The 54,556-nt window shown below is 65.1% G+C and carries 59 protein-coding genes (3 of these 59 running past the window's edge); 28 read left to right on the forward strand and 31 right to left on the reverse strand.

The window, feature by feature from the left end:
* The 5 genes from dnaN to mutM all read right to left on the reverse strand — a co-directional run.
* On the reverse strand, window positions 1–567 hold the 5' portion of the coding sequence (gene dnaN / locus ACN5KJ_RS05645; RefSeq protein ID WP_347166287.1) for a DNA polymerase III subunit beta. Its footprint begins 552 nt before the window's first position; only the first 567 of its 1,119 coding nucleotides appear in the window; it begins with the start codon at window positions 565–567; its stop codon lies beyond the left edge, outside the window.
* A 146-nt stretch (window positions 568–713) separates the two neighbouring features.
* On the reverse strand, window positions 714–2,096 hold the full coding sequence (dnaA, locus tag ACN5KJ_RS05650; protein ID WP_418592529.1) for a chromosomal replication initiator protein DnaA: 1,383 nt from the start codon (window positions 2,094–2,096) through the stop codon (window positions 714–716).
* 482 nt (window positions 2,097–2,578) lie between these two features.
* On the reverse strand, window positions 2,579–2,842 hold the full coding sequence (gene rpsT, locus ACN5KJ_RS05655; protein WP_418592530.1) for a 30S ribosomal protein S20: 264 nt from the start codon (window positions 2,840–2,842) through the stop codon (window positions 2,579–2,581).
* 175 nt (window positions 2,843–3,017) lie between these two features.
* Window positions 3,018–3,794 carry an enoyl-CoA hydratase gene (locus ACN5KJ_RS05660; protein ID WP_206562758.1) on the reverse strand — a complete coding sequence of 259 codons (777 nt, stop codon included), beginning with the start codon at window positions 3,792–3,794 and terminating at the stop codon, window positions 3,018–3,020.
* Window positions 3,795–3,858: 64 nt separating this feature from the next.
* A complete protein-coding gene (mutM, locus tag ACN5KJ_RS05665) occupies window positions 3,859–4,710 on the reverse strand; it encodes a bifunctional DNA-formamidopyrimidine glycosylase/DNA-(apurinic or apyrimidinic site) lyase (protein WP_418592532.1) in 852 nt (283 codons plus the stop codon).
* A 75-nt stretch (window positions 4,711–4,785) separates the two neighbouring features.
* Between mutM and ubiE the strand changes: the two genes are divergently transcribed.
* Entirely contained in the window at window positions 4,786–5,538 is a 753-nt protein-coding gene (gene ubiE / locus ACN5KJ_RS05670; protein WP_347166290.1) for a bifunctional demethylmenaquinone methyltransferase/2-methoxy-6-polyprenyl-1,4-benzoquinol methylase UbiE, read from the forward strand.
* Complete coding sequence (ubiB, locus tag ACN5KJ_RS05675) at window positions 5,539–7,068, forward strand: 2-polyprenylphenol 6-hydroxylase (RefSeq protein ID WP_418592534.1); 1,530 nt, start codon at window positions 5,539–5,541, stop codon at window positions 7,066–7,068.
* A gap of 71 nt (window positions 7,069–7,139) precedes the next feature.
* Here ubiB and ACN5KJ_RS05680 read toward each other — a convergent pair whose 3' ends face one another.
* From ACN5KJ_RS05680 to ACN5KJ_RS05690, 3 genes are all read right to left on the reverse strand, one after another.
* Window positions 7,140–7,322: a hypothetical protein gene (locus ACN5KJ_RS05680; protein WP_023848817.1), complete on the reverse strand. Its 183-nt coding sequence runs from the start codon at window positions 7,320–7,322 to the stop codon at window positions 7,140–7,142.
* A gap of 216 nt (window positions 7,323–7,538) precedes the next feature.
* Window positions 7,539–8,258, reverse strand: a complete 720-nt coding sequence (locus tag ACN5KJ_RS05685) for a flagellar hook capping FlgD N-terminal domain-containing protein (RefSeq protein ID WP_418592536.1) — start codon at window positions 8,256–8,258, stop codon at window positions 7,539–7,541.
* A gap of 3 nt (window positions 8,259–8,261) precedes the next feature.
* Window positions 8,262–8,729, reverse strand: a complete 468-nt coding sequence (locus ACN5KJ_RS05690) for a flagellar hook-length control protein FliK (protein ID WP_418592538.1) — start codon at window positions 8,727–8,729, stop codon at window positions 8,262–8,264.
* Between the two features lie 1,195 nt (window positions 8,730–9,924).
* On the opposite strand from ACN5KJ_RS05690, the gene ACN5KJ_RS05695 reads away from it, so the two are divergent.
* The 6 genes from ACN5KJ_RS05695 to ACN5KJ_RS05720 all read left to right on the forward strand — a co-directional run bounded on the left by ACN5KJ_RS05695 (window position 9,925) and on the right by ACN5KJ_RS05720 (window position 14,101).
* Entirely contained in the window at window positions 9,925–10,194 is a 270-nt protein-coding gene (locus ACN5KJ_RS05695) for a rod-binding protein (RefSeq protein WP_418592540.1), read from the forward strand.
* A complete protein-coding gene (locus tag ACN5KJ_RS05700) occupies window positions 10,187–10,531 on the forward strand; it encodes a flagellar protein FlgN (RefSeq protein WP_418592541.1) in 345 nt (114 codons plus the stop codon). Before ACN5KJ_RS05695 ends, ACN5KJ_RS05700 begins: the two co-directional genes overlap by 8 nt.
* 205 nt (window positions 10,532–10,736) lie before the next feature.
* Window positions 10,737–12,026: a flagellin gene (locus tag ACN5KJ_RS05705; RefSeq protein ID WP_418592543.1), complete on the forward strand. Its 1,290-nt coding sequence runs from the start codon at window positions 10,737–10,739 to the stop codon at window positions 12,024–12,026.
* Between the two features lie 82 nt (window positions 12,027–12,108).
* Window positions 12,109–12,492 carry a flagellar biosynthesis regulator FlaF gene (gene flaF / locus ACN5KJ_RS05710; protein ID WP_418592544.1) on the forward strand — a complete coding sequence of 128 codons (384 nt, stop codon included), beginning with the start codon at window positions 12,109–12,111 and terminating at the stop codon, window positions 12,490–12,492.
* Window positions 12,489–12,893, forward strand: coding sequence for a flagellar biosynthesis repressor FlbT (gene flbT / locus ACN5KJ_RS05715; RefSeq protein WP_418592545.1), 405 nt, complete (start codon window positions 12,489–12,491; stop codon window positions 12,891–12,893). Before flaF ends, flbT begins: the two co-directional genes overlap by 4 nt.
* Window positions 12,890–14,101, forward strand: coding sequence for a DUF1217 domain-containing protein (locus ACN5KJ_RS05720; RefSeq protein WP_418592547.1), 1,212 nt, complete (start codon window positions 12,890–12,892; stop codon window positions 14,099–14,101). The genes flbT and ACN5KJ_RS05720 overlap by 4 nt, the downstream gene beginning before the upstream one ends.
* Before the next feature lie 9 nt (window positions 14,102–14,110).
* On the opposite strand, the gene ACN5KJ_RS05725 is transcribed toward ACN5KJ_RS05720, so the two are convergent.
* A complete protein-coding gene (locus ACN5KJ_RS05725) occupies window positions 14,111–15,499 on the reverse strand; it encodes a FliI/YscN family ATPase (protein ID WP_418592548.1) in 1,389 nt (462 codons plus the stop codon).
* Between the two features lie 85 nt (window positions 15,500–15,584).
* Here ACN5KJ_RS05725 and ACN5KJ_RS05730 point away from each other — a divergent pair, with 85 nt between their 5' ends.
* From ACN5KJ_RS05730 to ACN5KJ_RS05770, 9 genes are read left to right on the forward strand one after another with little or no spacing between them, the layout of a single operon-like run.
* Window positions 15,585–15,962: a FlgB family protein gene (locus ACN5KJ_RS05730; RefSeq protein ID WP_418592550.1), complete on the forward strand. Its 378-nt coding sequence runs from the start codon at window positions 15,585–15,587 to the stop codon at window positions 15,960–15,962.
* Window positions 15,963–15,974: 12 nt separating this feature from the next.
* Window positions 15,975–16,364 carry a flagellar basal body rod protein FlgC gene (flgC, locus tag ACN5KJ_RS05735; RefSeq protein WP_418592552.1) on the forward strand — a complete coding sequence of 130 codons (390 nt, stop codon included), beginning with the start codon at window positions 15,975–15,977 and terminating at the stop codon, window positions 16,362–16,364.
* Window positions 16,365–16,395: 31 nt separating this feature from the next.
* Window positions 16,396–16,689 (forward strand): flagellar hook-basal body complex protein FliE, encoded by a 294-nt coding sequence (fliE, locus tag ACN5KJ_RS05740; RefSeq protein ID WP_347166300.1) that lies wholly within the window; start codon window positions 16,396–16,398, stop codon window positions 16,687–16,689.
* A 3-nt stretch (window positions 16,690–16,692) separates the two neighbouring features.
* Window positions 16,693–16,962 carry a flagellar biosynthetic protein FliQ gene (locus ACN5KJ_RS05745; RefSeq protein ID WP_347166301.1) on the forward strand — a complete coding sequence of 90 codons (270 nt, stop codon included), beginning with the start codon at window positions 16,693–16,695 and terminating at the stop codon, window positions 16,960–16,962.
* Between the two features lies 1 nt (window position 16,963).
* Entirely contained in the window at window positions 16,964–17,677 is a 714-nt protein-coding gene (locus tag ACN5KJ_RS05750; RefSeq protein WP_418592554.1) for a flagellar hook-basal body complex protein, read from the forward strand.
* A gap of 10 nt (window positions 17,678–17,687) precedes the next feature.
* Complete coding sequence (gene flgG, locus ACN5KJ_RS05755) at window positions 17,688–18,473, forward strand: flagellar basal-body rod protein FlgG (RefSeq protein WP_418592556.1); 786 nt, start codon at window positions 17,688–17,690, stop codon at window positions 18,471–18,473.
* Window positions 18,473–18,886, forward strand: a complete 414-nt coding sequence (flgA, locus tag ACN5KJ_RS05760; protein WP_418592557.1) for a flagellar basal body P-ring formation chaperone FlgA — start codon at window positions 18,473–18,475, stop codon at window positions 18,884–18,886. The genes flgG and flgA overlap by 1 nt, the downstream gene beginning before the upstream one ends.
* 8 nt (window positions 18,887–18,894) lie before the next feature.
* Window positions 18,895–19,623: a flagellar basal body L-ring protein FlgH gene (gene flgH, locus ACN5KJ_RS05765; protein WP_418592558.1), complete on the forward strand. Its 729-nt coding sequence runs from the start codon at window positions 18,895–18,897 to the stop codon at window positions 19,621–19,623.
* A gap of 12 nt (window positions 19,624–19,635) precedes the next feature.
* Window positions 19,636–20,142: a flagellar basal body-associated FliL family protein gene (locus ACN5KJ_RS05770; protein ID WP_418592931.1), complete on the forward strand. Its 507-nt coding sequence runs from the start codon at window positions 19,636–19,638 to the stop codon at window positions 20,140–20,142.
* Window positions 20,143–20,189: 47 nt separating this feature from the next.
* Here ACN5KJ_RS05770 and ACN5KJ_RS05775 read toward each other — a convergent pair whose 3' ends face one another.
* The 11 genes from ACN5KJ_RS05775 to ACN5KJ_RS05825 form a co-directional block, all read right to left on the reverse strand.
* The gene (locus tag ACN5KJ_RS05775) at window positions 20,190–20,618 is read right to left on the reverse strand and encodes a hypothetical protein (protein ID WP_418592560.1); all 429 of its coding nucleotides are present in this window, start codon (window positions 20,616–20,618) and stop codon (window positions 20,190–20,192) included.
* Window positions 20,615–21,709, reverse strand: a complete 1,095-nt coding sequence (flhB, locus tag ACN5KJ_RS05780; protein ID WP_418592562.1) for a flagellar type III secretion system protein FlhB — start codon at window positions 21,707–21,709, stop codon at window positions 20,615–20,617. Before flhB ends, ACN5KJ_RS05775 begins: the two co-directional genes overlap by 4 nt.
* Window positions 21,710–21,714: 5 nt before the next feature.
* Window positions 21,715–22,482: a flagellar biosynthetic protein FliR gene (locus tag ACN5KJ_RS05785; protein ID WP_418592563.1), complete on the reverse strand. Its 768-nt coding sequence runs from the start codon at window positions 22,480–22,482 to the stop codon at window positions 21,715–21,717.
* Complete coding sequence (gene flhA / locus ACN5KJ_RS05790; RefSeq protein ID WP_418592565.1) at window positions 22,479–24,554, reverse strand: flagellar biosynthesis protein FlhA; 2,076 nt, start codon at window positions 24,552–24,554, stop codon at window positions 22,479–22,481. The genes ACN5KJ_RS05785 and flhA overlap by 4 nt, the downstream gene beginning before the upstream one ends.
* A gap of 139 nt (window positions 24,555–24,693) precedes the next feature.
* Window positions 24,694–26,988 (reverse strand): hypothetical protein, encoded by a 2,295-nt coding sequence (locus tag ACN5KJ_RS05795; protein WP_418592566.1) that lies wholly within the window; start codon window positions 26,986–26,988, stop codon window positions 24,694–24,696.
* On the reverse strand, window positions 26,988–27,857 hold the full coding sequence (gene motA / locus ACN5KJ_RS05800) for a flagellar motor stator protein MotA (protein WP_347166306.1): 870 nt from the start codon (window positions 27,855–27,857) through the stop codon (window positions 26,988–26,990). Before motA ends, ACN5KJ_RS05795 begins: the two co-directional genes overlap by 1 nt.
* 68 nt (window positions 27,858–27,925) lie before the next feature.
* Window positions 27,926–29,032 (reverse strand): flagellar basal body P-ring protein FlgI, encoded by a 1,107-nt coding sequence (locus ACN5KJ_RS05805; RefSeq protein ID WP_418592568.1) that lies wholly within the window; start codon window positions 29,030–29,032, stop codon window positions 27,926–27,928.
* Entirely contained in the window at window positions 29,032–30,030 is a 999-nt protein-coding gene (locus ACN5KJ_RS05810; RefSeq protein ID WP_418592569.1) for a flagellin, read from the reverse strand. The genes ACN5KJ_RS05805 and ACN5KJ_RS05810 overlap by 1 nt, the downstream gene beginning before the upstream one ends.
* Window positions 30,031–30,041: 11 nt before the next feature.
* Window positions 30,042–31,490 carry a FlgK family flagellar hook-associated protein gene (locus ACN5KJ_RS05815; protein WP_418592571.1) on the reverse strand — a complete coding sequence of 483 codons (1,449 nt, stop codon included), beginning with the start codon at window positions 31,488–31,490 and terminating at the stop codon, window positions 30,042–30,044.
* 35 nt (window positions 31,491–31,525) lie between these two features.
* Window positions 31,526–32,821 carry a flagellar hook protein FlgE gene (locus ACN5KJ_RS05820; RefSeq protein ID WP_347166310.1) on the reverse strand — a complete coding sequence of 432 codons (1,296 nt, stop codon included), beginning with the start codon at window positions 32,819–32,821 and terminating at the stop codon, window positions 31,526–31,528.
* A gap of 96 nt (window positions 32,822–32,917) precedes the next feature.
* Entirely contained in the window at window positions 32,918–33,754 is an 837-nt protein-coding gene (locus ACN5KJ_RS05825; RefSeq protein WP_418592573.1) for a flagellar motor protein MotB, read from the reverse strand.
* Between the two features lie 256 nt (window positions 33,755–34,010).
* Here ACN5KJ_RS05825 and ACN5KJ_RS05830 point away from each other — a divergent pair, with 256 nt between their 5' ends.
* Together ACN5KJ_RS05830 and ACN5KJ_RS05835 are read left to right on the forward strand one after the other, a co-directional pair.
* On the forward strand, window positions 34,011–36,119 hold the full coding sequence (locus ACN5KJ_RS05830) for a YjbH domain-containing protein (protein WP_418592933.1): 2,109 nt from the start codon (window positions 34,011–34,013) through the stop codon (window positions 36,117–36,119).
* Complete coding sequence (locus tag ACN5KJ_RS05835) at window positions 36,116–36,793, forward strand: YjbF family lipoprotein (protein WP_347166313.1); 678 nt, start codon at window positions 36,116–36,118, stop codon at window positions 36,791–36,793. The genes ACN5KJ_RS05830 and ACN5KJ_RS05835 overlap by 4 nt, the downstream gene beginning before the upstream one ends.
* Window positions 36,794–36,863: 70 nt before the next feature.
* On the opposite strand, the gene ACN5KJ_RS05840 is transcribed toward ACN5KJ_RS05835, so the two are convergent.
* Together ACN5KJ_RS05840 and ACN5KJ_RS05845 are read right to left on the reverse strand one after the other, a co-directional pair.
* The gene (locus tag ACN5KJ_RS05840) at window positions 36,864–37,508 is read right to left on the reverse strand and encodes a sugar transferase (RefSeq protein WP_418592575.1); all 645 of its coding nucleotides are present in this window, start codon (window positions 37,506–37,508) and stop codon (window positions 36,864–36,866) included.
* Complete coding sequence (locus tag ACN5KJ_RS05845) at window positions 37,505–38,359, reverse strand: NAD-dependent epimerase/dehydratase family protein (RefSeq protein ID WP_418592577.1); 855 nt, start codon at window positions 38,357–38,359, stop codon at window positions 37,505–37,507. The genes ACN5KJ_RS05840 and ACN5KJ_RS05845 overlap by 4 nt, the downstream gene beginning before the upstream one ends.
* 98 nt (window positions 38,360–38,457) lie before the next feature.
* Here ACN5KJ_RS05845 and ACN5KJ_RS05850 point away from each other — a divergent pair, with 98 nt between their 5' ends.
* On the forward strand, window positions 38,458–39,579 hold the full coding sequence (locus tag ACN5KJ_RS05850; RefSeq protein WP_418592579.1) for a polysaccharide biosynthesis/export family protein: 1,122 nt from the start codon (window positions 38,458–38,460) through the stop codon (window positions 39,577–39,579).
* A 327-nt stretch (window positions 39,580–39,906) separates the two neighbouring features.
* On the opposite strand, the gene ACN5KJ_RS05855 is transcribed toward ACN5KJ_RS05850, so the two are convergent.
* The 3 genes from ACN5KJ_RS05855 to ACN5KJ_RS05865 all read right to left on the reverse strand — a co-directional run bounded on the left by ACN5KJ_RS05855 (window position 39,907) and on the right by ACN5KJ_RS05865 (window position 42,205).
* Window positions 39,907–40,332, reverse strand: a complete 426-nt coding sequence (locus ACN5KJ_RS05855) for a Smr/MutS family protein (RefSeq protein WP_418592581.1) — start codon at window positions 40,330–40,332, stop codon at window positions 39,907–39,909.
* Window positions 40,333–40,508: 176 nt separating this feature from the next.
* On the reverse strand, window positions 40,509–41,549 hold the full coding sequence (locus ACN5KJ_RS05860; protein ID WP_418592583.1) for a murein transglycosylase A: 1,041 nt from the start codon (window positions 41,547–41,549) through the stop codon (window positions 40,509–40,511).
* Window positions 41,546–42,205 (reverse strand): Tim44/TimA family putative adaptor protein, encoded by a 660-nt coding sequence (locus tag ACN5KJ_RS05865; protein ID WP_347166318.1) that lies wholly within the window; start codon window positions 42,203–42,205, stop codon window positions 41,546–41,548. The genes ACN5KJ_RS05860 and ACN5KJ_RS05865 overlap by 4 nt, the downstream gene beginning before the upstream one ends.
* A gap of 104 nt (window positions 42,206–42,309) precedes the next feature.
* Between ACN5KJ_RS05865 and ACN5KJ_RS05870 the strand changes: the two genes are divergently transcribed.
* Both ACN5KJ_RS05870 and secB read left to right on the forward strand, forming a co-directional pair.
* Entirely contained in the window at window positions 42,310–42,816 is a 507-nt protein-coding gene (locus ACN5KJ_RS05870) for an FxsA family protein (protein WP_347166319.1), read from the forward strand.
* 57 nt (window positions 42,817–42,873) lie between these two features.
* Window positions 42,874–43,377, forward strand: coding sequence for a protein-export chaperone SecB (gene secB / locus ACN5KJ_RS05875; RefSeq protein ID WP_347166320.1), 504 nt, complete (start codon window positions 42,874–42,876; stop codon window positions 43,375–43,377).
* 1 nt (window position 43,378) lies between these two features.
* Here the strand turns inward: secB and dnaQ are convergent, their stop codons facing one another.
* From dnaQ to ACN5KJ_RS05895, 4 genes are read right to left on the reverse strand one after another with little or no spacing between them, the layout of a single operon-like run.
* Window positions 43,379–44,068: a DNA polymerase III subunit epsilon gene (gene dnaQ, locus ACN5KJ_RS05880; protein ID WP_418592586.1), complete on the reverse strand. Its 690-nt coding sequence runs from the start codon at window positions 44,066–44,068 to the stop codon at window positions 43,379–43,381.
* Window positions 44,061–44,660 carry a dephospho-CoA kinase gene (coaE, locus tag ACN5KJ_RS05885; protein WP_418592588.1) on the reverse strand — a complete coding sequence of 200 codons (600 nt, stop codon included), beginning with the start codon at window positions 44,658–44,660 and terminating at the stop codon, window positions 44,061–44,063. Before coaE ends, dnaQ begins: the two co-directional genes overlap by 8 nt.
* Complete coding sequence (locus ACN5KJ_RS05890) at window positions 44,657–45,490, reverse strand: shikimate dehydrogenase (RefSeq protein ID WP_418592590.1); 834 nt, start codon at window positions 45,488–45,490, stop codon at window positions 44,657–44,659. Before ACN5KJ_RS05890 ends, coaE begins: the two co-directional genes overlap by 4 nt.
* Complete coding sequence (locus ACN5KJ_RS05895; protein WP_418592592.1) at window positions 45,487–46,086, reverse strand: Maf family protein; 600 nt, start codon at window positions 46,084–46,086, stop codon at window positions 45,487–45,489. Before ACN5KJ_RS05895 ends, ACN5KJ_RS05890 begins: the two co-directional genes overlap by 4 nt.
* Window positions 46,087–46,616: 530 nt before the next feature.
* Here ACN5KJ_RS05895 and rho point away from each other — a divergent pair.
* Genes rho through ACN5KJ_RS05925 form a run of 6 tightly spaced genes read left to right on the forward strand, consistent with a single transcriptional unit; the run spans window position 46,617 to window position 53,399 of the window.
* On the forward strand, window positions 46,617–47,888 hold the full coding sequence (gene rho / locus ACN5KJ_RS05900; protein ID WP_347166324.1) for a transcription termination factor Rho: 1,272 nt from the start codon (window positions 46,617–46,619) through the stop codon (window positions 47,886–47,888).
* Between the two features lie 7 nt (window positions 47,889–47,895).
* On the forward strand, window positions 47,896–49,182 hold the full coding sequence (gene mnmE, locus ACN5KJ_RS05905) for a tRNA uridine-5-carboxymethylaminomethyl(34) synthesis GTPase MnmE (RefSeq protein WP_418592594.1): 1,287 nt from the start codon (window positions 47,896–47,898) through the stop codon (window positions 49,180–49,182).
* 3 nt (window positions 49,183–49,185) lie between these two features.
* Window positions 49,186–51,063 carry a tRNA uridine-5-carboxymethylaminomethyl(34) synthesis enzyme MnmG gene (gene mnmG / locus ACN5KJ_RS05910; protein ID WP_418592596.1) on the forward strand — a complete coding sequence of 626 codons (1,878 nt, stop codon included), beginning with the start codon at window positions 49,186–49,188 and terminating at the stop codon, window positions 51,061–51,063.
* Window positions 51,060–51,680: a 16S rRNA (guanine(527)-N(7))-methyltransferase RsmG gene (gene rsmG, locus ACN5KJ_RS05915; RefSeq protein ID WP_418592597.1), complete on the forward strand. Its 621-nt coding sequence runs from the start codon at window positions 51,060–51,062 to the stop codon at window positions 51,678–51,680. The genes mnmG and rsmG overlap by 4 nt, the downstream gene beginning before the upstream one ends.
* A complete protein-coding gene (locus ACN5KJ_RS05920; protein ID WP_418592599.1) occupies window positions 51,673–52,476 on the forward strand; it encodes a ParA family protein in 804 nt (267 codons plus the stop codon). The genes rsmG and ACN5KJ_RS05920 overlap by 8 nt, the downstream gene beginning before the upstream one ends.
* Window positions 52,477–52,493: 17 nt before the next feature.
* Complete coding sequence (locus ACN5KJ_RS05925) at window positions 52,494–53,399, forward strand: ParB/RepB/Spo0J family partition protein (RefSeq protein ID WP_347166328.1); 906 nt, start codon at window positions 52,494–52,496, stop codon at window positions 53,397–53,399.
* Window positions 53,400–53,402: 3 nt separating this feature from the next.
* On the opposite strand, the gene hemW is transcribed toward ACN5KJ_RS05925, so the two are convergent.
* Window positions 53,403–54,556: the 3' portion of a radical SAM family heme chaperone HemW gene (hemW, locus tag ACN5KJ_RS05930; RefSeq protein WP_418592601.1), read on the reverse strand. Its footprint extends 31 nt past the window's final position; only the last 1,154 of its 1,185 coding nucleotides appear in the window; the start codon falls outside the window, past its right edge; it ends in the stop codon at window positions 53,403–53,405.
* Window positions 54,550–54,556 carry the final stretch of an RdgB/HAM1 family non-canonical purine NTP pyrophosphatase gene (gene rdgB, locus ACN5KJ_RS05935; RefSeq protein ID WP_347166330.1) on the reverse strand. It continues 605 nt past the right edge of the window, so the window shows 7 of its 612 coding nt (coding positions 606–612); the start codon falls outside the window, past its right edge — the gene reads right to left on this strand; it ends in the stop codon at window positions 54,550–54,552. Before rdgB ends, hemW begins: the two co-directional genes overlap by 38 nt.

Consider the following 54,556-nt stretch of genomic DNA (forward strand, 5'->3'; position numbering starts at 1 on the left):
CAGCGGCGCGTCGATGCGCGCCAGCCGGTGGCCGTCCGTTGCCACGCAGCGCAGCATCCGGCCATCCTCGCTGTCGGCCACATGCATGTAGACGCCATTCAGGTAATAGCGCGTTTCCTCGGTGGAAATCGCGAATTTCGACTTGTCGAAGAGACGGCGCAGCACCTGCGCCTTGGCCTTGAAATTGGTGCCGTATTCCGAGGTCGCCATGACCGGGAAGTCTTCTTTCGGCAGCGTCGCAAGGTTGAAGTTCGACCGCCCGGCCGAGACCGTCAGCCGCCCGGACCCGCCCTCTTCGGACAGGGTCACCAGCGCGCCGTCGGGCAGCTTGCGGACGATCTCGTGCAGGGTCACCGCGGAAACCGTCGTGCCGCCCGCGCGTTCGACCTGCGCCACGGCCTTGTCGAGCACCTCGATGTCCAGATCGGTGGCCCGGAAGGTGACTGCCTCGCCCTCGGCCTCGATCAGCACGTTTGCAAGGATCGGTATCGTGTTGCGCCGCTCCACGACCGATTGCGCCTGCGCCACGGCGCGCAGAAGCGCCGAACGTTCCATGCTGATCTTCATCGTCCCCAGCCCTCTTCGCGTGTCCCGGAGGCGCACCCTAGCTTGGGCCAGCGCTTGCTCCAAGGCCGTTTTGTCTGTTTTCGGATTGTTTTAAAAGGGCGTCAAGGCATCGGGGGGCACGCAGCCCCCCTTGTGGTAAGCAGGGCTCAGGCCTCGAGCGCGCGGCGCAGCATCTCGACATCCTCGTCGATCTGCCCGTCCTTCATCCGCAGTTCCTCGATCCGCTTCACCCCATGCATGACCGTGGTGTGATCGCGCCCGCCGAAACGGCGGCCGATTTCCGGCAACGAGCGGCTGGTCAGCTGCTTGCAGAGATACATCGCCACCTGCCGCGGCCGGGCAAAGTTGCGCACCCGCTTGGGCCCGATCATGTCGCTGAGGCGGATGTGGTAATGCTCGGCCACGCGGCGCTGGATTTCCTCGATGGAAATCTTGCGTTCCGAGGCGCGCAGCACGTCGGCAAGGCTGTCCTGCACCAGATCCATGTCGATCGGCTTGCCCACGAGGCTGGCAAAGGCGAACAGACGGGTCAGGGCGCCTTCCAGCACGCGGACGTTGGTGCTGATCCGGTGGGCCAGGAATTCCAGCACGCCGTCCTGGATGGTCAGGTTCGCGTGCATGCCCTTGTAGACCTCGACCTTGGACTGAAGGATGCCGAGGCGCAGCTCGTAGTCCGTCGGGTGCAGGTCGACCACCAGCCCGGATTGCAGGCGGCTTCGGATGCGGGTTTCCAGATCCTTGATCTCATCCGGGGCACGGTCCGCCGAGATGATGATCTGCTTGTTCTGGTCCACCAGCGCGTTGAAGGTGTGGAAGAATTCCTCCTGCGTGGAATCCTTGCCGGCGATGAACTGCACGTCGTCGACCATCAGCACATCGACAGAGCGGAACAGCTCTTTGAAGTCCATCATCTTGCGCTCGCGCAGGGCCTGCACGAAGCGGTACATGAACTGTTCCGCCGAAAGGTAGAGCACGGTGAGGTGGGGATTGCGGGTCTTCAGCTCGTGCGCGATGGCGTGCATGAGGTGCGTCTTGCCGAGGCCGACGCCACCATAGAGGAATAGCGGGTTGAAGGTGACGGGACCACCTTCCGCCACGCGCTTGGCGGCGGCATGTGCCAGCTCGTTCGGCTTGCCGACCACGAAGGTGTCAAAGCTGAACCGCGCATCCAGCGGCGCGCCGGGCAGCGCGTCCTTTGCGGGTGCTTCCTTGACGACCGTATCGGCGACAACGGCCTGTTCCGCCACCGGGGCGGTTTCGGCGCGCGGCGCCTCGGGGTGCTCTGCGCGGCCCACGGTGAAGGCCAGCCTGCGCACCTCGGCACTGACGAGCGAAATCTGGGCCAGCAGCATGTCCCCGTAGTTCGACTCTACGTAGCTTCCGAAAAAATTGGTCGGCGCCAGAAGGGTGAACTCGCCCTCGGAATCCACACCGCCATACAGCAGCGGCTCGATCCAGGTCTTGTAATTGTTCTGCCCGATGGTCGCGCGGATCTGCTCTTGAAGTGCGATCCACTTGTCTCGTGTCATTCTACTCTTCCTCGTGTTCCCGTCCCCGCCGGGCCCCTTCCCGGCGTGGTGCTGAACCTCGGGCAAATCCTTTCCACGCGCTTCCCGGAAGGGAATCGCTCGGGGCACAGGCCCCGCGGAAGGTCGGCTGGCACGATTCCGTTCCCGGAATACGGCTTGCCGACCGCAAGATCTAATTTGGACGCAGCAAGGGTTTCCCCTTTGGCCCGATACACCGCGCAGTGCGGCATGCCGGGCGACACCGCTCTATCCCCTAGCGGTGGTGGCAGCTTTGTCCCCCAAGGTCGTCCCGGCGTCTTGACGACTCCGTGACTCGCTTGGTGAAACTAGCAAGTCTCTCAGCAGAGCGGCAACTGAAACTCTTGCTTGACTCGGGAATAGTGAGGAAACGAATCTAAGGGTATGGCAAGGAATCCCCACAATGCGAAAAGGCACCGCATATAGCGATGCCTTTCACGAAAACCACTAGATATAGTGAGAGTTCAGCCTAGTGCCTTCACACGCGAAGACAGACGCGACAGCTTGCGCGACGCGGTATTCTTGTGGAAAACGCCCTTGGTAACGCCCCGCATCAGCTCGGGCTGAGCGGCTTTCAGAGCGGCCTGAGCGGCCTCTTTGTCACCCGAGGCAATGGCTTCTTCGACCTGGCGCAGGAAGGTGCGGATGCGCGAGCGGCGGGCTTTGTTGACAGCAAAGCGCGAGTCGTTCTGACGGGCGCGTTTCTTCGACTGGGGGGTATTTGCCATGATGATCGATCCTGAGTCTTAAGCTTCTGTTAAAGGCGCAACGCCTGACACAAACCCGAACGTCATCCGGGACCGATTCTTGCCAGAGCGGGCATCACGCGCATGTATGACGGGCGCCTATACAGGCCCCGCTGGATTCGGGCAAGGCGATTATGCCCGAATCCGGTTCAGGGCCTCAGCGGTCCCGGAACTGCGCCGTGCGCTTTTCCATGAAAGCGGCCATGCCCTCGTTCTGATCCTCGGTTGCAAAGAGCGCGTGGAACAGGCGGCGCTCGTACAGCAGGCCTTCGGAGAGGGTCGTCTCATAGGCGCGGTTGACCGCTTCTTTGCAGGCGATGGCCGAGAGAATCGACTTTTCGGCGATCTTGTCGGCGGCGGCGCGCGCCTCTTCCATCAGCTGCTTGGCCGGCACGACGCGGCTGACCAGCCCGGCGCGCTCTGCCTCTTCGGCATCCATGAAGCGACCGGTCAGGTTCATGTCCATTGCCTTGGACTTGCCGATGTAACGGGTGAGTCGCTGTGTCCCGCCCAGCCCCGGCATCACGCCAAGGTTGATCTCGGGCTGTCCGAACTTGGCCGTGTCGGCGGCGATGATGAAGTCGCACATCATTGCCAGTTCGCAGCCGCCGCCCAGTGCATAGCCCGCGACCGCGGCGATGACCGGCTTGCGGGTCGAGGTGATCGCCGCGCCTTCCTTGCCGAAGAAGTCCGACAGGAACATGTCGACATAGGATTTTTCCGACATCTCCTTGATGTCCGCCCCGGCGGCAAAAGCCTTGGCCGAGCCGGTGATGATGATGCAGCGCACCTTCTCGTTGCCGTCCGCCTCTGCCAGCGCCTCGGAGAGCTCGCCCAGCAACTCGGAGTTGAGGGCGTTCAGCGCGTCGGGCCGGTTCAGCTTGATGGTGGCGACGTGGTCTTCTACTTCGACGATGATCGTCTCATAAGCCATGAGTTCTGGGCTCCGTCCGGTTCCGTCAGTCGCCCAGCCTTACCATCTTGGGCAGGTCGGTCAATTATCTTTGGCAGGCCGGGCAATAGAACGAAGACCGCCCCGACTGCACCAGACGGCGGATCTCCTGAGAGCATCCCGGCGTCCGGCAGGGCGCACCCTCGCGCCCGTAAACGTCGAAGCTGTGCTGGAAATATCCAAGCTCTCCATCGGCTTGCCGAAAATCCCGCAGACTGGAGCCGCCCGCCGCGATGGCATCGGTCAGCACCGCGCGGATCACCGGCACCAGTGCGGCCACGCGCCGCGCCGAAACCCGGCCCGCCTTGCGCGCGGGATGGATGCCGCAACGGAAGAGCGCCTCGCAGACGTAGATATTGCCCAGCCCCGCGACGATCTTCTGATCCAGAAGCGCCGATTTCATCGGCATGTTGCGCCCCTTCAGGGCCTCGACAAGGTGGGATTCGCTGAACTGGTTGCCCAGCGGCTCCGGCCCCAGAGAGGCCAGAAGCGGGTGGCCCTCTGCGCTGTCCGTGGGCAGCAGGTCCATCGCGCCGAAGCGGCGCGGGTCGTTGAAGGTCACCCGCGCGCCGTTGTCCATGTCGAACACCACGTGGTCGTGTTTCTCGGGCGCCGGGTGATCGTGCACGAAAAGGCCCAGCGGATCGCCCGACACCAGCATCCGCCCCGACATGCCAAGGTGGATCAGCAGCGATTCCCCCGTGGACAGGTCCGCGAGGATGTATTTCGACCGGCGCCGCAGCCGGTCGACCCGCGCGCCGGTCAGCCGCGCGGCCATGTCCGGCGGGAAGGGCCAGCGCAGATCGGGCCGGTTCACGGCGGCCCGCGCGATCACCGCGCCCTCCATCACGGGGGCCAGACCGCGACGGACTGTCTCGACTTCGGGCAATTCGGGCATGGGACGGGTCCTGCTCATTGTAACGGCGCCGGGGCGACCTATAAGAAAGGCACGCAGAAAGAAACGGCAAGGCCCATGAGCGAAGAGACCGGAAAGACGACACATTTCGGATATGCCGAAGTTCCCGAATCGGAAAAGGCCGGACGGGTGCAGGGCGTTTTCAGCTCTGTCGCGACGAAATACGATGTCATGAACGACGCTATGTCCATGGGCATCCACCGGGTCTGGAAGGACGCGATGATGGATTGGCTGGCGCCCCGGCCCGGCCAGCGGCTGCTGGATGTGGCAGGCGGAACCGGCGACATCTCGTTCCGGTTCCTGAAGCGCGCGGGCCGCGGTCACGCCACGGTTCTGGACCTGACCGAACCGATGCTGGTCGAAGGCCGCAAGCGCGCCGAGGCCGAGGCGCTTGGGGACTCGCTGGACTGGGTGGTGGGCGATGCCATGGCCCTGCCCTTCGCCGACAACAGCTTTGACGTCTACACGGTGTCCTTCGGCATCCGCAATGTCACCCGCCCCGAGGTCGCCCTGGCCGAGGCATATCGCGTGCTGAAACCCGGCGGGCGCCTGATGGTGCTGGAATTCAGCCATATTCCCAACGACATGATGCAGAAGGCCTATGACCTCTATTCCTTCAACATCATCCCGCGCATGGGCCAGATGATCGCCGGCGACCGCGACTCGTACCAGTATCTGGTGGAATCGATCCGCCGCTTCCCGGATCAAGAGACCTTTCTGGGCATGGTGCGCGGCGCCGGGTTCGAGAACGCCAAGTACCGGAACCTGACCATGGGCGTGGCCTGCCTGCATTCCGGCTGGAAACTCTAGGTGCGCGGCCCCCACAATATCCTGCGTCTGATCCGCACCGGCGCCACGCTGGAGCGCACCGGCGCCATGGGTGTCGTGCTGGACGCCATGGAAGCACCGGCGCCGCTGCGGGTGGCCGCGCGCGTGCTGGGCTGGCCCTTCAAGTGGCTTGGCGAAAAGGGCGATCCGGCCCTGCCGCCCGCCGTCCGCGCCATTCAGGCGCTTGGCCCGGCCTACATCAAGTTCGGACAGATCCTGTCGACGCGCCCCGACGTGGTCGGCGACGACCTCGCCCGGCAATTGCGGGTGTTGCAGGACAAGCTGCCGCCCTTTTCCATCGACGAGGCCAAGCGGCAGGTCGCCGAGGAAATCGGCCAGCCCGTGTCCGAGGTGTTTTCCGAGTTCAGCCCCCCCGTGGCCGCCGCCTCGATCGCGCAGGTCCACCGCGCCCGACTGGCGGAGACCGGCGACGACGTGGCCGTGAAGGTCCTGCGCCCCGGCATCGAACGGGCCTTTCGGCGCGATATCGATGCCTTCTACTTCGCCGCCAACGTGATCGAGGCGCTTTCGCCGGCCTCGCGCCGCCTGCGTCCCCGCGACGTGATCGAGCATTTCGAGGGCGTAGTTCTGGGCGAGCTGGACCTGCGGCTGGAGGCGGCCTCTGCCAGCCAGTTCGCCGCGAACACCGCCGATGACGCGGGCTTTGACCTGCCGGTGGTGCGCTGGCCCTACTCTGGCCGCCGGGTCATGACGATGAGCTGGGTCGAGGGTGTGCCGCTGGGTGACAATGCGGCACTGGATGCCGCCGGGCACGACCGCGCGGCCCTGTCGGAACGGGTGCTGCAACTGTTCCTGAACCACGCGCTGCGCGACGGTTTCTTTCACGCCGACATGCATCAGGGCAACCTGAAGGTGGCCCCGAACGGCGATATCGTCGCCTTCGATTTCGGGATCATGGGGCATATCGACGAATACACGCGCCGGGTCTACGCCGAGATCCTCTTCGGCTTCATCCGGCGCGACTACCAGCGCGTGGCAGAGGTCCATTTCGAGGCGGGTTATGTCCCCGCCGACCGCGACGTGGATGAATTCGCCCGCGCCCTGCGTGCCGTCGGAGAGCCGATCTTCGGCATGGATGCGACGCGGATCTCCATGGCGAAACTGCTGTCCTACCTGTTCGAGGTGACCGAACGCTTCGGGATGGAAACCCGGACCGAACTGATCCTGCTTCAGCGGACGATGGTCGTGGTCGAGGGTGTGGCGCGGTCGCTCGACCCGCGGATGAACATCTGGAACGTCGCGAAACCGGTGGTCGAGGCCTACATCAAGCAGTCGATCGGGCCGCGGGCCGCGGCCTCGGACCTGTGGAAGACGGCGCTGGTGATGGCCCGCTTCGGGCCAAGGCTTCCCGGCCTCGTGGAAGCGGCGCTGATCCGGCAGGCCCAGCCGGAACCGGAACGCGCGCCCTCGCCTTGGCTGGCGCGGCTGTTGTGGGCTGGCGCCGGGCTTTGTGCCGGCCTTGGCCTTGGCGCGCTGTGGATGCTGGCCTGAGCGGCGCCGCGGTCACAAATGAAAACGGCGGCCAGTGGCCGCCGTTTTCGAAGTCGCAATAGGCAAACGAATCAGTTGGTGCCGTCGGATGCCGCGATGGCAACGATGACAGCAATACCACCAAGGACCGCGAGCGCCGGAACGGCACTGACCTGGGTGGAAACGAAGGGGTCGTTCGCTTCCTGAGCGGCCACCGGGGCGGCTGCTGCAGCTGCGATCGCTGCGGCTGCAGCCACGATCGAGAGCTTTTTCATGGTTTTCTCCAAACTGTACAGTCCAGGGCGCCACGCGCCCCACGCACAAGACTGTATACTCAAAGCGAAATCCGTTCAAACGTGATCTTCTGCAACTGCAAGATCCACTTCGGCCAAGGATGCAGGCGCGTCAAATTCGCAACAATTGCCCAACGAACCGGCATATGGCGCCTGCGGGCCTCCCTGCAGGCTGCCGGTCGGCCCGCAGGCCCGTCCTTACGATGGGCTGTCCCGCAAGCCCATGACCGCGTCGCGCGAAATTTCCGTTCCATCGCTCAGGGTCAGCACGACCGACCCCGCGTCCGTACCACGGGCCTCGACAATGGGCCGGTAGGTTGCCGCTGCCCCGGTGCCGATCTCCATCTGGTCGCGGAAACTCGTGACGTGAAAACTGTACTGCCCAGTGGGCAACAGGCTGCCCGAGCCATCCGCGCCCCCCCAAACGAGGTCTTTTTGCGTGACGTCGACAGAGAAGCTTTGCACCTCTTCGCCCTCGGCGTTGCGCACGATAAGCTTGGCGCTGTCGGCCTCTGGTGGATAGTCTGCCCGGATCGACACCGGCGCGCCGGTGAAGGCAACCGGTTCCTCGGACAGGGCTTCCATCCCGATCCAGCCGCTGACCGATTGCAAGGCATTTCCAGCGCCCGCCCCGCCGCCGAATTGAGCCGTGAGCTCCCGAAGCAGGTCATTGGTCAGAACCTGTTGCTCGACAGAGGAAAAGGTCGCCAGCTGCGTGGCGTAATCGGTTGAATCCACGGGATTCAGCGGATCCTGGTTCTGCATCTGGACCGTCAGCATCCTCAGGAAGGTCTCGAAATCGGAACTGATCTTCTTGGTATCGGAACCCGCCGCCTCATCATCCATGGCCACGGGCTTTGCCCCGGTCGCGCTTGTGGTGCTTGGGAACAGAGGCAGCGTGGTTGTCGCGTCGGTCATGGCTCAGATCCTGATGTCCAGCCCCGCGCTGGGGGCCTGCTGTTGCATAATCCGGGCGACATCGTCTGCATCATCCGGATGCGGGTCCCCGTCAGGCCCAAGGCGGGGCCCGGGCGTATCGCCGTGGCTGTCAGAGGCATCGCCACCAAAGCTGAAACGGGCGCCTTCATAGCCGGCCTCGGCAAAGTCACGGGCGAGCTGATCGAGATGACGGCGCATCAGGTCCAGCGTTTCCGGGCGATCTGCCGCCACCTGCACAAGCAAGCCGTTTTCGCCGGAATGGATCTGGAACCGGACCCGCCCAAGCTCTTCCGGGTTCAGCTGGACTTCGATTCGCCCGTCCGCCGCCCGTGGCAGGGCATCGGCGACCTGACGGAGAATGGCCCCAAACTCGGAACGCAACGGCCCGCCCGGCATCGAAACCGTCTGATGCGGGCCGCCGACGGTCCCGCGTGCCTCTGCCGGCCCCATGACGCCGGCATCCTCGGTCCGGCGCGGCTCGTCGAGGTCGGCCAGAAAGGGCGCCGCGTCAAAGGGCGTGCCACGACGCGACGCGTTGCTTTCGTTGACGGTGACAGGGGATGCCCCCCTCCCGACCGTACCAGAGAGTGGCCTCGCCCTCCGCGCCGGGCCGGTCAGAGATGGCTCCGCCCCCTCTGCGCCTCTTGCCCGCGATTTCCCCGGGTCCGCCTCACTGCCGTCAGGTCCATGGCCAGGTGGAGGCATTGCCGCGACAAGATCCATGGTCGGCATCCTTGGCGGCGGTGCAGATGCAAACTGCGGCGACCCGGTTGGCACAGCTCCATCGGGGCGGGGCCAGACCTTCGGGGCAGGCGCTTTGGCATAGGCCTCCGGGCCGTCGCCATCGGGGATCGCCGCGGGGGGCCTGCCCCCGCCCCCCGCCCTGGCCAGCGCACCAGGATCCGTCCGCGTCTGGAAAGCCGGTAGACGGCCTGCGCCCTGCCGTTCCCCGTGCCCGGCGGAAGACACCCCACGCAGCGGCATCGGCGCGCTTTCCATCCCCGGCAATTGCGCGCCTTCCGGTCCGGCGCGCGGCAAGCCGACACCGCCAGCGGCCAATCCCGTCGGTCCCGGTCTGGCATCCCGCGCCGCATGCTCTGCCCTTGGGCCGGGACCGGTCTTGCCCAAGACGCCGAACGGAGCGGCCGCCCCGGGATCATGGGATCCGGTGTTCCGGCGAGCCCTGGGAAAGACCGTGATATCCTGCGGCGGCACCCTGCCGGCCCCCGAAACCGGGCGTTCCCCGACCGCCATGACCGGATCGGGGCCCCCCTCAGCCACGGCGGCCACAGGATCGCCTGCATCGCGGTCGCCGTCAGGATCGCTATCCGGCACAGGCTTTTCGACCCTATCCACCTGCTCCGCGCGTGTTCCGGGCTCTGGCGTTTCGGCGAGACTGCCCCCGTCCCGGTTTGCATCTCCCAGAACCGAGAAAACCTTGAAAAACGCCTCAGCCGGCGCGGGAACAGGCGCGCCCTTCGCCGTCATGTGCGCCGTTCCAAGGCCGAACAAAGCCGTCAACTGTGTGAACATCTGTGCCTCTGGAGTTCTTCCGACTTCGGCGAAGCTAAAGCGAACATCCTAACCAAATCTTTACGCGGACACTGGCAGGGTCGGGCCATCTGAGTCGAATTGGAGCAATCCGATGCAAATACCGAATGCCGCGATGGCGCCCGCGACCGACACGGACCGGGCCCTTCGGGAGGCCGCGATGGCGCTGGAGACCAACTTCCTTGCAGAGATGCTGAAGTCCGCCGGCGTCGGGAAGACGCCCGAAACCTTCGGAGGCGGCGCCGGCGAGGATCAGTTCGCCTCTTTTCTGCGCACCGAGCAGGCCCGCCGGATGAGCCGCCAGGGCGGCATCGGCCTGGCCGAAGCAATCTTCGAATCCCTCAAGGAGAGACACCATGACTGACAGCGCGATGGACCGGCTGGCAGCTCTGCTTGACGCCGAACGCACGGCCCTGCTGGAAGGCGATTTCGACAGGATCGCCGACCTGTTGGAAGAAAAAGCCACCCTGGTCGCCGATCTGGACGCCGGGCCCCTGAACGCCGAGACGGTTGCGCCCCTGCGTGACGGGCTGCGCCGGAACCAGGTGCTGTTCGACCACGCGCTGGCCGGGCTGAGAAACGTGGCCGCGCGGCTCGGAGACCTGAACCGCATCCGGAAATCCATGGACACCTACGATGCGCAGGGGCGCCGAAACACGATCGACGCCCCGTCCATACGCACTTTGGAGCGGCGGGCATGACGATTTTCCTCAAATGCCTGAAATCGTGGAAGGAGCGTTTAGCACTTCGTTAGGAACTGGGGGCGACATTGGCCGCGCACCTCTAGGGGGGTGGCGCAGGCTGACAAAGGGTCGGGCTGCACAGGTCAGAAAGACGACAGAGATGCCGCGCAAGCGGCAAGTGCAACCGGCGCAAAGCGCCAAGAGAACAGCAAGGACACTCTCTATGTCTAGCATCCTGACGAACAACGGCGCCATGGTGGCGCTGCAGACCCTGAAATCCATCAACAACTCGCTGGCCGACACGCAGGCCGAAATCTCGACCGGCAAGCGCGTTTCCTCCGCCAAGGACAACTCTGCCGTCTGGGCGATCTCGAAAGTCATGGAGGCCGATGTCAAAGGCTTCAAGGGTATCACCGACAGCCTCAACCTGGGTCAGTCGACCGTCTCCGTGGCCCGCCAGGCCGCCGAGACCGTCACCGAACTGCTCACCGACATCAAGGGCAAGATCGTCGCCTCGCAAGAGGAAAACGTCGACCGGGGCAAGATCCAGGCAGACATCGACGCCCTGCGTGACCAGATCTCGGCAGTCGTGGGCGCAGCCCAGTTCAACGGTCTGAACCTGCTGCAGAACACCGAATCCGATGTGGGCTCGGGCGAAATCAACGTTCTGGCCTCGCTCGACCGTTCGGGCACCGGCGTCGCCGCTTCGGAGATCGCGGTCGGCAAGCAGGACCTGGGCACCGGTGCAGCAACAACCGCAACGGTGAACCTTGACGTCTCGATCAACACCACCGGCGTGGCGGCGGGCGCGACGGCGACATTTGCGACCTTCGATGGCGTCGGCGCAGGCAATGACCTTGTGGCCGGTGCCAACTTCAAGGTGACCGGCAGCGGCAACTTTGCCCTGGATTCCTCGGGTGATGCGCTCGACTTCTCGGAAGACGTCGAATACGTGGCGCGCGATGGCGATACCCTGGCAGATGTGACCTCGGCAATGGTCGAGCGGCTGAATTTCCAGGCCGCCAAGGACGGCCTGGACATCACCTTCTCGGTGAATGACACCAACGCCGGTCAGATCGACTTCACCAACAACTACGATGAAGCGATCTCTGACGACAACAGCGTGGTGGAACAGTCCGACATTTCCGACATGGCAACGCTGGAGGCCGAGGCCGACGGCACCATCGGCGGCGGTCTCGAACTGCTGTCCGAGTTCGACGTGACCACCGACGAAGGCACCGAAGCCGCCCTGGCCGGCATCGAAGGCCTGATCCAGACCTCGATCGACTCGGCCTCTGCCTTCGGTTCGGCCCAGGGCCGCATCGAGACCCAGACCGAGTTCGTCTCTGGCCTGACCGACGCGCTCAGATCCGGCATCGGTACGCTGATCGATGCCGACATGGAAGAAGCCTCGGCCCGCCTGCAGGCCCTGCAGGTCCAGCAACAGCTGGGCGTTCAGGCGCTGTCGATCGCCAACCAGGCGCCGCAGCAGCTGCTGTCGCTGTTCCGCTGATCGATGGACGGCGGGGGCCGGTCCATTCGGTCCCCGCCTTTCTCGATTGCATCCCGATTCCTCATAACCAGAAGGTTTTGACGTGAACGCCCAGACACTCGCGCAAGCCCGAAAGGGCTATGCCCAGCACGCCCGAACGACGCAGACACCGCGCGCCACGGAATACGAGCTGATCGCCCGCGTCACCCATCGCATCAAGGCCTCTGCCGAGGCCGGGCCGCGCGCCTATCCAAAGCTCGTGGCAGCCCTGTCCGACAATCACCGGCTCTGGACGGCGCTGGCCGTCGACGTCGCGGACAAGGACAACGGCCTGCCCCAGGACCTGCGCGCGCAGGTCTTCTACCTTGCCGAATTCGTTCACCAGCACACCGCGCAGGTGCTCAACCGCAAAGCGCGCCTAGCGCCGCTCCTTGAAATCAACGCCGCGATCCTGCGGGGATTAAGCGGCCGGAGGCCGAAGTCATGAGTGGATTGGTCCTGAAACTCGGCCCGCGCGAACGTGTGCTGATCAACGGTGCCGTGATTGAAAACGGCGACAGGCGCAGCCGCCTGTCCATCGTGACGCCCAACGCCAACGTCCTGCGCCTGCGGGACGCCATCCACCCAGAGGAAGCGCGAACGCCCGTCAGGCGCATCTGCTATGCCGCGCAGCTTATCCTGACCGGCGATGCAGAGCCCGGCGATGCCCGCGCCCAGCTGCTGCCGCGGATCGAGGAGTTGAGCCAGATCCTGTGCGATCCGGACAGCCGCCGCCTTCTGACACAGGCAACGGACTCCCTTCTGGAGGAGCAGTTCTACCAGTGCCTCAAGGCCTTGCGGGCCCTGATCCCCAGAGAGGACCGGCTTCTCGCCGCGAAACCGCTATGACCTATAGCCCGGTCGTCGTCGGCTCTGGTCTTGTTGCCTGGCAGTTTCTCAAGGCGACGCAGGACACCCAGCGCGCGGTTTTCGATAAATCGACGATGCTGAAACGGGATGCGGAGTACTTCAGGGAGAAGATCGGCACGATCAACAGCGCCGAGGATCTGGTCAACGACCGGCGTCTTCTTGGCGTCGCCCTCAGCGCCTTCGGCCTCGAAGACAAGATCGACGCCAAGTTCCTGATCCGAAAGGTTCTCGAAGAAGGGGCGGAGGGCGACGAGGCACTGGCCAATCGCCTCGGCGACGGGCGCTATGTCGCGCTGGCGAGGGCCTTCACGTTCGAGAAGGTTCTGAACGCCAAAACGCAGGAACCGGGATTCGGCACCGACATGATCGCGCGATACCGCGAAAACGTCCTCGCCAATATGGAGGCCGGTCTCGCAGAAAGCGGCGATACCGATACCGCCTATGGCGCGTCGGTGCGGGAACAGGTGGCGGTGAACATCGAGACCGAAACCGCCTTCTTCAAGAAGAACATCGGCAAGGTGAGTTCAGCGCAGGGGCTGATCAACTCGCCCCGGCTTTACGCCTTCGCGATGATCACCTTCGACTTGCAGGACAAGTCGGGACGGACATCGCTGATCAAGCGCGTTCTCGAGCAGGGCGCACAAGAGCCACAGGCCCTAGCGAACATCCTCGGCGATCAACGCTATATCGACCTTGCCAAGGCCTTCGAATTCGACCGCGCGCCGGGCTCGCCCATGGCCGAAGCCGGATATGCGGACGAGATCGTCTCGGATTACTTCCTGCACGAGTTCGAAGTCGCGGTCGGGTCCGTCGATGAAAGCCTGCGCACCGTCCTGAATTTCGAACGCGCGATCCCCCAACTGGCGACCGGGGACAGTTCGGAGAATACGAAATGGTTTCAGGTTCTTGGCACCACATCGCTGCGAAACGTGTTCGAAGCGGCCCTCGGGCTGCCAGCCGGGTTCAGCCAGATCGACATCGACCGTCAGGCCGAAACCCTGAAGGACAAGATGAGTGCACGCTTCGCTGTCGAATCCTTTTCCGAGATGTCGGACCCCAAGGTGATGGAGAAACTGATCCACAGCTACCTTCTTCAGGATCAGATCAAACAGGGCAGTTCCTTCGGGTCCGGGCAGACGGCCCTGACCCTGCTCCAAAGCATTCCGCGCCGATCGCTGCTTGGATGACCCCGATGCTCAGGCCCGCGCCTGACCACGCTTCGCAGCGGGCATCCCCACCCTGGCCGTACCCCGGCGCGGCGGCGCGGCCCCCTGCGCGCGGCGCAGGATCAGCTCGAGCTTCTGGAAAGCATGCTCCGGCCCATCGGGGGACCGGGCGGCGAGAAAGCCGTCAAGATCCTCCCAGACCCGCACAGCCTGATCGAGTACCGCATCTTCACCTTCCTTGTAAAGCCCGGCCCGGATCATCGTTTCCGACCGTTCATAGGCCCCCAGAAGACGCCGGACGCTCTGGATCACCGCGTTTTCCTGCTCTGTCGCGGCCTCCGGCAGGCTACGGGACACGGAACGCAGAAGGTTCACCGCCGGGAAGCGACCGCGCTCCGCGATCTGCCGGTCAAGGACCACATGGCCGTCGAGAACGCCGCGCAGGATATCCGCCACAGGCTCATCCATGTCAGAGCCCGCAACAAGCACGCTGAAAACAGCGGTGATATCGCCGCCTCCCGCCAGCCCCGGTCCGGCGCGTTCGGCCAGCCGCATGATCTGATGCGCGACAGAGGGGGGATGGCCGCGCAGCGCCGGCAGCTCTCCGGCAGCGATGGCGACCTCGCGATGCGCCTCTGTAAACCGGGTGATCGAATCGGCGAGATACAGCACGTGGCTTCCCTGATCCCGGAAGTGTTCCGCGATGGTCATGGCCGCCAGCGGGCAGCGGCGCCGCTCCAGCGGCGACCGGTCCGAGGTCGCGGCCACCACGACGCTGCGCGCCATGCCTTCCGGCCCCAGAACCGTGCGGACGAAATCCAGCACCTCGCGCCCGCGTTCCCCGACCAGCGCAAGGACGACGACATCCGCCTCGACCCCCCGGGCCAGATCCGCAAGAAGTCGCGATTTTCCGACGCCGGACCCGGCAAAGAGACCGATTCGCTGTCCCTGAACCAAGGGCAGAAGCGTGTCGAAAACCGCGAGTCCGGTGCCCAGCCGATCCCCCAGACGCCCGCGCGAGGCAGCGGGCGGCGGGCTGGCCCGGAACGGCCTGCGGACCGGGCCGGGCCCAAGCGGCGCCCCGTCGAGCGGCCGCCCGTAGGCGTCGATCACCCGCCCGATCCAGCTGTCCGAGGGGGCCAGCGTCGGCGGACCCAACACGGCAACCCGGTCGCCGCGCGACACGCCCTCGGCCATCTCGTCGGGCATCATGGCCACCAGATCGTCCTTGATACGCAGGACCTCGCCGCCCAGCACGTGGCCGGGATGCATCAGGCGCAGCCGGTCGCCGATGCAGGCGGTCTCTGCCAGCCCACGGACCCAGATCGTCGTCCCGTCAATCGCCTGGACCCTGCCGACGGCCCGCACCGGTTGGATATGCGCCAGCCGCGCCATCAGGCCGGTGATCTCTTCGTCCATCGTTCGCTCCGTTCATCTCCCACGAACCGTTTCTAAAGGAATCACCGTTAAACCTTGATTGAAGCCAATCGAGGGAGAAGCCCCGATGTTCCAGAACCTGGACGTCTTCAGAACGGCGATGGCCATGGCGCGGCATGCGGGGCTGCAACAGGCGGTCAGCGCCCAGAATATCGCGAATGCCGATACCCCCGGGTACCGCGCCCGCGACATTCCGGCCTTCGCCGCGACCCTGCGCGACGCCATGGGCAGCCAGCGTGCGACCCGGGCCAGCCACCTTCATGGCGGCAACAGCCGCGACATCGACATGACGGAACGGCGGGACGCGCTCGACCCCAACGGCAACACTGTCTCGCTCGAGGAAGAGATGGTGATGGCTGTCGGCGCCAAGCGTCAGCACGACCGCGCCCTCGCCATTTACAAAAGCAACCTGACCATGCTCCGCGCCGCCGTCGGGCGCCGCTGACCGGAGGACGATATGAGCGCCTTTTCCGATGCCCTGAGCGTCACAACCAGCGGACTCAAGGCCCAGGCCTCGCGCCTGCGGCTGTTGTCCGAGAACATCGCCAATGTCGACACGCCGGGATACCGGCGCAAGACCATGCCCTTCAGGACCGACACCGGCGCCAGCGGCATTTCCCGGGTCGAGACCGGGCGCGTCAACCTCGACAGGCGCGCGCTGGAGCAGATCCACGATCCCTCTCACCCGCTGGCGGATGAGACCGGGCGATATGACGGCTCCAACGTCGACCTCATCATTGAAATCGCCGACGCGCGCGAAGCGCAGCGATCCTACGAGGCGAACCTCAAGATGTTCGACCAGACCCGGCAGATGTCCAGCGGGCTGATGGAGCTTCTGCGCCGATAACCCCCTGATTTCATATAGATAGGAGACCAGAATGGACGTCCGATCCCTGACCGCCGCGCAAAGCTATGCCTCTTCGCGCCCGGCCCTGCAGCCCGATCCGAAACAGGCCCGTCCGATCGAGCAGGACTTCGCCCGGGTCACGCAGGACTTCACCAACCAGCTGAATGCGGCAGAGCAGACCGCGCAGCAGGCGATGACCGGCGATGCCGATCCGCATGCGCTGGTCGAGGCGCTGGCCCAGTCCGAACTGGCGGTCGAGACCGTCGTCGCCCTGCGCGACAAGGTGGTCGAGGCCTATCAGGAAATCCTGCGGATGCCGGTCTGACCCATGCTGACAGAGACCATCTTCTTCGACACCCTGCGCGCCGGGCTGTGGATCGCGACCATCACCGCGGTACCGATCCTCAGCGCCGCGCTGATCGCGGGCGTCGGCGTCGGGCTCTTTCAGGCCCTGACCTCGATCCAGGAAATGACGCTGACCTTCGTGCCCAAACTTCTGGCCATCGTCGCCGTCTTCTGGATGTCGATGGGCTTCATGACCAGCACGCTCGTCGAGTTTTTTCAGGGACATATCATCCCGATCATCATCGGAGGCTGAGATGGAAACCGCTGGCTATACCGCCCTGTCGCGCCAATCGGGCCTGATGCACGAGATGCAGGTCATCGCCAACAATATCGCCAATGCCAATACCACCGGATACCGGCAACAGGGCGTGATCTTCTCGGAATACGTGCAGGAGGGCGACGGACTGCCCGCCGTTGCCATGGCAAGCGCCCGGGTGCGCAACACCTCGTGGATGCAGGGCACGCTGGAGCAGACCGGCAGCGTCTTCGACCTCGCCATAGAGGGCGAGGGCTTCTTCCTTGTGCAGGCGCCCGGCGGCCAGCGGCTGACGCGCGCCGGTGCCTTCTCCCCCGCCGGGGACGGCACGCTTGTGACGCCCGACGGCTATCCGGTGCTGGACGGCGGCGGCGCGCCGATCTTCCTGCCGCCGAACGCGGCAGAGATGGCCATCGGCCGCGACGGCACGATCAGCGCGGAGGGCCGCGCCGTCGGGCAGATCGGCGTGGTGCGCCCCCTCGACGTCAACCGCATGCTGCGCGAGGGCGGAACCCTGTTCGACAGTCAGGCCGGGACAGAGCCGGTCGAAAACCCGCGTGTCATGCAGGGCTTTGTCGAGGCGTCGAACGTCGATCCGATCCTTCAGGTCGCCCGCATGGTCGAGGTCCAGCGCGCCTACGAACTGGGCCAAAGCTTCATGGAACGGGAAGACGAACGGATCAGAAATGCCCTGAAGGCATTCGTGAAATAGGAGCAGTCAGATGAAAGCCCTCCAGATCGCCGCCACCGGCATGAGCGCCCAGCAGATGCGCGTCGAAGTGATCTCTCACAACCTCTCGAACATGAGCACGACGGGCTACAACGCCCGCCGGGCCGAGTTCGCGGACCTGCATTACCAGCAGGTGGCGCGGGCCGGGACGGTGAACGCCTCGGACGGCACGGTGCTGCCCACCGGCATCCAGCTTGGCCTTGGCGTCAGGCCCTCTGCCGTGTCGGTCCAGCTTGCGCAGGGGTCCCTTGTGAACGCGGGCGGCGACCTCGACCTTGCCATCGAGGGCAACGGCTATCTCGAGGTGACGCTGCCCTCGGGCCAGATCGCCTATACCCGCGACGGCGCCCTGAAACGCAACGGCGAAGGGCTGATCGTCACCTCGGAAGGGTTTCCCGTGGCCCCCGATATCACCATCCCCTCGGATGCGCGGCGCGTCTCGATCAACGCCGAGGGCGAGGTCTACGCCTATTTCGCCGACTCCACCGAAGCGCAGCTGCTGGGCCAGTTCGCCATGACCGGCTTCACCAATGCCAAGGGGCTGGAGGCGATCGGCGCCAACCTGTTCCTCGAAACAGAGGCCTCGGGCCCCGCGATCCAGTCCACACCGGGGCAGGACGGGCTGGGCACCCTGCGGCAGGGCTATCTGGAGGATAGCTCGGTCGACGCGGTCAAGGAGATCACCGATCTGATCGAGGCCCAGCGCGGATACGAGCTGAACTCCAAGGTGATCTCTGCCGCCGACCAGATGCTGGGCGCCACGGCGCAGGTGCGCTGATGAAACTGGCCGGGTTGCTTCTTCTGCTGGCCTCAGCCGCCGGGGCCGACACCATCGTCACCACCCAGACGATCCGGTCGCAGCAGATCATCACCGCCGACCTGGTGCGCCTGGACCCGGCCGAGATCGCAGGCGCCTATACGACCCTCGACGAGGTCGTCGGGCTGGAGGCGCGCGTCGCGATCTACCCGGGCCGCGCGGTCATGCGCGGGGCGCTGGGGGTGCCGGCGCTGATCGACCGCAACCAGATGGTCGAGCTGGTCTATGCCCACGCCGGCCTGCGCATCAAGGCCGAGGGCCGCGCGCTGGGGCGCGGCGCCGCCGGAGAGCGCATTCGCGTCATGAACATCGACTCGCGCACCGTGCTGTTCGGAACCATTGCCCCGGACGGCACCGTCGTGGTGCAGAAGTGAGGAGAGCCATGTTTCGTATCGCCTGCCTGATCGGCCTTGCCCTGACACTGACCGCCTGCAGCCGCGTCAACCACATCGGCAAACCGCCGGATTTCACCCCCACCACCAGCAGCCCCGAACGGGTCGCCATGATCGCCGCGGGCGTGACCGATCAGGCCATGCCCGCCCGGGTGACCGATGGCGCCTCCCTGTGGAGCGGGGGGCAGACCTCTCTGCTGGGCGACCGCCGGGCGATGAAACGCGGGGACATCATGACCATCGTCATCGAGATCGACGAAGAGGCGCAGATTTCCAACAGCACCTCGCGGTCCCGGTCGGGCACCGAAAGCCTTGAGATCCCTCATTTGTTCGGCATTCCGCAGCGCATCAACCAGGGCATCACCGACGGCGCCAGCCTCGACAATGCGGTGTCCCTGGGATCGTCGAGCGATTCCAGCGGCGACGGCTCTGTGCGGCGCAGCGAAAGCCTGACCCTGCGCGTGGCGGCCACGGTGATCGACGTTCTGCCGAACGGCGTGCTGGCCATCGAAGGCACGCAGGAGGTGCGCGTCAACTTCGAGATGCGGGAACTGCTCGTCTCGGGCTATGTCCGGCCCGAAGACATCTCGCGCCAGAACGAGATCACCTACGACAAGATCGCCTCTGCCCGGATTTCCTACGGCGGTCGCGGTCAGATTTCCGACATGCAGCAACCCCGGGTCGGCCAGCAGGTGCTGGACGCCGTCCTGCCCTTCTGAGGAGTGGCCATGATCAAGAAACTCCTGCCCATCCTGCTGGCCCTCATGGGGACCGGCGCGGGAGTCGGCGCCGGGCTCTTTCTGATGCCCACCGGCGAGGACCATGCCGATGCCACAGAGTGCCCTCCCCCCGACGGCACGGTCCGGCACGAGACCGTCGCGACCGCGCCCGACAACCCGGATCTGCCCGACGCGGCACGCGAATACGTGAAGCTGAGCAACCAGTTCGTCGTGCCGATCATGGGCAGCGAGCGGGTCCGGGCGCTTGTGGTCGCATCGCTGAGCGTCGAAGTCTCCATCGGGGCCACCGAAACGGTCTACCTGCGCGAACCGAAACTGCGGGACGTGTTCCTGCAGGTCATGTTCGATCACGCGAACATCGGCGGCTTCGAAGGCGCCTTCACCACCGGCGAGCGCATGAAGATCCTGCGCGGCGCGCTTCTGGACGCCGCCCGCTCTGTCCTTGGCAGCGACGTCAGCGATGTGCTGATCACCGAGATCGCCCGACAGGAAGCCTGACGCCCATCCCCCCGAAAAGGCCCCGGTCCGTGGATCGGGGCCTGTTGTCAGGCCGGATCGCCTGAGCTGGCCCGGCGAAGCGTGCCCAGCGCATCCAGCCTGTCCGCATCCGTTTTCAACTGTTTTGCCCTCACGGCGCGCTGCTGATCCTCGATCAGGGCGGCAGCCGCCTGCGCCCGCGAAAAAGCCCGGCGCGCGCGGGACAGGCTGTCGTCCTCGCGGGCCTGCGCCAGCGCCATGTGGCGCAAAAGCTCGGCCCGCTTCTGCACCAGCCAGCCCTGCCAGAGCGTATCCGCCCCGATCTGTTGCCGCGCGGTGACGGTTTCGCCATCCGCCAGCGCCGCTTCGCGCAGCGCATCCATCTGCGTCAGCGACAAATCGAGCGCCGCGACCTCCTGTCGGTGGCCCCGGACCTTCTTCAGCTCGGTCTCGAGCAGGATCTGGGTGATCGTCGCCAGCTGCGCATAATCCGTCATTTCCAGCCCCTCTGCCTGGCCTTGCGGCGCATCGCCTCTGCAAAACGGATCGCCGCCGCGACCTGCCGGTAGTAATCCGTAGCGATCTGCTCGCCGATCCGGGTTGTGGCGAACAACGCCCGGGCGGTCGGCGGGTCCGAATGGATCGGCACCTGCGCCGCCTGCGCGGCCTCACGGATGCGGGCCGCCACCATGTCCTTGCCCTTGGCCACGCAGACCGGCGCCGACCCGGGCAACCGGTCCCATGTCAGCGCCACCGCGTAATGCGTCGGGTTCACGATGACCACATCGGCGCCGGGCACGTCCTTCATCATCCGGTTCAGCGCCAGTTCCTGCGCCTTCATCCGGCGCTGCGCCTTGACATGCGGATCGCCCTCGACCTCCTTCATCTCATCGCGCAACTCCTTGAGGGTCATGCGGTTCTTCCGGTGGTGCTCGGCGCGCTGCCAGAACGCGTCGATGGCCCCGATGACCATGGCGATCAGCACGACGATGAAGAGGAACCGCATCATGAGGTCCAGCATCGTCAGCACGACCTGCGCCGGGGTGCCCCGCAAAGAGCCGGTGATCACGTCCAGCTGCCCGCGCAGGAAGAGCGCCAGCAGGATCGAATAGACCGTCAGCTTGACGAAGCTCTTGAAGAACTCGAACAGACCCCGGCGCCCGTATTTGTTCTTGGCGTTCTCGATCGGGTTCACCCGGCTGACCTTGAAGGCGAGTTTCGAGCCGGTGAAGACGACGCCCCGCATCGCGAGCAAGGTCAGCAGGACAAATCCTGCCGGAACCAGCAGGATCGGCATCGCCGGTGTCAGCCCCGCCGCGATCAGCGACCCGGCGGGGGCTGTCGCGCCCTCGCGGAAGAAAAGCGCCTCAAGCCGGTCGGGCTGCTCGATCAGCGGCAGCAGGGCTTCGGCAAAGCCGCGCAGGCAATATCCGCCGACCGCCGTCGCGCACAGCAACAGCCCAAGGTAGGCCATCGCGGTCTGAAGATCCGCCGTGCGCGGGATCTCGCCCTTCTTGCGCGCCTCTTCCAGCTTGCGTTGCGAGGGTTCGTGGCTCTTTTCGGCGCCGTCGTCTTCACTTCCCGCCATGGCCGCTACCGGAACGGCGCGGTGATGAAGGCATCGAAGGCGTGCAACCAGACCGTCAGCAGGACCGGCGCCGCCACCAGAAGCAGGGCGATGGACCCGAAGGTGATGACCGGGGCGCCGACAAAGGCCACCATGAGCTGCGGCATCGCCTTGTTGATGACCCCCAGCGTCAGGTTGTACAGGACCGACAGAATGACGAAGGGCGCCGCGAGGGTGAAACCAAGCGCGAAGCTCTGGCTGACCCTTTCGCGCCCGGCCTCTGCCAGCGCCGTGGCGCTGGGGAAGGACAGCGCCGGGATCAGCTCGTACGAGAGGATCAGGAAGGCCGCCGCCTTGACGTGGAACCCGCTCAGCATCAGCAGCGCCAGCGCCGCGGTCGTCAGGATGTGGCCCAGCGCGGGCAGCGGATCCAGGCCCTGGGCGCCCATGATCTGCGACAGCGAGGTCGATTGCGCCGCAATGGCGCCCGCCGTCTGCAGGGCCAGCACGAAGAGCCGCAGCATCAGGCCAAGGAAAAGACCCGCCACACTCTCTGTCAGAAGCGCGTGCACCGCCGCCCCCGGGCCGGGCTCTGGCAGGTCGATCTGTGGCAGGACAGCGGGCGCCACGGCGGCGGTCAGCATGAGGCCGATGACCAGCCGCAGGCGGACAGAGATCACCCGCTCTCCCAGACCCGGCAGCACGGCCATGGTGGCGCCGACGCGCAGGAAGACGATCAGCGCGCCCCAAAGCGAGCCGAAGACCGGCTCGATCAAGGGCAGCAGGTCGATCACGCGGCCACCACGCCAACAAGCGCGGGCCGCGCCTCCAGCCCGACCTCTTCGAAGGACATGACCGGGTTCGTCAGGCCCTTGGCGGTCATCACGGTCCGCAAAAAGCGCCGGCGCCGGGCAGAGGTGATCAGGGCGGCGGAAACGCCACGGTCCGCCGCCTCGGCGATCGTCGTGGCCAGCCCGCTGCACAGCGCCTCGAACCGGTCCGGTGGAAGGGCCACGTCCAGCGCGCCATGGCTGCCCTCGATCTGGTAGGACAGGAAGGTTTCTTCCCATTCCGGGGCAAGCTGGATCAGAGGGATGGTCCCGTCCTCGCGCCGCAGATTGGCCACCAACTGGAAGCCCAGCCTTTGCCGAACATGTTCGCAGATCGGCTCTGGCTGGCATTGCTGGCCGCGCATTTCGGCAATGGTTTCAAGGATCAGCGGCAGGTTCCGGATCGAGACCTGCTCGTCCAGCAAAAGTCGCAGGACCAGAAGCAGCGTATCCATCTGCACCTTTTCCGGGATCAGCTCGTCCAGCAGCTTGCGGTTCGCTTCGGCGCGGTTCTGGTTGGTCAGCGAGACCATTTCGTCCAGCAGGCGCCGCAGCGCCTTCAGGGTCAGCAGGCGGCCGAAGTTGCGGCGGATGATCTCCAGCAGATGGGTGGCCAGAACCTCGGTCGGGGTGACGATGGTCGCGCCGGTGATCGCGGCCTTTTCCTGATCCTCGGGGCGGATCCAGCGCGCCGGGGCGCCATAGACGGGTTCGGTCACATCCTTGCCGCCCGGCAGCGACGTGGAGGCCTCCGGCAAGAGCGCCAGAACCGAATCCGGGTTCAGGAGGCCGCGCGCCATTTCGACCCCGTGGATGCGGATGACATAGGTCCCCGTCGGCAGGGCGGGCGCGTCGGTCAGGCGGATCTCGGGCAGGATCAGCCCGAAGTGCGCGGCGATATGCGTGCGCATATTGGCAATGCGCACGTCGAGGCCGGTGCCCGGATCCAGCACCATGTTCACCAGGTCCGGGGCAAACTCGACATGGATGTCGTCAAGGTCGAGGACATCCCCCATGACCTGCCCGGGCGGAGCCAGCGGTTCTTCCTCTGCATCGTCACGGCCCGGCGCCTCTGGCTTGCGCGTCGCCATGCGCCAGGCGAGGAACCCCAGCACCGCAGCACCGGCCATGAAGGGCAGGAAGGGCAGCCCGGGCACCAGCGCGAAAAGCGCCATAAGCACGCCGACGGCCAGCAGGGCGGAAGGGTGCTTGCCAAGCTGCGACACCACCGCCACGTCGGTTGCGCCGGTGGCACCCCCGCGTGCCAGCAGAAGACCGGCAGCGATGGAAATGATCACCGCCGGGATCTGCGACACCAGCCCGTCGCCAACGGTCAGGATGGCATAGGTTTCCAGCGCGCTGGACAGCGGCATGCTGTGAACGACCGACCCCATGATGACGCCCATCACGAGGTTCAGCGCCGTGATCAGCAGGCCCGCGACCGCGTCTCCCTTGACGAATTTCGAAGCGCCGTCGAGCGAGCCGAAGAAGGTCGTTTCCTGTTGTTCGGTCTCGCGGCGGCGCTTGGCCTCGGCGTGATCGATGGCGCCGACGGACATATCCGCGTCGATGGCAAGCTGCTTGCCGGGCATCCCGTCCAGCGCGAAGCGGGCCGAGACCTCGGCCATCCGGGCCGATCCCTTGGTGATCACGGCGAAATTCACGATCATCAGAACGCCGAAGACCACGAGGCCCAGGAAAACGCTGCCGCCCATGACGAAGTTGGCAAAGCCCTGGATAACCTCTCCGGCGGCATGCGTTCCGGTGTGCCCCTCGCCGATGATCAGCTTGGTCGAACTGACGTTCAGCGACAGGCGCAACATCAGGGAGGTCAGGAGGATCGTCGGAAAGGCCGAGAAATCCAGAGGCCGCTCGATGAACAACGTGACCGTGAAGATCAGGATCGCCAGTCCGAAGGATGCGGCAAGGCCCACGTCCAGCACCCAGGACGGCATGGGCAGGATCATCATGACGATCACCGCCATGAGGGCCAGCGCCATGAGGATTGTCGGCTTGAAAAGCGTGTTGGCCTGCATCGCTACCGCCCCTCCCCGCCGGGATTGGCCGGAGAGACGCTTTGATCCCTACGCCGGTATCGGGCTTGCCGGCCCCTGATGTCGTTTCTTGCCATTTCTTGGCCTCTGGTACAGGTTCTGTGCCCCGTGTTTGGGTGGGTTATCCTTCGTTTTCCGTGAGTTGCGTCGCCTCCAGCAGGGCGCGGATCTTTTCCCTTGTATCGGCGCTGGCCTGGGACAGCCCTTCCGCCGCGGCAAGGCTGGGGGTCGCGACACCGATGTCGTCGGGCGGGGACCGGATCAGCGCCGCGGCCTGTGCCAGAGCGTCCTCCGACCCCTCGACTACAGATCCCCAGTCGCCCGAAAGCCAGGCCGCCTGACGGGCAAGCGCCTCTTCGCCCAGTTCCGAATACATGCTGCCTGCCAATTCGTGATCACCCATGTGATCACGCAGCTCGGCCCGCAGCCGGGTCACCTCTTCGCCGGTCTGCCCGATCAGGATGATTTCGGCTTCCTCGTGCCGCCCGAGATCCAGCAAAGCCCTGGCCCGAAGGATCGCCGCCTCGGGGCCGACCGCGCTGGCCGAGGGGATCATGGACAGCTGGGCGAGCGCCGAATCCGGCAGGCCGGTTGTCAGGAACCGCTGCGCGATGGCCAGCACGGTCCGATCCCGCACCGGGCGGAAACCCGTCTGAAGATCCCGCGTCGCCAGCTTCAGAAAGGTCAGGTCATCCGCCTGCTCGACGACAGCCTCCACCGCCACATTCCGCATGGCACCCATGACATCCTCCGGAACATAGGTCCCGTCGGCATCCGAGATGCGGTCATGCGCAGCCTGAAAGGCATCGTTCAGCAACAAGGCGGTGACATGGGCCTTCCAGAATTCCGGCCCCTCCTCACTGTTGCGGAACTCGACCGAGAAAGCATCCGCAAGCTCCACGAGGTATCCGGGCACGGGCTTGCCTGCGGTACGCGCCAGTTCGATGGAGGCAAGGATGGCCTCTGGTGATTCCGGTCCTGCCCCGGTGGCGAGACTCCGCAGAGGGGCCTCTGCCGCGCCGAGAACACCCTGATGCAGATCCAGTTGCGCCCGGCCGAGCGCGATGCTGTCGGTCTCCTCTCCCTTGGACCGCTGCAGCCGGTTCAGGACGTCGCGCGCCGCGCCGGGATAGCCCGCCCCCGACAGTCGATTGGCCAGTACCGGCCCCAGGTGTTCGCGCAGGTGGATCGGCAGGGTCTCATATCCCCGCAGGACAGCGGCGGTATCGACAAGATGGCTGCCCGGGTCCTCGGGCAGGGCAATGACGGCCCAAAGCGCCGCGTCGCCCGGGCAATTCGTCTGGCCGCCGAACAATCCCGTGGGATCTGGTCGGTGATCCATCAGGTAGGACAGCGCCTTCAAGGCCTCGGTCCCGTCGTCCGCGGACAAGTTCAATGTCGCGCGCGCCTCTGCCCCGAAACCGAAATGCAGCAAGCTCTTGGCGTAGGACACAAGCGCCGCTTCGTCGATCCGGTCGAATTCCCCGAAGACCAGGCCCCGGCGATGCGCCAGAACGGCGTTGATATCCCTTCCCGGCGCGACCCATTGAGCAACCCGGAGGGATTCGTCGGAAATGCAAGACAAGCCGCCCACCTGAATCCGTCGCCTGCCCGCTGCGGTGTGATCCACGTCGGACAGGCCTGCGGCCAACTGTTGCACGATATCTCCATCCGGGTCGGCATCGGCGGTGTCTTTGGCGTCGCGGCCAGCAGGTTGGTCGGCTGACGTCGCCGGGAAATGCGGCTTCGAAGCAACCGCTGCGGTCAGAATGCCCTCGGTTGCGGCGGCTGCGAGGTCGGCGGCAATCTGGTCGCCGATTGCCATAGCGTCGGACATGTCCCGAACCGGCTCACCGGTCGCGACAGCGTCTTGGTGCGAGGTCGGTGGCCTGCCCGCCGGAAGGCGCGGCAACAAGGGATCGGCGGTTCGGGCGGGGCCGATGCCGGGAATGCCATCGACCCGCACCCGCGAAAGATCGCCTGCCAGCCTGGCATCCGCCGGACCGGACAGCCCGGGCGCGCCGGCGGCAGGTTTGTCCGCAACATCCTCCGCCGGATCCGCTGCGCGAATGTCCAGGACCAGCATCCTGTCCCGCAGGACAAATGCCTCGACATCACAGGCACAGGCCAGCGCAAGGGTCACGCTGCTGCCACCCTCCGCCGCGTTGATGCTGGCAAGACGATCGCGATCGATCCGGTCGAAGACGCGCGACAGGTCAAATCCCAGCCCCTCGGCGTCAAGATCCAGCCTGACCCGCCGCTCTTCCGGCACCTGATCCAGTGTCCAGCCAAGGCCCGGCGGAACGTCGAAGACAAGCCGGGTGAACGCGCCATGTTCGCCGCTTCGGACAGCAACCGTTTGGGCAAGCAGATGGCCCGGAAGAAGCCACGCCACAATGACCAGCGCAAGCCGCATCACGCGGCCTCCTGCTTGACCGATTTCAGCGCCTCCTCAAGATCCTCGAAGCTGGGCCGGAAGTGGTTTGGCGTGTTCTGGCGCCCGACCTCGATACAGATGTTGGTGGCATGATTGTGGAGGTTGGCAATCAGCACCTCGCGGATCAGGTGGTAGAAGTGCATGTCCTCTTCCGCGACCGCCTTCACCTTGGCGGCGAAGGGGCCAACGAACCCGTAGGCCAGGAAAACGCCGAGGAAGGTGCCCACGAGCGCACCACCGATCATCTTGCCCAGCACCTCGGGCGGCTGGTCGATCGAGGCCATCGTCTTGATCACACCCAGAACGGCCGCGACGATGCCCAGCGCCGGCAGCGCATCCGCCATGGCCTGCAACGCATGGGCGCTGTGACCGCCGTGGTGCGACATGGCGTCGAGCCGCTTGTCCAGCACCTCTTCGACCTGATGCGGATCGTCGTAGTTCATCGAGACAGAGCGCATGGTGTCGCAGATCAGCTCCATCGCGTATCTGTCCCCGGCGATCTTCGGGTACTTCCCGAAAATGCTGGAGTCCGCCGGAGCCTCGATATGCTCTTCGATGGCCACCGGGTTCTGACGGGCCAGACGGATCAGTTCGAACAGCAGGCACAGCAGATCCCGGTAGTCGTCGGGCTTCCACTTGGCCCCCCTGAAGACCTTGCCGATGTCCTTCAGCGCCTGTTTGACCGTGCCGCCATCATTGCTGATCAGGAAGGCACCGGCGGCGGCCCCCCCGATCATCATGAATTCGAAGGGCAGCGCCTTGAGGATGATCCCGAGCTTTCCGCCCGCTGCCATGTACCCACCAAAGACCATGGCGAAGATCACGACGATACCGATGATTCCGAGCATTCCCGGTCTCCTGAACTGGCCCTGCCCGACACTCGCAGGCAGTCGTTAAGAAAGCCTCTGCGGCGGCGTCACATCACGACAAAATCGGCGTGCAAGGCGCCCGCGGCCTTGATGCTTTTCAGGATGTCGATCATGTCGCGCGGGCTGACGCCCAGCGCGTTCAGGCCGGCGATCACCTCGGAGAGGTTCGTGCCGGTCGGAACCTCGGCAAGGCCGATGCCCGGCTCTTCCTCTATGGCGACCCCGGTGCGCGGCACGACAACCGTCTGCCCGTCGGAGAAGGGATTCGGCTGGATTGCAAGGGGCGCCTCCTCGATCCGCAGGGTCAGGTTGCCCTGCGACACGGCCACCCGCGATATGCGCACGTCAGAGCCCATCACGATGGTCCCCGACCGCTGGTCGACAACGACCCGGGCCCGGCGCTGCGGCTCTATTGCGAGGTTCTCGATGGCGACGACGGCCCGCGCGGGCGAGTTCGCCCCGGTCTGCGACAGGTTCACAGAGACTGTTCCGGCATCCAGCATGGTCGCGACACGGCGCCCGAGCCTGCGGTTGATCACCTCCTCGATCCGCGCGGCGGTGGTGAAATCCGGCTCTCGCAGGGCCAGCCGCAGGGTCGAGAGCGCGGTGAAGTCGAAGTCGACCTCTCGCTCCACCCGCGCGCCCGAGGGAATGACCCCGGCGGTGGGCACACCCTGCACGACCCGCGCCGCATCGCCTTCGGCCTCGACCCCGCCGGCGATGACGGTGCCCTGCGCCACCGCATAGATCTGCCCGTCCGCGGCATTGAGGGGCGTCATGATCAGGGTGCCGCCCAACAGGCTGCTGGCATCGCCGATGGCCGAAACCGTGATGTCGATCTGGCTGCCGACGCGTGCGAAGGCAGGCAGGCGCCCGGTCACGATGACCGCCGCCACGTTGCGAGGCCGAAACTGCTCTCCGGTGACGTTCACGCCCAGCCGTTCGAGGATGTTGGACATGATTTCCTCGGTGAAGGGCGCGTTGCGCAGACCGTCCCCCGATCCGTTCAGACCCACGACGAGCCCATAGCCCACAAGGTCGTTCGCGCGCACCCCGTCGACCTCGACAAGGTCCTTGATGCGGACCGACTGGGCATGGGCCGCGGATGTCAGGGCAAGCGTCAGGGCGATCAATGCGGCGATCAGGGGGCGCATCAGAGGAACTCCGCCAGCGAAAGGCGTTGGGACCGCGCGGTGATGGCGTAGAGGTTTTCCAGTTGCGACTGGATATTTTCATAGCGCGCGGCGGTGTCGTATTGGTCGGCCCCGACAAGATCGAGGCGCGCGGTGATGGTCGCAGCGCGTTCGGCCGAAATGCGGGTTGTCGTCTCTTCCAGCCGCGCCTCGAGCGCGCCCAGCCCGGCGCGCATCTCGACCACATCAGCCTGGGCCGACAGCAATTCGCGGCCTGCGCTGCTCAGCATCTCGATCTGAAGCGTCTGGTCGAAGGCCAGCAGGCCATCGGTCGACAATGCGGCCTTCAGCATCGGTTTCAGGACGGCGCGGAATACCTCATCCGTCGCGCGGATGTCGACGGTTGCGGTTTCCGTCTCGCTCAACCGCAGCGGCGCAAGGCCGGTATCCGACCCCTGGTACGTCGTGACCTCGAAGCCGCCCCCGGCGCCAAAGAAGCTGTCCAGCGCCGCATCGACCGAGGCCATGTCGGTCGCTCCGGCAAGGGCTGCCCGGACATCGGCGAGAAGCGTGTCGACAGCGGGCATGGGCGCGGTGTCCGTCGCCGTGCCGGAAAAAAGGAAGCGCCCCGCCACGTTGCGGTTCAGGGCATTGAGCACCTGGTTCAGCGCCGTCGCCGCATCCTCGGACAGGGTGTTCAGAAGCGCGTCGTTCGGCGTCAGCTCGGCAGAGATCAGGGTCTGCGACAGGCCCTCGCTGCGGTCCTGCACCTCGTCCAGCGTGGCCTGCATCGTGCCCGTCAGGAAGGTGGCCGAGGCCGCGTTGACGCGGTAGGCCTCGAGCTTTTCCAAAGATCGGTCGATGGACAAAAGCGCCGATGTATCGCCCTTCAGATGCGCGGCACTGTCGCGGACGAAGCCGGTGGAGACCTCGACCGCAAGCCTGTCCATTTCGGCGCGCAGGCGGGCCTGGTTGGTGCGCAGAACCAGCGCGCGGGACATGTCTCCGACGGTTTGCATGGCGTTTCTCCTTAGATGGACATCAGCTGCTGCATCAGGTCGTCGACGGTCTGCATGACCTTGACGTTCGCGGCGTAAAGCTGCTCGATCTGCATGAGCCGCTGAAGTTCGGCATCGGTGTCGACCCCGTTCGCCAGCTCCAGCTCTTTCAGCCGGGTATTCTGGGCACTCAGGTAGGTCTTCTGCCCCTCCGCCCGGACACGGGCGGCGGCGGCATCCGAGGTGACATCCGCCACATGCGTCGCGAAGGAGGCGCTGACACCGGGCAGCGCGGGCGAGGATGGCACGGTCCCGGCCTCCAGCGCGGCGGTGATGCCCTGCAGCAGGCGCGCCTCGCCGACCGGGCCGGTGGTCACGGCACCAAGCCCGTCCCGCAGCCGCCAGGACCCGCCGCTGTTCGGCGCCACGAGGGTGTTGATCCGGATGCGCCCGGCGATGCCGGCCTCGTTCAGGGGGTCGAAGGCAAACCCGTCATCGGTGAACAGGCCGGGATCGGCGGCGGCCAGCGTGGCGTCCGGTCCGCCGGGGCCAAGCCGTTCGATCAGGTCGCGCGCAATGGCATCCAGTTGCGTCTGCCGGGCCGGTGCGGCCTCGTCCCGGATCTCGAACTGGGCGGCGAGGCTGCCGCCTTTCAGGACACCATTGCCCGAGGCCCTGGCGAACATGCCGTTGATCGTCAGACCGGACAGGTCGCCACCCGCCAGTGTAAAGACCGGATCCATGGCGTTGACGGGGGCGAAGCCGATCTCGGACGGGCGCCCGTCCAGCAGGACCGCGCCGCCGGTGGTATACAGCGCGATATCGCCTGCGTCCTTCCGGACCACGCGCAGCGGCACGATCTCCGAGATGCTGTCGATCAGCCGGGCCTGTTCGTCCAGAAGCCCCGCCGGATCGGCATTCGCCGAAGAGACCCGTCTGAGGTCGTCGTTGATCCCGTCGAGCCGCAGAATGGTTTCGTTCAGCAACGTGACCTGCCGACCGATCTCTGTGTCGGCATCCAGGCGCGCCGCCTGAACATCGCGCGACAGCGCGTTCAGCTTGGTCGATACCGCATCCGCCGTCAGCGAGACCTGGTCCAGCCGTTGCGCGGAAGACGGGTCCGCCGCCGCCACCAGCAGCGCGTTTTCAAGCGCGGTGTAGCGCCCCACCAGGGACCCGGGCGACTCGCTGTCCCCCAATTCCGTTTCAAAGCGCGCGGCAAAATCGTAAAGCGCGCGGCCCAGCCCCATTTCCGCGTCCGAGTGGCGGCGATCCGCGATCAGGACCGGGTTCACGTTGCGCAAAACGCCATCGATCAGCACGCCGCCCCCGGTGCCGGACGCCCCGGACCGCAGCTCGAGTTCGCGCCGCCCATAGCTTTCGGTCGTGGCATTCGCGATGTTCGTGGACACTAGCGCGGCAGCCCTTGAATTCGCCTTGAGGCCACTGAACGCGCCGTAAAGAGCCGTCGAAAGAGACATGGGCGTCCTCCTGTGTCAGGGGATCACGCGCCGGATCAGCGCTTGATATTGGTGGTTTCCTGCAGCATCTCGTCCACGGTCTGGATGACCTTGGCGTTGGAGGAATAGGCGCGCTGGGTCTGGATCATCGACGTCAGCTCTTTCGCGACATCGGTGGTCGATTCCTCGCGGGCATAGGACTTGATGTCGCCGGTCGGTCCGTCACCGGCATCCCACAGGAAATAGGCGCCGCTTTGCTTGGACGGACGGAAGGTCTGGCTGTCCAGCGCGATCATGCCATTGGGGTTCGGCAGGTCGGCCAGCGGAACCTGGTACATCACGCGGCTGACCCCGGTGTCGTAACTGGCGCTGACATAACCGTTCGCATCGACCTCGACCGAGGTCATATTGCCGACCGGAGAGCCGTTCTTGTTGATCGCGATGGGCGCGAAACTGTCGGAAAGCTGCGACAGGCCCGAGTTCGCACCGACGGCGCCGATGTCGAAATCGACCGGGCCACCCGCCACCGTGACCTCGGCCACGCCGGTCACCGGATCATAGGCGCCGCCCAGGACCGTGGTCACGCCAAGGATCTTGCCGCCACCGGCCCGGCTGTCGTCGAAACTGATGATGTATTCGCCGACCACCGCACCGGCAGAGGCAGAATCGGTGATCTGCATCGTCCATTCGTTGGACGCCCCGGCGCCGGGAATGGTCGGCGTGAAGGTCAGGCCCATGGATTGCGAAACGCCGAGGTTGTCGAAGTATTCCACCGACAGCGTGTAGGGATCGCCGGAGGCATCGAAGGCCGTGTCCGTCGCCGGAAGGTTCAGGCTGAGCGAGACCTCGGTGGTCGGGTCCGAGGTCAGGCTGAGGCTGAACCGAACCGGTTCAAGCCCGTCGACGGTGTCGCGCGGGAAGGGCGGAATGGAGCCGTCGACATCGGCGGGCCATCCCATCAGATAGTACCCCGAGGCATTGACCAGAAACCCTTCCTCGTTCAGCCGGAAGGACCCGGTCGAGGTCAGCAGAAGCTCGGGCTCGCCCGTCGCCTCGTATTGCGAGGCCGCGACGACCGGCAGCATGCCACGGCCACGCACCGCAAGGTCGGTGGCATTGTTCGTCGAAACGATGGACCCTTTCTGGTCGATCAGGCGCAGGTTGTTGCTGGTCACGCCCCCGGCGGTGTAGCTTCGGCCGCTGTTGTCCATCACCAGCGCGTTGAACTCTGTCTCCGCCCGGCGATAGCCGTAGGTCGCCGAGTTCGCGATATTGTCGGAAATCGTTGCAAGGCGGCTGGCATTGGCATTCAGCCCCAGAACACCTGCATTCAATGACGAAGAGATAGTCATGGACACGCCTTTCTGCTGTCGCGTTTCATTCCGCATCCACAGATAGAGCCCCGGGTTTAACGCCCGGCTAACAGCTAAAATCCAAGCCAAACTCCGTCACTTCGTCCGAAGGAAGACCACTTCCAGCCGGTTGTTCCGGACATCCATGAGGTTTTCGTGCGCCGGTTCGCGATCCGCATGCGCGGTGACCCGGCGGATGCGGCCCTGCGCCAGCCCGTCGCGGGTCAGAAGCTCGCGGAACGCGGTCGCCCGCAGGCCCGAGACATCCCAGGACGGGTTCCGGGCCAGCACCACCGGATAGGCCGCGGTATGACCCTCTATCGCGATGGGGTTGGTGACCACGCCCGCCGCCCGCTTCAGGACGATGGCAAGATCCTCCAGCAGCCGGGTCGGCCTTGCCTCTTCGGTAAAAAGGCGCGCGGTCCGGGTCTCGAATAGCTCGATCACAAGCCCCTCGTCGGTCACCTCGGTGACGATGTGATCCAGCAGCGCATCGGCAACCGCGCTTTCGCCGCCACGGCCCATCAGCATGTCCTCGAGCACCTCGAACTGTTCCTGTTCGGGGTCTTCGCCATCCTCCGCCGTCCCGGCATCGGCGGCCCCCTTTTCACGCCGCTCCACCGTCGGGCTGAGGCTGGTCGCCCCGGTGCCCATCCGTGGCAAGGTATTCTCGGCAAAGACGGATTCCCCACCCAAGGGACCGTCCCCCCCACCAGAGACCTTGGCCATGGCAATGGTCGGACTGAAGTAATCCGCAATCCCCTTGCGCTGCTTTTCCGTCGTCGCGTTCAGAAGCCACATCAACAGGAAGAAAGCCATCATCGCGGTCACGAAATCCGCATAGGCCACCTTCCAGGCGCCGCCGTGATGGCCGTCACCGGCAACCACCTTCCTGCGCTTGATGATGATGGGCGCAACAGTGTCGTCACGCATCTTTCCCACCTTCGTATCTCACCCGAAGGCAGGAGTAGCGGGCAGGCCTTTCCACCGGCTTAACGATTCAAAATGTTGCGTTAAAAGCCGCGGTGGCGGCGGCGTGCCGATTTTCCCACAATCGCCGGACGCCCAGAGCCGCCGAATGGACAGCCCCAGCGGAAACGGTTAGCAATGGCGAACGAACACGGGAAACGAGGGGAAGGGCATGCCGGGTTTTCGCCGGAAAACTGCAGGCGTCGTGTCGCGTCTTGCCATGCTGGCCGGTCTGTCCGTCCTGGCGGCGACACCAGCGGCGGCCGAAATCACGCGCGACCGCGCCAGTCTGAACCTCTACGGCAGCCCCGGTCTGATCGACATGCCCACCGCCGAGGTTCTTCCCGATGCAACCATCGCCGGCACCTTCGCCTATATTGGTGGCACCACGCGCACCACGCTGTATTTCCAGATCATGCCGCGCCTGTCCGGCAGCTTTCGATACAGCTCGATCCCGAACTTCGACACGCAGCTGTCGAATGAAACCCGCTACGACCGCAGCTTCGACCTGCGTTATCAGATCCTGACCGAGGGCCGGTATCGCCCCTCGCTTGTGCTGGGGCTTCAGGACTTCATCGGCACCGGACTTTACAGCGGCGAGTACCTCGTGGCGACAAAGACCCTTGCGCAGGGGCTGAAGGTCACCGGCGGCCTCGGCTGGGGCCGTCTTGCCGGGACCAACAGGCTTGGCAACGGCTTCGGATCGCGGCCCGAGGAATTCCTCGCCGAGGGCGGCGTGCCCAGCTACGACCGCTTCTTCCGGGGCGATATCTCGGGCTTTGCCGGTCTGTCCTACGCGCCCAACGACCAGTGGAACTTCAAGGTCGAATATTCCTCTGACAGCTACGATCCCGAACAGGATCGCGGTGTCTACGACGCGAAAAGCGCGCTGAACTTCGGCCTCGACTACCGGTTCAAGAACGGCGCGCAGATGTCGCTGTATCACGTTCTGGGTTCCGAGGTCGGCGCCTCCTTCACCTTTGTCACGAACCCCAAGACGCAGGGCATCCCCGGCGGCATCGAGACCGCCGGCCTGCCGGTGCAGGTTCGCGCCCCCGGCGCGGCGCGCGATCTGGGCTGGACGACGGACCCCGGCACCTCGGCCAGTGCCCGCAAGTCGCTGGGCGAGCTGGCCGCCAAGGACGGCATCGTCGTCGAAAGCCTGCGGCTGGAGCAGGACCGCGCCACGGTCCGCATCCTGAACCCGCGCTTCGGCGCCCCCGCACAGGCCATCGGCCGGGTCGCCCGCGCGATGACGCGCTCGCTGCCCGCCTCGGTCGAGACCTTCGAGGTCATCCCCGTCGTCAACGGCATGCCGATGTCCGCCGTGGTCATGCGGCGTTCCGACCTCGAGGCGCTGGAACATGAGGCCGCCGCCGAGATGCTGGCCCGCACCAGCATCGTCGACGCCTACGGGCGCGCGCCCGCGCCCGACGCCGGCATCTATCCGAAATTCACCTGGTCCATTGCGCCCTACGGACAGCTTTCGGTCTTCGACCCCGACAACCCGGTCCGCATCGACGCGGGCATCCGCGCCGCCGGCAAGGTCGAGATCACGCCGAACGTGATCCTTTCCGGCTCTGTCACCAAGAAGCTGGCGGGCAACCTCGACGAGATCACCCGCGCAGACGAATCCAAGCTGCCGCGCGTGCGCACCGACCGCGCGCGGTACTCGAAAGAGGGCGACCCGGCGATCGAATACCTGACGCTGGCCATGTACGGGCGCCCGGCCAAGGACGTCTATTCGCGCCTGACGCTCGGCTACCTTGAACCCATGTACGGCGGCGCCTCGGCCGAAGTTCTGTGGAAGCCGGTCGGCAGCCGCTTCGCGCTTGGGGCAGAGGTCAACTATGTCCAGCGCCGCGCCTACGATCAGTTGTTCGAGTTCCAGTCGATGACCACCGTCGACCCCGAAACCGGGATCGAGCGCGACATCCCGAACGTGAACGGCCATGTCTCGGCCTATTACGCCTTCGGCAACGGCTTTCACGGGCAGATCGACGCGGGACGCTTCCTTGCGGGCGATTACGGCGCGACCGTCACCGTCGACCGCGAGTTCGCCAACGGATGGAAGGTCGGGGCCTACGCGACCTTTACCAACGCCTCTTTCGAGGACTTCGGCGAAGGCTCTTTCGACAAGGGTCTGCGGTTCACCATCCCGCTGGCCTCGTTCCTCGGCACACCCTCGCGCGACCGCAACGACATCGTGATCCAGTCGCTGACCCGCGACGGCGGCGCGCGGCTGGACGTGAACGGGCGCCTGTACGAGCAGGTGCGCGACTACCACCGCCCCGACGCGGCGAAATCCTGGGGAAGGTTCTGGCGATGACCGCAGCCAAGACGATGCGCACCGGCCTTGCCCTGCTGGCCGCAGGCCTGATCCTTGCGGGCTGCGGCAACGGGCCCGACGACCGCAGCCAAATCATCAAGCAGCTTCCGACGCTCTTTCAGAAGAAGCCGGCGCCGCAACCCCTGACCGGCCAGCAGGTCGCGCAGGCCCTGACGGCCACGCCCCGGCCCGTGCAGATGTTCGAGATCGAAAGCCGCAAGGGGCAGTTCCTGATGCAACAGATCGAGACCAACGGTCCCTACCGGACCTATGGTTCCTCGACGCGGCAGGTCGTGAACATGCGCGGCGGCATGATGACCTCGACCCGGGGCTTCGGCGGCGACCTGATGTCCTCCGAGGTCGGCGCGCTGCTGTCCCAGGTCTCGGCCCGCCGCGCCGGAACCGCGCGTTACGACCTGCGCTATCTGACGCCGGAAGACGTGACCGTGGTCGCCAGCTACCTGTGTCAGGTCACGCCGGGCGGATCGCGGGCGGTGCAGGGCGGCCTTGTGCAGACCACCGGGACGGTTGTCACGGCAGAGTGCAACAGCACCGACCCCGTTCACAGCTTCACCAACACCTATGTCGTCGCCTCCGACGGCTATGTGCTGAGCGCGCGGCAATACATGGGTGGCTTCACCGGCTACATGGCGACGCAGGCGCTGCGCCGCTGAGGCGGTTACCTGTCGGGTGTGTCGGCAGGCACCGGGCATCCTCTCGGGACCGCCCGCCAGGCGCGCCCGGTCATCTGTCCTTGTGTCCCCGCGTCTGCCGGTCATGCATGGATACCCGGCGAAAGACCGTCGCGAACATCAGCCGCATGTCCGTGCAGGGATTGCGCCGCCTGGCATAAAGCAGGTCCAGCCGGGCCTTGCGCGGAATGCAGCGGGCGCAATAGACCGCCTCTGTCTCTTCCGGCGTGGTCGTGCGGGCCAACAACCGCTCTTCGGTCCGGTGAAAGACCATGGATGCCATCCCGGTGATGCCCGGCCTGTCCTTCAGCACTTCGGCATAGAGGTCGGGATACATCTCGACATAGCGCCGCAGCGGCGCGCGGGGTCCGACAAAGCCAAGATCGCCCCGCAGCACGTTCCAAAGCTGCGGAAGCTCGTCCAGCCGCTTGGCGCGCAGCCACTTTCCGGTGGGCGTGATCCGCGCCGCCTTGTCCCCGCCAGAGACGCCGGAATCGGTCTCGACCACCGTCATGGTGCGGAACTTCCAAAGCTGGAAAGGCTTGCCCGGGGCGTGCATGCGTTCGGATTTATACAGGATCGGGCGCCCGTCCTCGCGCCAGACCCGAAACGCCACATAGACCAGAAGCGGCGCCAGAAGCACCGTCATTCCAATGGCATAGAGAAAGTCGAGAAGCCGCAAAAGGCCCCTCTTCATGGCCACAGCCCGGCTTGCCGCGCGCCGTCGATCAGGTGCCGCGGCTGGGCGCTCTGCGGGCCAAGGGGCAGGACGGCGGCCAGCCTGTCGGTGTTCAGCCAGACCTGGGGCAGGGCCGTCTCGGGCGCCTCTTGCCAGCGGATCGGAACCCCCGCCTCTGTCGCGATCGCATCCATCCCGGTCACCGCCGGGGCCGCCACGTTGTAAATCCGCGCCGGATCCGGTGCCTGCACAAGCGCCGCGATCACCCGCGCAAGATCGGCGGGGGCGATGTAGCTGCGGCGCGGGGCGGTTCCGTCCGGCAGGCGATGCAATGTCACGCTCTGGCCCGCCCGCATATTGCCGAAAAGCATGTCCGCCCCGGCGACATTGCCGATCCGCAGGATCACCGACCGCGGCCCGCCCTCGAAGGTCCTGTGCCAGTCGTCCACGGCATTCTCCATCCGCAGCTTGCTGGCGCCGTAAGGCGCCTGCGGATCGGGGTCATCCTCTTCGCCCAGCGGTCCTTCGCCTCGGCCGTAGACGGCGGCGGAAGAGAAATGCAGCACACGCTCTGCCCCGACCTCGCGGGCAAGATCCAGCGCCGCGCGGGCCAGCGCGATATTGCCGTCCATGTCCTCCCGCGTGCCAGAGGTCACCCCCCAGGCCGCGATCACCGCCCGCACCGGGCCGGTTGCGGGCAGGGGTCCACCGGGAACCCAGACCGGGATATCGGAGGAATTTCGCCGACGCGCCAGACCGGCAACCGTCATCCCCCCCGGCGGTGCAACGCGCCAGCAGGCCTGCAACGCACGCCCCAGCTTGCCTGTCGCGCCCAAAAGCAGCAGTGTCGGCTGCGTTCTGTCTGCCACGGTCCCGACCTCATTCCACTTCCCAACTCTTGCCAGAGTGTTTATCAGCGTAGACAACGACTAAAAAGACTGAAGCATACCGGACCCGGAGGGGCGGATTGGAACAAAGACGACGGACCGTACTGGCCCTTCTGGGCGCAGCCATCCTGTTGACCGCCTGCAGCCTGCCGCGCGGGGCCGCTTTGCAATCCGAAGTTGTAAATCAAAAGAACGCCGAGAGTCCCACCTTTCAGGTCGTTCCGGTAACGCGCGCGAATATTCCCGGTATCGAAAGCTGGCCCGCCACCGGATGGGACGGGGAATACCACTGGCCCGGCACCTCCGAGGGCAGCAGCTCTTCGGTGATCCGCACCGGCGACCGGCTGGACGTGACCATCTGGGACAGCTCGGAAAACTCGCTGATCACCAACCCCGGCCAGCGGTATACCGAGATCGCGGGCGTCGAGGTCGACGGCAACGGCTCCATCTTCCTGCCCTATGCCAACAAGGTCGGTGTCCGCGGGCTGACACCCGCAGGCGCGCGGGCGAAGATCCAGACCCGGCTGGAACCCATCGTGCCCGCCGCGCAGGTGCAGGTCAGCCTTCAGCAGGGCCGCGATCACACCGTCGACGTGGTGGGCGGGGTGACAAAGCCCGGCGCCTACCCGATGCCCTCGCGCAACTACAAGATCCTCAACGTGCTGGCGGACGCGGGTGGCATCCCTCAGGGGCTGCGCAACCCGCAGGTGCGCCTGATCCGGGGCTCTTCGACCTATGAGATTTCGTCGGATGTGCTGTTCCGCGACGGGTCGCGCAACGCGCTTCTGCATCCGCGCGATACCGTGGTGATCGAGGAGGACGACCGCAGCTTTACCGCGCTGGGGGCCTCGGGGGTCGAGGATCTCGTGTACTTTCCCAAGGATCGCGTGACCGCGCTGGAAGCCGTCTCGCTGATGGGCGGCATCAACGACAGCCGTGCCGATCCCAAGGGCGTTCTGGTCCTGCGCGAATACGCGGCCCGAGACATCCGTGCCGACGGGCGCGGCCCCGGGATGCAGCAGGTCGTCTTTACCTTCGACCTGACCAGCGCCGACGGCCTTTTTGCGGCGCGGCAGTTTCACGTCCAGCCCGGCGATACCGTGCTTGCCACCGAAAGCCCGGTGACGAACGCCCGGACGATCCTCGGGCTTATCGGCTCTGTCTTCGGGGTCAGCGCCCAGGCCGCCGCGGTGTCCAACTGACGGGGGCCGTGCCACGCCACGGCCCCTGCCCCGACGCCGCGTTGCCCCCTTCGGCGCCTGCCTGACCATGCCCGCCCACCGCCAGCCTTGAGGCCGCCGGTCTGCCACGCAGCTCCGCCATGTCCGGGTTCCGCGTCATCGCGCGAAACCATCGCTGGCTTTCCGTCGATGTGCTGCCGAGTTTTCGCTCCGGCCCCGGCCAGCCCCTCTTCCTTTCGGTCTGCGGCGGGGAAATCCGCCGGACCGACGCGCTTGGCCATGGACGGTGGTGCGGGATCAACAGGCTGCGCCCCACCGCCTTGGCGGCAGCGATGCTAGGCCGCCTGCTTACCGCCGCCGCCTGAGATAGACGTAATAGGCGCCGCCGCCGCCATGCTTGCGGTGCGCCTCCGTGACCTGAAGCACCGCCTGCGCAACCGGCGGCATCTTCAGCCACATCGGCACCTGCGTCTTCAGCACGCCGCGCCGCCGGGGCATCGGGTCATAGGGGTCTTCGCGCAGGCCCTTGCCGGTGATCACCAGCACCAGCCGCAAGCCCCGCGCCTGCGCCGTCAGGATGAACTGCGACAGCGCCGGGTGCGCCTGATCCAGCGTCATGCCGTGCAGGTCGATCCGGCCCTCGGGTTCCAGCCGCCCCCGCTTCATCCGCGTGAAGGCGCGGGCGTCCATATTGACGCCCTCGGTCTTCATGCGGTCCGAGGTGGTCTTGTGGAAATCGTGGGTCTCGGTCCGGGGCGCGGTTTTCTGCCCCATCCGGAACGGCGGCAACGGCGGAGGCAAAGCGGCCGGTTCGGGGGGACGAACCGGCCGGTCTGGCGTCTTCGGATCCGGGGCCGGAGCCTTTGGCTTGGGCCGCCCCGGCAAGGCCTCTGTCTGCCGCGCCACCCGATGCCAGAGATCCAGCTCGTCCGGCCGCAGTCGGCGGCGGCTCATTGCACCGCTTCCGGCAGCAGGGCATAGGCCCGTTGGATCGGCAGCAGCACCACCATGCGCCCGGGGTCCTTGACCTCTCCGGCCTCCGCCCCGGCCACCTCGCCGGTGCCAAAGAAGATATCCGCCCGCTGCGCGCCCTTGATGGCAGAGCCGGTGTCCTGCGCGATCATCAGCCGGTTCAGGGGGCTGTCGCCCTGCTTCTCGATCCAGACCGGGGCGCCCAGCGGCGTATAGGCCGGATCGACCGCGATCGACCGCATCGCGGTGATCGACCGGTTCATGGCCCCCAGGGGACCGCGATCCGCCGGAACCTCGCTCACCTCGCGAAAGAAGACATATGAGGCGTTGTGGTACAGCAGTTCCTCTCCGATCAGCGGATTGCGCCGCACCCAGCTGCGGATCACCCGGGCGGAAACCTGATGCGCCTCGTAGATGCCGCGCCGCACCATTTCCTTGCCGATCGACCGATAGGGATGCCCGTTGAAACCGCCATAGCCGACGCGGATCGTGCGCCCGTCGGGAAAGCGCACGCGCCCGGACCCCTGGATTTGCAGGAAGAACAGCTCCACCGGGTCATCAACCCATGCGATTTCCAGCCCCCGGCCCTGCATCACGCCCGAGGTCAGGATCTCGCGCCGGGTAAACCAGGGCCGGGTCTCGGCGGCTTCTGGCGGCATGGCGTAGATCGGGTAACGGTAGGTTTCCGTCTCGTAGGGCGACCCGCGCAGCTCCGGCTCGAAGTAGCCGGTGAACAGCGCATCCGCGCCGTCGGTGATCATCACCGGGCGGAACAGCAGTTCGAAGAACCCCTTCGCATCCCGCGTGTCCTCGGCAAAACCGCAAAGCGAGCGCCAGTCGGGATCGTCAAAGTCGCGGCAGGTGTTGCGAAACACCTCAAGCGCCGCAGCATGGTCATCCTCGGCCCATCCGGTCAGGTCCTCGAAATCGAGAACCGCGTAGACCGGCCCGCTCTCTGCATCAGAGCGGCCGGTCATGGCGGCAAGACCAAGGACAAGCGCAAGGATCAGTCGTGTCATTCGTCCGTGGCGACAAGCTGCCAGTTCGGATCAGAGGCGCCCATGGTGCGGGCATAGGTCCAGACGTCCTTCTGGCGCTTCACCGCCGTGGCAGAGCCTTCGACCACCTCGCCCTCGGCGTTCTTCACCACAGAGGTCAGTTCGGCCACGTAGCGCACGGTGATCTCGGCAAGGCCCGAGGTCTCGTCATAGCTGGCGTCGGAAAGGGTCAGTTCCCGCACGCCGATGAAGGTCGCCTCGATGGTCAGCCCCTGCTCTTCCCGCTGGGCGACGACCTCTGCGAAGGTCTCGTAGACGTCTTCGGCCAGGAAGGGTTTCAAATCCTCCACCTTGCCGTTCTCGAAGCCCATCAGGATCATCTCGTAGGCGCCCCGCGCGCCCGAGAGGAATTCAGAGACCGAAAAGCTCGGCTCGACCTTCTTCATCGCGGCCAGCGCGTCGGCGGCATCGCTGCCTTCGGGGACATGGTCGACGATGTCGCGATCCGGTCCACCCTCGATCACTTCGAACCCGGCGCGGTTGCCGCGGGTTTCGGACGGGGCCGGCGCCGGGGGTTTCTCGAACCCCTCCCGCGTGCCGAGAACGCTGCGCAGGCGCAGTACGAGAAAAATGGCAATTCCGGCGAGGACAAGCAGCTGGAGAATGGGGGAGTTCATCGTCACCTCTTGGCGGCGTACATGGAAACTTTGGTGTTGCCTTCCTATGTAGGTGAGGCACCGGGGCGAGTCCACCGGCGCCGCCCGACTTGGAGGACAGACACATGTGGCTTTTCGTAGCCTTCCTGATGGTTCCGCTGATCGAAATCGCCCTGTTCATTCAGGTCGGCGGTCTGATCGGCCTCTGGCCGACGCTGGGCGTGGTCATCGTGACCGCGATCCTCGGCACCTGGATGGTCCGGGCACAGGGCCGTCTGGCGATGAACGACCTGCGGCAAAGCTTCAACCGGCTGGAAGATCCCGGTGAGCCGCTGGCGCATGGCGCGATGATCCTCTTGTCGGGCGCGCTGCTGCTGACGCCGGGCTTTTTCACCGATACCGTGGGCTTTGCCCTACTGATCCCGGCGGTGCGCGTCGCCATGTTCAAATGGCTGAAATCGCGGGTCACCGTGGCCTCGTTCCAGATGGGCGCGGATCCGCGCCACGACCCGCGTCACGGGCAGCACGACCCGCGCCACGATCCCCGGCCCGACGTGATCGAAGGCGAGTTCACCGAGGTCCGCCGCGAGAAGAAACCCAATCACCCCGGCTCTGGCTGGACCAGGCATTGAGCGCGCTGGCGCAGCCTGCTATGCGATGAGCCAAGTTGTACACGGGAGGCCAGAACAATGGCAGAAACGAACGGAGCGGACACGGCGCAGCAGCCGCAAGCGCCGAAGATGAACGTCCTCGCACAATTCATTCGCGATCTTTCCTTCGAGAATATTCTCTCGACCAAGGGTGTCAGCGGCGAGGTGACGCCCGACGTTCAGGTTCAGGTGAACCTCGACGCCAAGAAGCGCCCCACCGACAACCAGTACGAAGTCGTGATGAAGCTGAAGGTCGAGTCCAAGGCCAAGGACAGCGGCGCGCATCTCTTCGTGCTCGAGCTGGAATATGCCGGCGTCTTCCACATCGAGAACGTCCCGGAAGAGCAGCTGCACCCCTTCCTGCTGATCGAATGCCCGCGGATGCTGTTCCCCTTCGTGCGCCGCATCGTGTCCGACGTGTCGCGCGACGGTGGTTTCCCGCCGCTGAACCTGGAAACGATCGACTTCCTTGCGCTGTATCGCAACGAACTGCAGCGCCGTCAGGCCGCGCAGAAAAGCGAAACGCCGGTGGCGCAGGCCTAAATCAGGTCTTCGTCCAAAGGGCCTCGGGTCCAAGCTTGGCGACAAAGGCGGCGTGAGCCGCCTTTTCCGTTTCCGACAGGCGCGACGGCAGCGGCGTGGGCCGGGGTTTCGGCCGCCAGTCGCTGTCGGACTCGCCGTTCGCGGATTTCGTCTGCACCGGCGTCAGAACAAGGTCGGGCTGCTTGCCGCCGATCAGTTCAAGGTAGACCTCGGCAAGGATCTCGCTGTCCAGAAGCGCGCCGTGCAGGGTCCGCGACGAGTTGTCGATGCCGAAGCGTCGGCACAGCGCATCCAGCGAGGCAGGCGAACCCGGAAACCGGCGCCGCGCGATGTCCAGCGTATCGATGGCACAATCGGCGGCCAGCAGCGGACGCTTGGCCCACCGCAGTTCGGCGTTCAGGAATTTCACGTCGAAGGCGGCGTTGTGGATCACCAGCTTCGAGTCACCGATGAAGGCGCGGAACTCGTCGACGATCTTCGCGAAGACCGGCTTGTCGCGCAGGAAATCGTCGCCCAGCCCGTGCACCGCGAAGGCCTCTGCCGGCATGGCGCGTTCCGGGTTGATGTACTGGTGGTAGGTCTTGCCGGTCGGCATGTGGTTGTACAGCTCGACCGCGCCGATTTCGACGATGCGGTCGCCCTGCTCGGGCTCGAAGCCCGTGGTCTCGGTATCGAGAACGATCTCACGCATGATCTTCCCCCAGTCTGGCCCGGATGTCCCTCAGGACGTTCTGCACCTGTCGGCGCGCACTCTCAAGCGTATCGGTCTCGATGACGTAGGTGGCGCGGCGGCATTTCTCGGCATTGGGCATCTGGCGCGAAAGAATGGTCTCCAGATCCTCTGCCGTCATGGTCCCACGGGCCAGCACCCGCTCGCGCTGCACTTCTGGCGCGACGCTGACGCAGGCGGTCGCGTCCATCTCGGCATCGCCGCCGGTCTCGAACAGCAGCGGAATGTCGAAGACCGTCACGTCGCTGGTCGCGGCGGCGGCAAAGGTCTCGCGGTCCTGCCGGGCCAGCGGATGCACGATGGCCTCGATCCGCGCCAGCGCGGTCTTGTCCGACGCGATCACCGACCGCAGCCGGTCGCGCGACACCGCGCCCGCGTCAATCGCCGCGGGAAAGGCCCGGGCCAGCGGTTCGACCGCCGCCCCGCCCTTTGCATACAGGCGGTGTACAGCCGCATCCGCATCCCAGACGGCACAGCCCTCTGCCGCGAACATCTGCGCGGTTGTCGACTTGCCCATGCCGATAGAGCCGGTCAGGCCAAGGCGAAAGCTCATCCGAGGATGGCCTTGCGCGTGGCCTCGTCGACCTCGGGACGGGTGCCGAACCAGCGCTCAAACCCGGGTACGGCCTGATGCAACAGCATGCCCAGGCCGTCGACGGTCCGGGCGCCCTGCTCTTTCGCCTCGCGCAGCAGCCGGGTTTCCAGCGGCGTGTAAACAAGGTCCGTGACCAGCATGCCCGGGCCGATGGCATCCAGCGGCACGCGAAGCTCGGGCTTGCCCGTCATGCCCAGAGAGGTGGTATTGACCACGGTGGCGCAGCCCTCGACGATATTGCCCGCCTGCACCCAGTCATAGACCTGCACCTTGTTGCCGAAATCCTCGCGCAGCTTCTCGGCGCGCGGACGGGTGCGGTTGGTCAGCCGGATCTCGGGCACGCCCACGTCGAGCAGCGAGGCAACGATAGCCCGCGCCGCGCCGCCTGCCCCGAAGACCGTTGCAGGCCCGGCCTCGGGCTGCCAGTCCGGCGCCGACTGGCGCAGGTTCTCGACAAAGCCGTAGCCATCGGTGTTGTCCGCATGGATCAACCCGTCCTTGCGGAAGATCAGCGTGTTCGCGGCGCCGATCAGCGTCGCGCGGTCGGACACCTGGTCGGCGATCTCCATCACCTTTTCCTTGTAGGGAATGGTGACGTTCAGCCCGACGAAACCCAGTTCGGGCAAAAGACGCAGGGTCTCTTCCAGCCGCTCGGCGGGGACCTCCATCGGGATATAATGGCCCGGCATGCCGTATTTGCGCAGCCAGTGGCGAAACAGGCGCGGCGAACGGGAATGCGCGATCGGGGAACCGATGACGGCGGCCAGCGGGATACGGGAGAGGGTCATGCGGGTATGCTGCCTCGTATCGAGAGAAAGTTCAGAAGTTCCAGAAGCGGAAGGCCGAGGATGGTGAAATGGTCGCCTTCGATGCGCGCGAACAGCCGGACACCTTCGGATTCGAGCTTGTAGCCCCCAACCGAGGCACCGACATCGGGCCAGTTCCGGTCCAGGTATTGGGTCAGGTAGTCGTCGGACACCGCACGCATGGTCAGGCGCGCGGTCCCGACATGGCGCCAGATCGCCCGGCCCTCGTGGTAAAGCACCGCGGCGGACAGCAGCCGATGGGTCTGCCCGCGCAGCATCTCGACCTGGGCACGGGCCTCTTCGCGGCTTTCCGGCTTGGAAATCACCCGGCGGTCGAACTCCAGCACCTGATCGCAACCAAGGACAAGCGCCTCGGGACACTTCCGGGCCACCTTCTGCGCCTTGGCCTCGGCCAGAGCGTCGGCAATGTCGCGAGGATTCGCGCCCTCATGCATCAGCGACGCCTTTATCGCCTCTTCATCGACCCGTGGCGATTCGATCTGAATGGCCAGACCGGCCTTTCGAAGCAGTTCCGCCCGCGTCGAAGAGCCGGAAGCGAGGACAAGGTCGAGATTCATGGGGACAACTTCGGGGACAGGTTTGTGTGGCACTGTGCGATGGTTCTGAGGAAAAACCCAAGCGGTTGCAAGGCTGGGGGCGGTTTCCGCGGTTTTCAGCCGGTTTCCCGAAGCTGTGGACCTGTGGGAGAGGATAACTCGCCAACCATGGAACATCGCCCCTGACGCCCTGTTGCGCCCAGGGTTATCCACAGGTCAATGATCCGGTGAATGCCGATATAAGTCCCTGCCCTAAAATCGAAATTTTTTACATGTTCTTCGAAGTCCAGAAATGTTGCACAAGGTTTTCCCCAGCCCTGTTCCCTGTGGGCGACTGCAAGGACATATCAATGATCCACAGGAAATCGCCGCACAACACACTTCAAAATCCTTTCATCTTTTCTATTTATTCAGTGTTCCAAGGCTTCCGGCATTCAGCGTTGACTTGCATGGTCCCGGTGGTCTAGCACCCTTCGCAGCTTCGGTCCCGAAGCGGTCTTCCCCTATTCATAGAAAAGCAGAGCCTCCTGCCGGTTCTGACAGAGTGTCCAATGAGTGAAGAAAAGCTGAACCTCGCCGATCTGAAGGCGCAGTCTCCGAAGGATCTTCTGGCCATGGCCGAAGAACTGGAGATCGAGAACGCCTCGACCATGCGCAAGGGCGAGATGATGTTCCAGATCCTGCGCGAGCGGGCGGACGACGGCTGGCAGATCTTCGGCGACGGGGTGCTGGAGGTGCTACAGGACGGTTTTGGCTTCCTGCGCTCGCCCGAGGCCAACTACCTGCCGGGCCCGGACGATATCTATGTCTCGCCCGACATGATCCGGAAGCACTCACTGCGGACCGGGGACAGCATAGAGGGCGAGATCCGCGCACCGGACAACGACGAGCGCTATTTCGCCCTGGTGGCCGTGTCGAAGATCAACTTCGAGGATCCCGAGCGCGCGCGCCACAAGATCGCCTTCGACAACCTGACGCCGCTGTACCCCGACGAGCGCCTGAAGATGGAGATCGAGGATCCTACCATCAAGGACCGCTCTGCGCGGATCATCGACCTGGTCGCACCCATCGGCAAAGGCCAGCGCTCGCTGATCGTGGCGCCGCCGCGCACCGGTAAGACGGTGCTCTTGCAGAACATCGCCAACTCGATCGAGAAGAACCACCCCGAGTGCTACCTGATCGTCCTGCTGATCGACGAACGCCCGGAAGAAGTCACCGACATGCAGCGTTCGGTGAAGGGCGAGGTCGTGTCCTCGACCTTCGACGAACCGGCACAGCGGCACGTGGCCGTGTCCGAGATGGTCATCGAGAAGGCCAAGAGGCTTGTGGAACACAAGCGAGATGTAGTCATCCTTTTGGACTCCATCACAAGACTTGGTAGAGCCTTCAACACTGTGGTGCCCTCCTCCGGCAAGGTTCTGACCGGCGGTGTCGACGCGAATGCCCTGCAGCGGCCCAAGCGCTTCTTCGGCGCCGCGCGCAACATCGAGGAAGGCGGCTCGCTGACGATCATTGCGACGGCGCTGATCGACACGGGCTCGCGCATGGACGAGGTGATCTTCGAAGAATTCAAGGGCACCGGCAACTCCGAGATCGTGCTGGACCGGAAGGTGGCAGACAAGCGGGTCTTCCCGGCGCTGGACATCCTCAAGTCGGGCACCCGGAAAGAGGATCTGCTGGTCGACAAGACGGATCTGCAAAAGACCTTTGTCCTGCGTCGTATCCTGAACCCGATGGGCACGACGGACGCGGTCGAATTCCTGATCTCGAAGCTGAAGCAGACCAAGACGAATTCGGAATTCTTCGACTCCATGAACAGCTGAGGCTGCTATGGACACCATCTACGCGCTTGCAAGCGCACCGGGCCGGGCGGGCGTTTCCATCGTGCGCCTCTCTGGCCCGAATGCCTGGGCGGTCGTCGACGGGATGGCCGCGCCCCTGCCCCGACCGCGGCAGGCCGCTTTGCGTGTTCTTCGCGACCAGGACGGTGCCTTTCTCGATCAGGCCCTTGTCCTGATTTTCGAAGAAGGCGGCAGCTTTACCGGCGAACGGGTTGCGGAATTTCACCTGCATGGCAGCATCGCGGTTCAGCGGGCTGTGCTGCGGGCGATCGGCGCCTTTCCGGGACTGCGCCTGGCGGAGCCCGGCGAGTTCACCCGGCGGGCGCTGGAAACCGGCAGCATGGATCTGACACAGGTCGAGGGCCTGTCCGACCTGATCGATGCCGAGACAGAGGTTCAAAGGCAGCAAGCCCTGAAAGTTCTGTCCGGCGATCTGGGTGCACGGGTGCATGACTGGCGGCGCAGCCTTGTGCGGGCGGCCTCGCTTCTCGAAGCGACCATCGACTTTGCCGACGAAGATGTGCCCGTGGATGTATCCGACGAGGTGCGCGATCTTGTGACCTCTGTCCTGACCGAGGTGAAGACAGAACTGGCCGGGTTGACCGTCGCCGAGCGAATTCGCACCGGTTTCGAGGTTGCCATCGTCGGCCCACCGAACGCCGGCAAGTCAACCTTGCTGAACCACCTTGCCGGGCGCGAGGCGGCCATCACGTCAGAGATTGCCGGGACGACTCGGGACGTGCTCGAAGTTCGGATGGATATCAACGGGTTGCCGGTTGTGGTTCTGGATACCGCCGGGCTGCGCGATACAACGGATACGGTAGAGGCCATCGGCGTGGCCCGCGCCCGGGCGCGGGCCGACGACGCGGACCTGAGGGTTCATCTGGTTCCGCCCGGCGAGGCACCCATGATCGCGGTCCGGCCCGGGGATCTGGTTTTGACCGCGAAACAGGACCACCCTGTCGACGGGATCAACGGCATCTCCGGCCAGACCGGGCATGGTGTCGAGGCCCTGCAACGGCATATTCAAGAGACACTTGCAGAACGTGTCCAGCGGGTCAGCCTTTCGTCGCGAGAACGCCACCGGATCATGCTGGAAGACGGCGGATCTCTTCTTGCCGACGCCTTGGACCTTTTGCAGGACGGTCCCGACCTGTATGATGTGGTCAGCGAGAACGTGCGAGTCGCGGCCCGTCGAATGGAGAGCCTTCTTGGCTACGTCGATGTGGAACACTTGCTGGACGAGATCTTCGCCAATTTTTGTGTCGGCAAGTAAGGAGTGTTTCACGTGAAACATTGCGACTTCGATGTGATCGTCGTGGGCGGCGGACATGCCGGAACAGAGGCGGCCGCCGCTGCCGCCCGCATGGGAGTACGGACCGCCTTGGTGACGCTCCGCGCCTCGGACCTTGGCGTGATGTCGTGTAATCCGGCGATTGGCGGGCTTGGCAAAGGCCACCTTGTTCGCGAGATCGACGCGCTGGACGGGATCATGGGGCGCGTGGCGGATGCGGCCGGGATCCAGTTCCGCCTCTTGAACCGCCGCAAGGGTCCAGCTGTGCAAGGTCCCCGCGCGCAAGCGGATCGTGCCCTTTACGCGCAGGCGATGCAGAAGACCCTCGCGGATATCGACGGATTGCAGGTGGTTGTCGGCGAGGTCATCGACTTCTCTCTGCAGGCCGACCGCGTCACCGGGATCGTCTTGGCGGATGGCACGACCCTCTCTTCCAGGACGGTTGTCTTGACCAGCGGCACCTTCCTGAATGGTGTCATCCACATCGGCGACCAGAAGACGCCGGGCGGTCGCATGGGCGACAAACCGTCCAACCGTCTGGCGGATCGCATGCGCGCGCTGGATCTGCCCACCGGTCGTCTGAAAACGGGCACCCCGCCCCGGCTGGACGGCAAGACGATTGACTGGGCCCGGCTGGACATGCAGCCCGGGGACGACGATCCCGTGATGTTCAGTTTTATGAATAAACGCCCCGTCGCGCGTCAGGTGTCCTGCGGCATCACACATACGTCAGTTCAAACCCATGAAATCATTCGCGAAAATCTGAACCGCTCCGCCATGTACGGCGGGCATATCGACGGCGTCGGGCCGCGCTACTGCCCCTCGATCGAGGATAAAGTGGTACGCTTCGCGGAGAAGGATTCGCATCAGGTCTTCCTGGAACCCGAAAGCCTCTCCAATTCCACGATCTATCCCAACGGGATTTCCACCTCCCTGCCCCAAGAGGTTCAGGAAGCCTATGTTCGGACCATCGTCGGGCTGGAGCAGGCCGAGATCCTGCAGCCGGGCTATGCCATCGAATACGATTATGTCGACCCCAGAGCTTTGCAATCGACGCTCGCGCTGCGGGCCATGAAAGGCCTCTATCTCGCCGGCCAGATCAATGGTACGACCGGCTACGAAGAGGCTGCGGCCCAGGGATTGATCGCGGGTCTGAATGCCGCTTGTGAAAGCCTCGATCGACAACCGTTCGTGATGCGGCGATCCGACGGCTATATCGGTGTCATGCTCGACGACCTTACGACCCGTGGTGTGACCGAACCCTACCGGATGTTCACCAGCCGCGCTGAATTCCGTCTGAGCCTGCGGGCAGACAATGCCGATCAGCGGCTGACACCTCTTGGCGCGGAGCTGGGCTGTGTTTCCGAGACACGAAAGCAACATTTCAACGAAAAGATGGACCGGCTGGAACGCGGCCGTGCTGCCCTGCAGGCGCACAGCGTATCTTCCTCCGAATTGCGCGCTCTTGGTGTTTCAGTCAACGCGGATGGGACAAGACGCACGGCCTATCAGGCCCTGTCCTTGAAGGACGTCGGTTTCGAGCAGATCAGAGGTCTCAGTGCGGCGTTTGCCGAGATTGACGAAGTGACGGGTGCGCAGATCGAGAAGGAAGCGCTTTACGCGAATTATATCGATCGCCAGTCGCGGGACGTGGAATCCCTGCGCCGCGACGAAAACCTTCGGATTCCTGCCGATTTTGACTACGATTCGCTGTCGAGTCTGTCGACAGAGCTGAAAGGAAAGCTGAAGGCCACCCGCCCCGAGTCTCTTGCCCAGGCGGCGCGGGTGGATGGCATGACGCCCGCGGCCCTGACCCTTGTGCTGGCGAAGCTTCGGCAGCGTGATCGGAGCAAGAGCGCGTGACTCCAGTTCTCGAAGAGGCGTTCCCCAATGTTTCACGTGAAACACGCGAACGCCTGGCCCTTTACGATTCGCTTCTGAAAAAGTGGAACCCGGTGATCAACCTGGTGTCCCCGAGCACGCTCACAGCAGCGGTTGACCGCCATTTTCGCGACTCAGCGCAGGTCTATGGCCTCGCTGATCTGGATTGGCGCCGCTGGACAGACCTGGGGTCCGGGGGCGGCTTCCCGGGCCTGGTCGTTGCGATCCTTGCCGCAGGCGCCGGGCACCCGGGGCGCGTGACGCTTGTGGAGTCCGATCAACGCAAGGCAACCTTCCTGAGAACCGTGGCTCGTGAAACCGGCGTGCCCGTCGAGGTTCAGGCCAGCCGGATCGAGGCCCTTCCGCCGCAGGCCAGCGATGTGATCTCTGCCCGGGCCCTGGCGCCCCTGCCCGCTTTGTTCCGCCTTGCGCATCCGCACCTGGCCGGGAACGCGACGGCCCTGTTTCACAAGGGTGCGGGTTGGAAAAAGGAGCTGGATGACGCGCGCGCAGAATGGCGTTTTGATGCCAAATCGCATACAAGCGAGACAAGCCCCGAAGCCGTCGTTTTGGAAGTGAGAGAGCTTTCCCATGTCTGATCCCACCCGGCCCGCCGGTCCCAAAATCATCGCCATCGCGAACCAGAAAGGCGGCGTGGGCAAGACCACCACGACGATCAATCTGGGCGCGGCCCTGTGCGAAATGGGGCACAGGGTGCTCGTCGTCGATCTGGATCCGCAGGGCAATGCCTCCACCGGGCTTGGTGTCGATGATCGCCCCTATACCACCTATGACCTGCTGCTCGACGATGTCGATCTGTCTCAGGTGATCCTGCCGACGGGGACGGAAAACCTGTCGCTGATTCCGGCGACCGTGGATCTCAGCTCTGCGGATATCGAATTGTTTTCAAACGAAAAACGCAGCTTTCTGCTGCACGACTCCCTGCGTCAGAAAGGCATCGACGCGTTCCGGTTCGACGTCATCCTCATCGATTGCCCGCCCTCTCTCAACCTTCTGACGGTCAATGCGATGGTGGCCGCCCACTCTGTCCTGGTGCCCCTGCAAAGCGAATTCTTTGCCCTTGAAGGGCTGTCACAACTGATGCTGACGATCCGCGAGGTGCGGCAAAGCGCCAACCCGGATCTGCGGATCGAAGGCGTTGTTATGACGATGTACGACGCCCGCAACAACCTGTCCCAGCAGGTCGAAGCCGATGCCCGGGCCAATCTTGGGGATCTCGTGTTCCGAACCGTGATCCCGCGCAATGTCCGGGTGTCCGAGGCGCCGTCCTACGCCTTGCCGGTGCTGGCCTATGACGGTGCGTCGAAGGGCGCGGCGGCCTATCGGGCGCTGGCGCAGGAATTGCTCGCAAAAAACGAAAAACGCGCGGCCTGAGTCGCGAAGGAGAGAACATGGCGGAACGCAAGGAACAACGTCGGGGATTGGGGCGCGGGCTGTCCGCACTGATGGCGGATGTCGCGCCGGTCGAGCAGGAAAGCCAGACTGATGCGCCCCGGCGGCCGGATCGTGTGCTTCCGGTAGAGCTGATCTCGCCGAACCCGGACCAGCCCCGGCGCACGTTCACGCAGTCGCAGCTGGATGATCTGGCCAATTCCATCCGGACCAAGGGCGTTATCCAGCCGCTGATCGTCCGCACCGATCCGGCCCAGCCCGACCGTTTCCAGATCGTTGCGGGGGAACGGCGCTGGCGCGCGGCCCAGATGGCGCAATTGCACGAGGTTCCCGTCCTCGTGCGTGACCTCGACGACACTGAGGTTCTTGAAATTGCGATCATCGAGAACATCCAGCGCGCGGATCTGAACCCGATCGAAGAGGCCGCCGGCTATCGGCAGCTGATGTTCAAATTCGGTCACACGCAGGAAAAGCTGGCGGAAGCGCTCGGCAAAAGCCGGAGCCATATTGCCAACCTGCTGCGTCTTCTGAACCTGCCGGAAACGGTGCAGGAAATGGTCACCGCCGGAGAGCTGAGCGCCGGCCATGCCCGCACGCTGGTCACCGCGCGCGACCCGGAAAGCCTGGCCCAGACCATCGTCAGCAAGGGCCTGTCGGTCCGCGAGGCAGAGCGTCTGGCAAAGGGCGGCGAAGCCCCGGCCCCGCGCCGGCAGCCCGATCCGGCCAGCTACAGCTTTGACAAGGACGCCGATACCAAGGCGCTGGAGGCCGATCTATCGGCGGCTCTCGGCATGAAAGTGCAGATCGATCACAAGCCGGGGCAGGAAAAAGGGCGGGTGAGTATTGCCTACGACACGCTCGAGCAGCTCGATGTGCTGTGTAGCATTCTCAGCCGCCCGTCCTGAGGATCAGGGCAAAAGCTCGGAAATCACCGCATTCAGGACCATGCGCCCCTTTGGCGTGGTCCTGATCCCCTGATCCGCCTGCGTTAGCAGGCCAAGATCGACCAGATCCCGCAGCTTGTCTTCAGGGGCCGCAGCGGGATCCAGTCTGCGCAAACGCACCAAATCCAGTGGTTCAGAGATTCTAAGCCCCATCATAAGGTATTCTGCGGCCATATCCGCCGCGGATAGGGTTTCGCGGGACTCTTCCCCGCTTCCGGCCTCGGCGGCGGCGATCCATCGGCCCGGGGCCATATGCGCGACGCGCCCCTGACGGAGGCCGCCAATGGACAGGCGCCCGTGCGCCCCGGGGCCAACGCCGACCCAGTCACCCTGCCGCCAGTAAATCAGGTTGTGCCGCGATTCAGCACCGGGCCTTGCATGGTTCGAGACCTCGTAGGCGGCCATCCCGGCCTCGCCACACAGGTCCTGCGTCAGCTCGTACATGTCGGCGGCTAGATCGTCGCCGGGCAGGCCGCGCAGGCGCCCCACCTGCGCCCGGTCCCAGAAGGCGGTGCCGGGTTCGATGGTCAGCTGGTACAGCGACAGATGGTCGGCGGCCATCTCCAGCGCCTCGCGCAGCTCGCTCCGCCAGTCGTCCAGCCCCTGCCCCTGCCGTGCATAGATCAGATCAAAGCTGACGCGGTCGAATTCCGTCCGGGCCACCTCCACCGCCTTGCGGGCCTCTGCGACGTCGTGCAGGCGGCCCAGCCGCCGCAGGTCGTCCTCGCGCAGCGACTGGACCCCAAGGGACACCCGGTTCACCCCGGCCTCGCGAAAGCCGCGGAACTTCGCCGCCTCGACCGACCGGGGGTTGGCCTCCAGCGTGATCTCGATGTCGTTGGAAAAGGTCCAGGCCGTGCGCGCCGCCTCGATCACGGCGGCCACGGTTTCCGGCGCCATCAACGAGGGTGTCCCGCCGCCGAAGAAGATCGAGGTCAGCACCCGGCCCGGCGTTTCCTCTGCGGCCCGCCGGACTTCGGCGGCAAGGGCGCGCGCCCAGCGGGACTGGTCAATCTCGCGCGTGACATGCGAGTTGAAGTCGCAATAGGGGCATTTGGCCTCGCAAAAGGGCCAATGCACGTACAGGCCAAAGCCCCCGATTTGCCAGGTTTCAGGCA

The sequence above is a fragment of the Ponticoccus sp. (in: a-proteobacteria) genome, from assembly GCF_048381735.1.

Bases quoted from the DNA above. Each gene is read 5' to 3' on its own strand.
- ACN5KJ_RS05720 (WP_418592547.1), top strand. From the start codon at position 12,890: ATGACCTATAGCCCGGTCGTCGTCGGCTCTGGTCTTGTTGCCTGGCAG.
- ACN5KJ_RS05775 (WP_418592560.1), bottom strand. From the start codon at position 20,618: ATGACGGATTATGCGCAGCTGGCGACGATCACCCAGATCCTGCTCGAG.
- flbT (WP_418592545.1), top strand. From the start codon at position 12,489: ATGAGTGGATTGGTCCTGAAACTCGGCCCGCGCGAACGTGTGCTGATC.
- flhA (WP_418592565.1), bottom strand. From the start codon at position 24,554: ATGCAGGCCAACACGCTTTTCAAGCCGACAATCCTCATGGCGCTGGCC.
- flgG (WP_418592556.1), top strand. From the start codon at position 17,688: ATGAAAGCCCTCCAGATCGCCGCCACCGGCATGAGCGCCCAGCAGATG.
- ACN5KJ_RS05895 (WP_418592592.1), bottom strand. From the start codon at position 46,086: ATGAATCTCGACCTTGTCCTCGCTTCCGGCTCTTCGACGCGGGCGGAA.
- ACN5KJ_RS05700 (WP_418592541.1), top strand. From the start codon at position 10,187: ATGACTGACAGCGCGATGGACCGGCTGGCAGCTCTGCTTGACGCCGAA.
- ACN5KJ_RS05795 (WP_418592566.1), bottom strand. From the start codon at position 26,988: ATGCGGCTTGCGCTGGTCATTGTGGCGTGGCTTCTTCCGGGCCATCTG.
- ACN5KJ_RS05840 (WP_418592575.1), bottom strand. From the start codon at position 37,508: ATGAAGAGGGGCCTTTTGCGGCTTCTCGACTTTCTCTATGCCATTGGA.
- ACN5KJ_RS05705 (WP_418592543.1), top strand. From the start codon at position 10,737: ATGTCTAGCATCCTGACGAACAACGGCGCCATGGTGGCGCTGCAGACC.
- ACN5KJ_RS05685 (WP_418592536.1), bottom strand. From the start codon at position 8,258: ATGACCGACGCGACAACCACGCTGCCTCTGTTCCCAAGCACCACAAGC.
- ACN5KJ_RS05695 (WP_418592540.1), top strand. From the start codon at position 9,925: ATGCAAATACCGAATGCCGCGATGGCGCCCGCGACCGACACGGACCGG.
- ACN5KJ_RS05660 (WP_206562758.1), bottom strand. From the start codon at position 3,794: ATGGCTTATGAGACGATCATCGTCGAAGTAGAAGACCACGTCGCCACC.
- ACN5KJ_RS05830 (WP_418592933.1), top strand. From the start codon at position 34,011: ATGCTGGCCGGTCTGTCCGTCCTGGCGGCGACACCAGCGGCGGCCGAA.
- ACN5KJ_RS05730 (WP_418592550.1), top strand. From the start codon at position 15,585: ATGTTCCAGAACCTGGACGTCTTCAGAACGGCGATGGCCATGGCGCGG.
- ACN5KJ_RS05750 (WP_418592554.1), top strand. From the start codon at position 16,964: ATGGAAACCGCTGGCTATACCGCCCTGTCGCGCCAATCGGGCCTGATG.
- ACN5KJ_RS05745 (WP_347166301.1), top strand. From the start codon at position 16,693: ATGCTGACAGAGACCATCTTCTTCGACACCCTGCGCGCCGGGCTGTGG.
- ACN5KJ_RS05925 (WP_347166328.1), top strand. From the start codon at position 52,494: ATGGCGGAACGCAAGGAACAACGTCGGGGATTGGGGCGCGGGCTGTCC.
- motA (WP_347166306.1), bottom strand. From the start codon at position 27,857: ATGCTCGGAATCATCGGTATCGTCGTGATCTTCGCCATGGTCTTTGGT.
- fliE (WP_347166300.1), top strand. From the start codon at position 16,396: ATGGACGTCCGATCCCTGACCGCCGCGCAAAGCTATGCCTCTTCGCGC.
- flgA (WP_418592557.1), top strand. From the start codon at position 18,473: ATGAAACTGGCCGGGTTGCTTCTTCTGCTGGCCTCAGCCGCCGGGGCC.
- mnmE (WP_418592594.1), top strand. From the start codon at position 47,896: ATGGACACCATCTACGCGCTTGCAAGCGCACCGGGCCGGGCGGGCGTT.
- flhB (WP_418592562.1), bottom strand. From the start codon at position 21,709: ATGGCGGGAAGTGAAGACGACGGCGCCGAAAAGAGCCACGAACCCTCG.
- mutM (WP_418592532.1), bottom strand. From the start codon at position 4,710: ATGCCCGAATTGCCCGAAGTCGAGACAGTCCGTCGCGGTCTGGCCCCC.
- rpsT (WP_418592530.1), bottom strand. From the start codon at position 2,842: ATGGCAAATACCCCCCAGTCGAAGAAACGCGCCCGTCAGAACGACTCG.
- ACN5KJ_RS05860 (WP_418592583.1), bottom strand. From the start codon at position 41,549: ATGACACGACTGATCCTTGCGCTTGTCCTTGGTCTTGCCGCCATGACC.
- ACN5KJ_RS05890 (WP_418592590.1), bottom strand. From the start codon at position 45,490: ATGACCCTCTCCCGTATCCCGCTGGCCGCCGTCATCGGTTCCCCGATC.
- ACN5KJ_RS05865 (WP_347166318.1), bottom strand. From the start codon at position 42,205: ATGAACTCCCCCATTCTCCAGCTGCTTGTCCTCGCCGGAATTGCCATT.
- dnaQ (WP_418592586.1), bottom strand. From the start codon at position 44,068: ATGCGTGAGATCGTTCTCGATACCGAGACCACGGGCTTCGAGCCCGAG.
- ACN5KJ_RS05810 (WP_418592569.1), bottom strand. From the start codon at position 30,030: ATGCAAACCGTCGGAGACATGTCCCGCGCGCTGGTTCTGCGCACCAAC.
- ACN5KJ_RS05870 (WP_347166319.1), top strand. From the start codon at position 42,310: ATGTGGCTTTTCGTAGCCTTCCTGATGGTTCCGCTGATCGAAATCGCC.
- ACN5KJ_RS05805 (WP_418592568.1), bottom strand. From the start codon at position 29,032: ATGCGCCCCCTGATCGCCGCATTGATCGCCCTGACGCTTGCCCTGACA.
- dnaA (WP_418592529.1), bottom strand. From the start codon at position 2,096: ATGACACGAGACAAGTGGATCGCACTTCAAGAGCAGATCCGCGCGACC.
- ACN5KJ_RS05815 (WP_418592571.1), bottom strand. From the start codon at position 31,490: ATGTCTCTTTCGACGGCTCTTTACGGCGCGTTCAGTGGCCTCAAGGCG.
- ACN5KJ_RS05820 (WP_347166310.1), bottom strand. From the start codon at position 32,821: ATGACTATCTCTTCGTCATTGAATGCAGGTGTTCTGGGGCTGAATGCC.
- ACN5KJ_RS05835 (WP_347166313.1), top strand. From the start codon at position 36,116: ATGACCGCAGCCAAGACGATGCGCACCGGCCTTGCCCTGCTGGCCGCA.
- flgC (WP_418592552.1), top strand. From the start codon at position 15,975: ATGAGCGCCTTTTCCGATGCCCTGAGCGTCACAACCAGCGGACTCAAG.
- ACN5KJ_RS05725 (WP_418592548.1), bottom strand. From the start codon at position 15,499: ATGGACGAAGAGATCACCGGCCTGATGGCGCGGCTGGCGCATATCCAA.
- rho (WP_347166324.1), top strand. From the start codon at position 46,617: ATGAGTGAAGAAAAGCTGAACCTCGCCGATCTGAAGGCGCAGTCTCCG.
- ubiE (WP_347166290.1), top strand. From the start codon at position 4,786: ATGAGCGAAGAGACCGGAAAGACGACACATTTCGGATATGCCGAAGTT.
- ACN5KJ_RS05680 (WP_023848817.1), bottom strand. From the start codon at position 7,322: ATGAAAAAGCTCTCGATCGTGGCTGCAGCCGCAGCGATCGCAGCTGCA.
- ACN5KJ_RS05690 (WP_418592538.1), bottom strand. From the start codon at position 8,729: ATGGGGCCGGCAGAGGCACGCGGGACCGTCGGCGGCCCGCATCAGACG.
- ACN5KJ_RS05920 (WP_418592599.1), top strand. From the start codon at position 51,673: ATGTCTGATCCCACCCGGCCCGCCGGTCCCAAAATCATCGCCATCGCG.
- flgH (WP_418592558.1), top strand. From the start codon at position 18,895: ATGTTTCGTATCGCCTGCCTGATCGGCCTTGCCCTGACACTGACCGCC.
- ACN5KJ_RS05825 (WP_418592573.1), bottom strand. From the start codon at position 33,754: ATGCGTGACGACACTGTTGCGCCCATCATCATCAAGCGCAGGAAGGTG.
- ACN5KJ_RS05855 (WP_418592581.1), bottom strand. From the start codon at position 40,332: ATGGGGCAGAAAACCGCGCCCCGGACCGAGACCCACGATTTCCACAAG.
- coaE (WP_418592588.1), bottom strand. From the start codon at position 44,660: ATGAGCTTTCGCCTTGGCCTGACCGGCTCTATCGGCATGGGCAAGTCG.
- secB (WP_347166320.1), top strand. From the start codon at position 42,874: ATGGCAGAAACGAACGGAGCGGACACGGCGCAGCAGCCGCAAGCGCCG.